Annotated in this window: 52 protein-coding genes and 1 riboswitch (2 of these 53 only partly in view); of the genes, 28 read left to right on the forward strand and 24 right to left on the reverse strand. The window is 59.7% G+C overall.

The features are described from left to right. From Q4577_RS08035 to Q4577_RS08060, 6 genes are all read left to right on the forward strand, one after another. On the forward strand, positions 1 to 33 hold the 3' end of the coding sequence (locus Q4577_RS08035) for an ABC transporter substrate-binding protein (RefSeq protein WP_303469216.1). Its footprint begins 1104 nt before the window's first position; only the last 33 of its 1137 coding nucleotides appear in the window; its start codon lies off the left edge, out of view; it ends in the stop codon at positions 31 to 33. Between the two features lie 67 nt (positions 34 to 100). Further along, positions 101 to 982: a branched-chain amino acid ABC transporter permease gene (locus Q4577_RS08040; RefSeq protein WP_303469218.1), complete on the forward strand. Its 882-nt coding sequence runs from the start codon at positions 101 to 103 to the stop codon at positions 980 to 982. Beyond that, positions 982 to 1953, forward strand: a complete 972-nt coding sequence (locus Q4577_RS08045) for a branched-chain amino acid ABC transporter permease (protein ID WP_244688161.1) — start codon at positions 982 to 984, stop codon at positions 1951 to 1953. The genes Q4577_RS08040 and Q4577_RS08045 overlap by 1 nt, the downstream gene beginning before the upstream one ends. Beyond that, on the forward strand, positions 1940 to 2719 hold the full coding sequence (locus Q4577_RS08050; protein ID WP_303469219.1) for an ABC transporter ATP-binding protein: 780 nt from the start codon (positions 1940 to 1942) through the stop codon (positions 2717 to 2719). Before Q4577_RS08045 ends, Q4577_RS08050 begins: the two co-directional genes overlap by 14 nt. After that, the gene (locus Q4577_RS08055) at positions 2713 to 3417 is read left to right on the forward strand and encodes an ABC transporter ATP-binding protein (protein ID WP_244688165.1); all 705 of its coding nucleotides are present in this window, start codon (positions 2713 to 2715) and stop codon (positions 3415 to 3417) included. Before Q4577_RS08050 ends, Q4577_RS08055 begins: the two co-directional genes overlap by 7 nt. A gap of 105 nt (positions 3418 to 3522) precedes the next feature. Beyond that, entirely contained in the window at positions 3523 to 4155 is a 633-nt protein-coding gene (locus tag Q4577_RS08060; RefSeq protein WP_303469220.1) for a 2-hydroxychromene-2-carboxylate isomerase, read from the forward strand. Between the two features lie 73 nt (positions 4156 to 4228). On the opposite strand, the gene Q4577_RS08065 is transcribed toward Q4577_RS08060, so the two are convergent. From Q4577_RS08065 to Q4577_RS08105, 9 genes are all read right to left on the reverse strand, one after another. After that, on the reverse strand, positions 4229 to 5200 hold the full coding sequence (locus tag Q4577_RS08065; protein WP_303469221.1) for a TAXI family TRAP transporter solute-binding subunit: 972 nt from the start codon (positions 5198 to 5200) through the stop codon (positions 4229 to 4231). Between the two features lie 32 nt (positions 5201 to 5232). Beyond that, positions 5233 to 7341 (reverse strand): TRAP transporter fused permease subunit, encoded by a 2109-nt coding sequence (locus Q4577_RS08070; protein WP_303469222.1) that lies wholly within the window; start codon positions 7339 to 7341, stop codon positions 5233 to 5235. Then, positions 7338 to 9005, reverse strand: coding sequence for a sulfatase-like hydrolase/transferase (locus Q4577_RS08075; RefSeq protein ID WP_303469223.1), 1668 nt, complete (start codon positions 9003 to 9005; stop codon positions 7338 to 7340). Before Q4577_RS08075 ends, Q4577_RS08070 begins: the two co-directional genes overlap by 4 nt. Before the next feature lie 117 nt (positions 9006 to 9122). Next, positions 9123 to 10022, reverse strand: coding sequence for a LysR family transcriptional regulator (locus Q4577_RS08080; protein WP_303469224.1), 900 nt, complete (start codon positions 10020 to 10022; stop codon positions 9123 to 9125). Positions 10023 to 10272: 250 nt separating this feature from the next. Further along, the gene (locus Q4577_RS08085) at positions 10273 to 10704 is read right to left on the reverse strand and encodes a thioredoxin family protein (RefSeq protein WP_244688180.1); all 432 of its coding nucleotides are present in this window, start codon (positions 10702 to 10704) and stop codon (positions 10273 to 10275) included. 16 nt (positions 10705 to 10720) lie between these two features. Next, positions 10721 to 11413: a cytochrome c biogenesis CcdA family protein gene (locus tag Q4577_RS08090; protein ID WP_336623648.1), complete on the reverse strand. Its 693-nt coding sequence runs from the start codon at positions 11411 to 11413 to the stop codon at positions 10721 to 10723. Between the two features lie 82 nt (positions 11414 to 11495). Next, positions 11496 to 12389, reverse strand: a complete 894-nt coding sequence (locus tag Q4577_RS08095) for a DMT family transporter (protein ID WP_244688184.1) — start codon at positions 12387 to 12389, stop codon at positions 11496 to 11498. Between the two features lie 41 nt (positions 12390 to 12430). After that, on the reverse strand, positions 12431 to 13876 hold the full coding sequence (gene xylB / locus Q4577_RS08100; protein WP_303469227.1) for a xylulokinase: 1446 nt from the start codon (positions 13874 to 13876) through the stop codon (positions 12431 to 12433). Between the two features lie 64 nt (positions 13877 to 13940). Then, positions 13941 to 14810: a glycosyltransferase family 2 protein gene (locus Q4577_RS08105; RefSeq protein ID WP_244688922.1), complete on the reverse strand. Its 870-nt coding sequence runs from the start codon at positions 14808 to 14810 to the stop codon at positions 13941 to 13943. A gap of 167 nt (positions 14811 to 14977) precedes the next feature. On the opposite strand from Q4577_RS08105, the gene miaB reads away from it, so the two are divergent. Continuing rightward, positions 14978 to 16297, forward strand: a complete 1320-nt coding sequence (miaB, locus tag Q4577_RS08110) for a tRNA (N6-isopentenyl adenosine(37)-C2)-methylthiotransferase MiaB (protein ID WP_244688188.1) — start codon at positions 14978 to 14980, stop codon at positions 16295 to 16297. 100 nt (positions 16298 to 16397) lie between these two features. On the opposite strand, the gene Q4577_RS08115 is transcribed toward miaB, so the two are convergent. After that, positions 16398 to 16739: a hypothetical protein gene (locus Q4577_RS08115; protein WP_244688191.1), complete on the reverse strand. Its 342-nt coding sequence runs from the start codon at positions 16737 to 16739 to the stop codon at positions 16398 to 16400. A 496-nt stretch (positions 16740 to 17235) separates the two neighbouring features. Between Q4577_RS08115 and Q4577_RS08120 the strand changes: the two genes are divergently transcribed. The 13 genes from Q4577_RS08120 to Q4577_RS08180 all read left to right on the forward strand — a co-directional run bounded on the left by Q4577_RS08120 (position 17236) and on the right by Q4577_RS08180 (position 34506). After that, positions 17236 to 17832, forward strand: a complete 597-nt coding sequence (locus Q4577_RS08120; RefSeq protein ID WP_244688193.1) for an OmpA family protein — start codon at positions 17236 to 17238, stop codon at positions 17830 to 17832. Positions 17833 to 17843: 11 nt separating this feature from the next. Next, entirely contained in the window at positions 17844 to 18155 is a 312-nt protein-coding gene (locus Q4577_RS08125; protein ID WP_244688195.1) for a hypothetical protein, read from the forward strand. A 200-nt stretch (positions 18156 to 18355) separates the two neighbouring features. Then, positions 18356 to 19366, forward strand: a complete 1011-nt coding sequence (locus Q4577_RS08130; protein ID WP_303469366.1) for a PhoH family protein — start codon at positions 18356 to 18358, stop codon at positions 19364 to 19366. A gap of 72 nt (positions 19367 to 19438) precedes the next feature. Next, positions 19439 to 19951, forward strand: coding sequence for an rRNA maturation RNase YbeY (gene ybeY, locus Q4577_RS08135; RefSeq protein ID WP_303469231.1), 513 nt, complete (start codon positions 19439 to 19441; stop codon positions 19949 to 19951). A 20-nt stretch (positions 19952 to 19971) separates the two neighbouring features. Then, the gene (locus Q4577_RS08140; protein ID WP_303469233.1) at positions 19972 to 20889 is read left to right on the forward strand and encodes a hemolysin family protein; all 918 of its coding nucleotides are present in this window, start codon (positions 19972 to 19974) and stop codon (positions 20887 to 20889) included. Between the two features lies 1 nt (position 20890). Then, positions 20891 to 22435 (forward strand): apolipoprotein N-acyltransferase, encoded by a 1545-nt coding sequence (lnt, locus tag Q4577_RS08145; RefSeq protein WP_303469235.1) that lies wholly within the window; start codon positions 20891 to 20893, stop codon positions 22433 to 22435. A 33-nt stretch (positions 22436 to 22468) separates the two neighbouring features. Next, positions 22469 to 22516: riboswitch (SAM-SAH riboswitch) on the forward strand. 6 nt (positions 22517 to 22522) lie between these two features. Next, a complete protein-coding gene (metK, locus tag Q4577_RS08150; protein ID WP_303469237.1) occupies positions 22523 to 23689 on the forward strand; it encodes a methionine adenosyltransferase in 1167 nt (388 codons plus the stop codon). 282 nt (positions 23690 to 23971) lie between these two features. Further along, positions 23972 to 24541, forward strand: a complete 570-nt coding sequence (locus tag Q4577_RS08155; RefSeq protein WP_303469238.1) for a helix-turn-helix domain-containing protein — start codon at positions 23972 to 23974, stop codon at positions 24539 to 24541. A 19-nt stretch (positions 24542 to 24560) separates the two neighbouring features. Further along, positions 24561 to 27026, forward strand: coding sequence for an FAD-dependent oxidoreductase (locus tag Q4577_RS08160; RefSeq protein WP_303469240.1), 2466 nt, complete (start codon positions 24561 to 24563; stop codon positions 27024 to 27026). Continuing rightward, a complete protein-coding gene (locus Q4577_RS08165) occupies positions 27023 to 29470 on the forward strand; it encodes an FAD-dependent oxidoreductase (RefSeq protein WP_303469241.1) in 2448 nt (815 codons plus the stop codon). Before Q4577_RS08160 ends, Q4577_RS08165 begins: the two co-directional genes overlap by 4 nt. A 146-nt stretch (positions 29471 to 29616) precedes the next feature. Then, positions 29617 to 30342 carry a DUF6065 family protein gene (locus tag Q4577_RS08170; protein ID WP_303469242.1) on the forward strand — a complete coding sequence of 242 codons (726 nt, stop codon included), beginning with the start codon at positions 29617 to 29619 and terminating at the stop codon, positions 30340 to 30342. An 853-nt stretch (positions 30343 to 31195) separates the two neighbouring features. Next, positions 31196 to 32809: a hypothetical protein gene (locus Q4577_RS08175; protein ID WP_303469243.1), complete on the forward strand. Its 1614-nt coding sequence runs from the start codon at positions 31196 to 31198 to the stop codon at positions 32807 to 32809. Between the two features lie 164 nt (positions 32810 to 32973). Beyond that, positions 32974 to 34506 carry a calcium-binding protein gene (locus tag Q4577_RS08180; protein ID WP_303469244.1) on the forward strand — a complete coding sequence of 511 codons (1533 nt, stop codon included), beginning with the start codon at positions 32974 to 32976 and terminating at the stop codon, positions 34504 to 34506. Between the two features lie 18 nt (positions 34507 to 34524). On the opposite strand, the gene Q4577_RS08185 is transcribed toward Q4577_RS08180, so the two are convergent. The 3 genes from Q4577_RS08185 to idi all read right to left on the reverse strand — a co-directional run bounded on the left by Q4577_RS08185 (position 34525) and on the right by idi (position 35734). Then, complete coding sequence (locus Q4577_RS08185; RefSeq protein WP_303469246.1) at positions 34525 to 34959, reverse strand: CBS domain-containing protein; 435 nt, start codon at positions 34957 to 34959, stop codon at positions 34525 to 34527. Next, complete coding sequence (locus Q4577_RS08190; RefSeq protein WP_303469248.1) at positions 34940 to 35074, reverse strand: hypothetical protein; 135 nt, start codon at positions 35072 to 35074, stop codon at positions 34940 to 34942. Before Q4577_RS08190 ends, Q4577_RS08185 begins: the two co-directional genes overlap by 20 nt. A gap of 117 nt (positions 35075 to 35191) precedes the next feature. After that, the gene (gene idi, locus Q4577_RS08195) at positions 35192 to 35734 is read right to left on the reverse strand and encodes an isopentenyl-diphosphate delta-isomerase (RefSeq protein WP_303469250.1); all 543 of its coding nucleotides are present in this window, start codon (positions 35732 to 35734) and stop codon (positions 35192 to 35194) included. A gap of 211 nt (positions 35735 to 35945) precedes the next feature. Between idi and Q4577_RS08200 the strand changes: the two genes are divergently transcribed. The 3 genes from Q4577_RS08200 to Q4577_RS08210 all read left to right on the forward strand — a co-directional run bounded on the left by Q4577_RS08200 (position 35946) and on the right by Q4577_RS08210 (position 38220). Further along, entirely contained in the window at positions 35946 to 36437 is a 492-nt protein-coding gene (locus Q4577_RS08200) for a cytochrome c family protein (RefSeq protein ID WP_303469252.1), read from the forward strand. 162 nt (positions 36438 to 36599) lie between these two features. Continuing rightward, positions 36600 to 37529, forward strand: coding sequence for an EamA family transporter RarD (rarD, locus tag Q4577_RS08205; protein ID WP_244688229.1), 930 nt, complete (start codon positions 36600 to 36602; stop codon positions 37527 to 37529). Positions 37530 to 37566: 37 nt separating this feature from the next. Beyond that, complete coding sequence (locus Q4577_RS08210; RefSeq protein ID WP_303469254.1) at positions 37567 to 38220, forward strand: pseudouridine synthase; 654 nt, start codon at positions 37567 to 37569, stop codon at positions 38218 to 38220. A 75-nt stretch (positions 38221 to 38295) separates the two neighbouring features. Here Q4577_RS08210 and pheT read toward each other — a convergent pair whose 3' ends face one another. The 4 genes from pheT to Q4577_RS08230 all read right to left on the reverse strand — a co-directional run bounded on the left by pheT (position 38296) and on the right by Q4577_RS08230 (position 42416). Then, positions 38296 to 40695 carry a phenylalanine--tRNA ligase subunit beta gene (gene pheT, locus Q4577_RS08215; RefSeq protein WP_303469256.1) on the reverse strand — a complete coding sequence of 800 codons (2400 nt, stop codon included), beginning with the start codon at positions 40693 to 40695 and terminating at the stop codon, positions 38296 to 38298. 355 nt (positions 40696 to 41050) lie between these two features. Beyond that, on the reverse strand, positions 41051 to 41296 hold the full coding sequence (locus Q4577_RS08220) for a hypothetical protein (protein WP_303469257.1): 246 nt from the start codon (positions 41294 to 41296) through the stop codon (positions 41051 to 41053). A gap of 1 nt (position 41297) precedes the next feature. After that, the gene (locus tag Q4577_RS08225) at positions 41298 to 41522 is read right to left on the reverse strand and encodes an enoyl-CoA hydratase-related protein (RefSeq protein WP_303469258.1); all 225 of its coding nucleotides are present in this window, start codon (positions 41520 to 41522) and stop codon (positions 41298 to 41300) included. 45 nt (positions 41523 to 41567) lie between these two features. Next, positions 41568 to 42416, reverse strand: a complete 849-nt coding sequence (locus Q4577_RS08230) for a CaiB/BaiF CoA-transferase family protein (protein WP_303469259.1) — start codon at positions 42414 to 42416, stop codon at positions 41568 to 41570. Positions 42417 to 42514: 98 nt separating this feature from the next. Between Q4577_RS08230 and Q4577_RS08235 the strand changes: the two genes are divergently transcribed. Next, complete coding sequence (locus tag Q4577_RS08235) at positions 42515 to 43141, forward strand: substrate-binding domain-containing protein (protein ID WP_303469260.1); 627 nt, start codon at positions 42515 to 42517, stop codon at positions 43139 to 43141. 74 nt (positions 43142 to 43215) lie between these two features. Here the strand turns inward: Q4577_RS08235 and Q4577_RS08240 are convergent, their stop codons facing one another. Next, the gene (locus Q4577_RS08240; RefSeq protein ID WP_303469261.1) at positions 43216 to 45126 is read right to left on the reverse strand and encodes an ABC transporter substrate-binding protein; all 1911 of its coding nucleotides are present in this window, start codon (positions 45124 to 45126) and stop codon (positions 43216 to 43218) included. Positions 45127 to 45325: 199 nt separating this feature from the next. Between Q4577_RS08240 and Q4577_RS08245 the strand changes: the two genes are divergently transcribed. The 4 genes from Q4577_RS08245 (at position 45326) to Q4577_RS08260 (ending at position 50343) form a co-directional block, all read left to right on the forward strand. Beyond that, the gene (locus tag Q4577_RS08245) at positions 45326 to 46312 is read left to right on the forward strand and encodes an ABC transporter permease (RefSeq protein ID WP_244688247.1); all 987 of its coding nucleotides are present in this window, start codon (positions 45326 to 45328) and stop codon (positions 46310 to 46312) included. Between the two features lie 12 nt (positions 46313 to 46324). Continuing rightward, the gene (locus Q4577_RS08250; protein ID WP_303469263.1) at positions 46325 to 47473 is read left to right on the forward strand and encodes an ABC transporter permease; all 1149 of its coding nucleotides are present in this window, start codon (positions 46325 to 46327) and stop codon (positions 47471 to 47473) included. A gap of 11 nt (positions 47474 to 47484) precedes the next feature. Then, positions 47485 to 49233: an ABC transporter ATP-binding protein gene (locus Q4577_RS08255; RefSeq protein WP_303469264.1), complete on the forward strand. Its 1749-nt coding sequence runs from the start codon at positions 47485 to 47487 to the stop codon at positions 49231 to 49233. A 78-nt stretch (positions 49234 to 49311) separates the two neighbouring features. Further along, a complete protein-coding gene (locus tag Q4577_RS08260) occupies positions 49312 to 50343 on the forward strand; it encodes a DUF475 domain-containing protein (protein ID WP_244688254.1) in 1032 nt (343 codons plus the stop codon). Between the two features lie 89 nt (positions 50344 to 50432). On the opposite strand, the gene Q4577_RS08265 is transcribed toward Q4577_RS08260, so the two are convergent. The 6 genes from Q4577_RS08265 to acnA all read right to left on the reverse strand — a co-directional run. Then, entirely contained in the window at positions 50433 to 51431 is a 999-nt protein-coding gene (locus Q4577_RS08265) for a TRAP transporter substrate-binding protein (RefSeq protein WP_303469265.1), read from the reverse strand. A 60-nt stretch (positions 51432 to 51491) separates the two neighbouring features. After that, the gene (locus Q4577_RS08270) at positions 51492 to 52811 is read right to left on the reverse strand and encodes a TRAP transporter large permease (protein ID WP_244688259.1); all 1320 of its coding nucleotides are present in this window, start codon (positions 52809 to 52811) and stop codon (positions 51492 to 51494) included. Next, a complete protein-coding gene (locus tag Q4577_RS08275) occupies positions 52808 to 53353 on the reverse strand; it encodes a TRAP transporter small permease (RefSeq protein WP_303469266.1) in 546 nt (181 codons plus the stop codon). The genes Q4577_RS08270 and Q4577_RS08275 overlap by 4 nt, the downstream gene beginning before the upstream one ends. Positions 53354 to 53388: 35 nt before the next feature. After that, positions 53389 to 54312, reverse strand: a complete 924-nt coding sequence (locus Q4577_RS08280; RefSeq protein WP_303469267.1) for an SMP-30/gluconolactonase/LRE family protein — start codon at positions 54310 to 54312, stop codon at positions 53389 to 53391. 206 nt (positions 54313 to 54518) lie between these two features. Further along, positions 54519 to 55244, reverse strand: coding sequence for a GntR family transcriptional regulator (locus Q4577_RS08285; protein ID WP_303469268.1), 726 nt, complete (start codon positions 55242 to 55244; stop codon positions 54519 to 54521). A 76-nt stretch (positions 55245 to 55320) separates the two neighbouring features. Beyond that, positions 55321 to 57671, reverse strand: partial view of an aconitate hydratase AcnA gene (gene acnA, locus Q4577_RS08290; RefSeq protein WP_303469269.1) — the 3' portion only. Its footprint extends 262 nt past the window's final position; 2351 of the gene's 2613 nt are visible here — the last part of the coding sequence; its start codon lies off the right edge, out of view; its stop codon occupies positions 55321 to 55323.

Below are 57671 nucleotides of genomic sequence, written 5' to 3' on the forward strand. Positions count from 1 at the left end.
ATCGAAGACGGCAACTTCTCCGAAGTGCAATAACCCCTAATCGCAACTCTGGGCCTGTGGCATCCCCTGCCGCAGGCCTCTCTTATGCAGGCGGCATACAATGCAATTTTTCATCCAACTTGCCCTCGGCGGGCTGATGGTCGGCGCCATCTATGCGCTGCTCGGAATGGGGTATAGCCTTATTTACCGCGCGTCGGGTTTGCTGACCTTCGCCCAGGGCGACTACTTCATGCTTGGCGCATTTCTGACCTTTACCTTTTCGGTATTGGTGGGACTTCCGTTCTTTGTGGTCCTGCCCCTTGTTGGCGCGCTGATGCTTGGGCTCGGGTTCTTGACCGAACGGGTGTTGATCGGCCCGCTCATTGCGCGCGGAAGCGGCCCGATTCACATCGTTCTTGCGACCATTGGCCTTTCTATCTTCTTGCAGAACATGGCGATGATCATTTGGGGCAGCCAAGGGTTTCACGTGCCTTCCGTGATGGGTGATATGCCCATGAAGTTCGGCGATATCTATGTCGTTCCGCAAAATCTGGCGATTGTGTTCATCACGCTTGGCATCATGGTCGCGCTGCATATTTTCATGAACAAAAGCAAGGTCGGCACCGCGTTGCGCGCGGCGGCCCAGGATAAGATGGCAGCGGCGACATTGGGCATCAATGTTGTCTTTGCGATTGGTTTGACCTGGGGGATTTCCGTTGGGTTGGCCGGGATTGCCGGTCTGTTGATCGCGCCCATTTTTGGCGTCACGGCGCATATGGGCCTTCTGGTTGGCCTCAAGGGTTTCGCCGCCGCCGTGGTCGGGGGCTATGGCTCTATCTATGGCGCTGTGATCGGGGGCTTTCTGGTTGGTTTGATCGAAGCGTTATCCTCTGGCTACATCGATTCAAGCTTCAAGGACGTCGTGGTTTTCGGCGTGCTCTTGTTGGTGCTGTTTGTGCGCCCCGAAGGTCTTTTGCCAAGCCCTGCGTTGGAGGATCTCTGATGGGTCAGATCAATCAAAAGTATGTCCTGGCGGTGCTGTTGGTCGCGCTGGTCTGTGTGCCGCTGATATTGACCAACAACTATCTGTTGCTGGTTGCCACGTTGATCGGGATTTACATCATCGTGAACTGCGGCCTTGATATCGTGTTCGGTTATTCCGGGCAGATCACATTGGGGCAGGCCGGCTTTTACGCCATTGGGGCCTATTCTTCGGCGATCTTGTCCATTCATACAGAAATCCCGGTGATTTTCTGCATGATTTTCGGCGGTTTGCTGTCGTCGTTTCTTGGCATGTTGGTGGCCATTCCATCCGTCAAACTGGTGCACCATTTTCTGGCGATGGTGACGATCGGTTTTGGCGAAATCATTCGACTGCTTGCGATGAATGGTGGCGAGCTCACAGGGGCGGCGGACGGGATTTCGTTCATCCCGAAACTGAACCTTTTTGGCTATGTCTTTGAAACGGTCGGGTCTTATTACTACTTCGTTCTGGCCTGTGTCGTGGTCTTCCTTGTGATCAAGCACAACCTTGTCACCTCCCGGGTGGGGCGCGCGTTCCGGTCCATTCGTGATGACAATGCGGCGGCTGCGGCTTTCGGGATCAATGTGCGCCGGATGAAGGTCACAGCCTTCACCGTCGAGGGGTTTTTCGGCGGCTTTGGTGGCGCGCTTTATGCCCATTTGGTCGGCTTCATCAGCCCGGAAACCTTTGCGCTGCAACAGTCGGTCATCTTCCTGACCATGGTTCTGTTGGGGGGCAGCGGGACGCTCTGGGGCCCGGTGATCGGCACCGTGCTGATTTCGATCCTGTTCGAAGCTCTTCAGCCCTTTGGCCAGGTTCAGATGGTTGTCTATGGGTTGATCATCATGGTGGTCATCATGTTCCTGCCGCGCGGAATTGCAGGCACGTTGAACGACCGTTTTAACCGCCAGAATTCCAAAAAACTGGAGCTATCAAGTGACGCTTCTTAAAGTAGATAACGTAACCAAGCGCTTTGCGGGATTGACGGCTGTCGACTCGTGCTCCTTTAGCGTCGAACGGGGCGCGGTTCATGCGCTGATCGGCCCGAACGGCGCGGGCAAAACCACCATGTTCAACATGATTGGCGGGGCGCTTGCGGTCTCGGATGGGGCGATCAATTTCGATGGCCAGGATTTGGCGGGGACACTGCCGCATGATCGCATGAAGATGGGCATTGCGCGCACATTTCAGCTGATCAGCCTGTTCAAAGAGATGAACGTCATCGAAAACGTCATGGCGGGGGCCTATTGTCGAACGCATTCGGGGATCTTGGCGTCGATGTTGAATTTGCCCAGTGCCCGCCGTGAAGCCGAAGCGACAAAGGCGCGGGCGCTTGAGCTGCTGGATTTTGTCGGTTTGGGCGATAGCGTGGGCGCGGGTTTGATGCTTGCCGGCAGCCTGTCCTATGGCGAGCAGCGCATTCTCGAAATCGCCCGTGCGCTTGCGGGGGACCCCAAGCTGATCTTGCTGGATGAGCCTGCGGCGGGGATGAACCCGACAGAGAAAATCCGCCTTAGCGATACCATTCGACAGATCGCAAACAAGGGTGTGACCGTGTTGATCGTCGAGCATGACATGCAGCTGGTCATGGGCGTCGCGGACAAGATTACAGTGCTCGATCACGGTGTTCGGATTGCAGAAGGTCTGCCCAAGGACATCCAGAACGACCCCGAGGTCATCAGGGCCTATATTGGTGAAGGAGCCGAGCAATGCTGAGCGTCAAGGGTTTGAAGTTTCGCTATGGCAATGTCGAGACGCTGCATGGCATTGATCTGGAGGTCAATGCAGGTGAGGTTGTTGCGCTGATTGGGGCCAATGGCGCAGGCAAGACCACGACATTGCGCTGTGTTTCCGGCATCCTGAAACCCTATGCCGGGTCCATCACGTTGAATGGGGCCGATCTGACCACCATGCCACCGCATCAAATCGCGCGAAACGGTATCGGGCACGTGCTTGAGGGGCGGCATCTTTTCAAGGGGCTGACGGTGCGCGAAAATCTGTTGATGGGGTCATATGGGCGACAGGACAGCGACGGCATTTCGGAAGATCTTGAAACGGTCTATGCGCTGTTCCCAAGGGTGAAGGAGCGTCTCGGACAGGTGAGCGGAACGCTGAGCGGTGGCGAGCAACAAATGGTCGCCATGGCGCGCTCTTTGATGGCGAAACCCAAGATCCTGCTGTTGGACGAACCTTCCATGGGGCTTGCCCCCAAGGTCATCGATACGATTTTCGAAATCATTCACAATGTCGCTGACACGGGGTTGCCTATCCTGTTGGTCGAACAGAATGCAAAGCGCGCGTTGAACATGTCCAAGCGGGCCTATGTTCTGGAGATCGGCAATGTTGTCCTGAGCGGCTCTGGTGAGGATCTGTCAAAGGACGAGGCGGTGCAGCGCAGCTACCTCGGTGGCTAGGGGCAGGATGAATGGGGCCTGACCCCAAGGTATAGGCGCGGTATCATCGCGTGCGATCCCAGCGCGCGGCATGCGATGATACCGCAACAAGAAGGGGTGCGCCCGATGGATCAGTTGCAATTCTACGTCACGGTGCGGTCGCCGTATTCCTATCTGGCGCTTGATCGCGTCGTGGCATTGGCCGAAAAACACCAGCTTGAGCTGGTTTTGAAGCCGGTTTACCCCTTGGCGATACGGTTGCCTGCGTTTTTTGACGCCGGGCATCCAGCTTTGCTGACCTATCTGCGACGAGATGCCGAGCGTGTGGCGCAGATGCAGGGCATATTGTTTTCATGGCCCATGCCGGACCCGATTGTGCAGGATTTGGCGACAAGCGAAATTGCAACCGAACAGCCGCATATTCGGCGCTTGTCCCGACTGCTTGTTGCTGCATGCGACATGGGGCAGGGTGTTCAGGCCTATCGGGCAATGAGCCGTCTGTTGTTTCGTGAGCGCGGCGATTGGTCCGCCGCAGGTGCGCTAGAGGGAGCGATGCGGCGTGCGGGCTGTGATTGGGCGTATCTCTGCACACATATCAAAGAAAACCCCGAGACCTGTGATCGTATCCTGTCCGCCAACAGTACGGATCTGGAGCGGGCCGGACACTGGGGCACGCCGTCGCTGGTGTTCGGGGATCAGCTTTTCTTTGGGCAGGACCGGATAGAGATGTGTGATTGGTTCCTCGGCCAAACTTCCTAGCCGTGTTTGCGCGCGGCTGGGCTGAGCGCAAGAAAAAGGGCCGAAGCGGCAGAAAACCGCCCCGGCCAATCGGTTACTTCAATGCACCGACTTCGCGGTAATACCGCGCGGCACCCGGATGCAGCGGCATGCCGGCCCGGTCTTCGACGGCGAATTCAATGTTCAGCGCCGTGGCCCAGGGCGCATCCGAAGAGATCGAATCGAGATTGTCCCAGAACGCCTTGGTCATCTGGTAAACCGCTTCTTCATCCAGATCGGCGCGCACACCGATGCCGACCGGCGTGTCATTGGACACGACCGGGCCATCGTTCATCTGGTTCTTGTACATGTTGGGGGCAAGTTCGGTGATATAGCGGAAATTGCCGAGATATTTGTCGACCGCCTCGCCGGTGTGATCTTCGGGCGCGATAAAGCGCACGCTTTCGGTTTCGGTGAACTGCAGGAACTGCTGGCAGGGGTCGATACAGCCGTTCACATACATGTCGATCTTGCCGTCTTGAAAGGCCTGGAACCCGGTTGCCCAGTTGGCGGTGATCGCTTCATAATCCTCACCCGCGACAAGGCCGGTCGTCGCCTCGATCCAGCCTTTGGCCGCGTTGAACGCGCCGCCGCCTGCGGGGCCGAGAAAGACGGTGGTCCCTTCGATGTCATCGAGATATTCGATGTCGCTGTCGCCACGCACGGCATAATGGTAGTCGCCATAGGGGAACCACATCAACAGCGCGAGGTTTTCGGCAAGGGCGGCGGCGTCGGCCTCTCTGGCATACATGGCCGTGCCGTTTTTCTGGAACGTATAGATTGTCGGCGAGGTCATCCACATGTCGAGATTGCCGCGCGCGGCCTCGAGCTGGTGCACCGTGGCGGCGCCACCGCCGGCCACTTCGATCTCGACCGTGTCCTGGTTCGAGTTCACCACATTGGCGAAGGTCGCCATTGTGATCGCCTGGCCAAGGCTTGGTTCGATGGTGGCCATCTTGAGCGTTTCTGCGCCCGTCGTGGTGGCGAATGTCGTGGCGGTCAGGGCCGCCAGGGTCAGGTGTCGCATCTTGTTTCCTCCCGGTTGAATGCGTTCTTGTGTCAGGTCGGTGTCGCGGCCGTGGGTCTGGCAAGGCGCGGACTTGCGAAAATCAGCGCGAGGCCCAGTGCGGCGGCGGGTGCGGCGATGGCAAGCTGCGGCAGCAGGGTCAGCCCGCCCAGGGCCAGCCGCAAGACCCGCTCGATCGGGGGCAGACGGTTGCGGTCAAAGCCCGCAAGCGCCGAGGCGATCAGCCACATCGCAAGGGTGAAAGCGCCGATGATCCAGAAGAAATCAAACCAGGTGACGGTCGAAATGTCGATCATGGCGCGGGACACGACCCGGTCTTCGCCGAACCATTCGAACATCACCTGAAGCTTGTACAGAACCGCCGGATGATAGACGAAAACAAAGGGGATCAGGAACCCCGCGAGGGCGATCTTGGCGGCCTCGAATCCGGTTCTGATCGGATCGGCCCCGGCGATGGGCGCGGCGGCAAAGGCCGCAAGCGCAACCGGCGGCGTGACCGTCGACATCATCGCAAAGACGACGACGAACAGGTGCAGGGTCAGCGGCGCAATGCCCACCGCGTCGATGCCCGAGCTAAGCGCAATCACGATGATGAAATAGGTTGCCCCCGGCGGCAGGCCCATGCCCAGCACGATTGCCCCCAGCGCCACCACCACCAGCACCAGCGGCAGCGGACCATCGGCCAGTTCCGCCAAAAGCTGTGACAAACGGCCGGCAAAGCCCGAGGTCTGGATCAACCCGACGATCAACCCGATGGCGGTCACGATGATGACGATGGTGGCGGCCATCCGGCCGGCATCGACAACCGCACGCCACAACCGGCTGGCCGAACGGAATTCGCGGAACAGGATACTCGCCGAGATCAGCGCCACAACCAGCCCGTAAAAACCGGCCTTTGGCACCGAAGGTTGGGAAAACAGGAAATAGCTGAGCGTGCCAAGCGGGATCACGAAGACCAGGCATTGCAGCCATTCCTTGCCGGTCAATTTAGGGCGTTCCGACGCGGGCAAAGCGCCGATGCCGCATTTGCGGGCCTCGAAATAGACCGCCAGAAACGTGCCGAGATAAAAGAAAATCGCAGGCAGGATCGCCGCCACCACGATGTAGCGGTATTCCAGTCCGATCTGCCCCGCGACGAAAAAGGCCACAACCCCCATCACCGGCGGCATGATCTGCCCCCCGGTCGAGGCGGCGGCCTCGACCGCGCCTGCAAAGGCGGGTTTGAACCCGGCCTTGCGGATGACCGGAATGGTCATCACCCCGGTGGACACCACGTTGGAAATCGCCGCCCCCGACAATGTGCCAAACAGCGCCGACGACGCAACCGAGGCATGCGCCGCCCCGCCGGTCATGCCACCGGTCAACCGGTTGGCGATCTTCATCAACAGATCACCCGCCCCGCTGGCCATCAGCACAGCGCCAAAGACGATAAAGATCAGAACGTTGCCGGTGACCACCTGAATCGGTTGGCCGAACATGCCGCCCGTCTGGGCCCAGAATTGCAGGATCATCTGGCGCAGGTTCTGGCTGAACGTCGACTCGGACCCGGCCAGGATACCGGTCCAGTCCGGCAGATAGCCCTTGATGAAAAAGTAGATCACCCAAAGCAGGCAGAACCCGACGATAAAGCCGCCAAACAGCCGCCATGTCAGGTACAGCGTGATGGCCGTGGCCAGCGGGAACATGACATAGTCGATGCCGCGCGCCGTTGGCAAAACACCTGCGTCCGATGCAAAGATCGCGATGATCCAGCTGGTAAAGGCCGCCGCCGCCAGGATCGTCAACGCCCAGTTGACCGCCCTCAGCCCCGGTTCGCGGTGCAGCGTCAAAAGCGTGACGGCAAAGCTGAGCACGATGGGCAGCCCGACAATCAACCCGGTGGGCAGCAGGAACCCCTGCTCAAACGCGCGATAGGTGGCGCCCAGCCAATGTTCGCGCAGGAAAACCCGTTGATCGCGGCGGCTCATCTCGTCGAAGGCGGGTGTCGTGGTTTCGATGAACCAGCGGACAAAATCGTTGATCGGGCCAGAGGCGGAATACAGCACGATCACGCCGACAAAGATCGCCGCAATCACATCCGAGATGTGTTTATCAAACAGGATGCCGCGCCTCTGCGGCATTGTCTTTGCATCGGTTGTCATTGGGTTTCCTCCCCGGCCTCAGGGCCGTCCAGATGAACCTGACGCGCAGGCCCCCGGTATTTTTCTGTAAGCTCGTCCGGCACTTCGCTGCCATCGACGAGAAAGGGCAGGATGCCGCGACGCATCGTGACACCGCGCATTGCCAAGATGTCGGCGTCGGATTTTGTCACCCGTTGCGCCATGCGCCGGCCCCATTGCCCAAGGAATTCATACAGCCGGTCGATCTGTGGCGCGTGCTCCTCCTTCGCGCCGAGATCGGTGAATTCCTGTGGGTCGGTGGCCAGGTCAAACAGCATTGGGCGAAAGCCACCTTCGAAGTGGATCAGTTTCCAGCGCCCGTCAAAAACCATGAACATCCGCGCATCGCGGGGCGTGACGCCCAGTTGCGCGGCGCGCGGCGTGACAGAGTAGTCGTATTCACTGATGACGTAGTCGCGCCAATCCTCGGGCGTTTCGCCCTGAATCCACGGCATGAGCGATCGACCTTCGATGATGTGATCGGCCACGGTGCCGCCTGCGGCATCGACAAATGTCGCGGCAAGGTCGATGGCCTCGACCAGCGCATCACAGGTCGTGCCGCGCGTGGCGTCGGCGCTGTTGCGTGGGTCGCAGATGATCATCGGGATCTTGACCGATGCCTCGTGAAAGAAATCCTTTTCGCCCAGCCAGTGATCGCCCAGATAATCACCATGGTCCGAGGTCAGCACGATCATCGTGTCGTCCATCTTGCCCGTGGCTTCGAGGTGATCAAGCAGGCGGCCCAATTGATCATCACATTGCTTGATCAGGCCCATATAGGCCGGGATGACCTTTTCGCGCACTGCGTCCTGCTGAAACGCCTGTGCCACGCGAATGTTGTGATAGGCGTCCAGAACAGGGTGCGGATCGTTCAGTTCCGAAGCGTCCCGCACAGGTGCCTGTATCTGGTTGTGGCCGTACATGTCGTGATAGGGCGCGGGCACGATATAGGGCCAATGCGGCTTGATAAAGGACACATGCGCGCACCAGGGCCCCTTGGCCTCATCCACAAACCGGATGGTTTCGGAGGTCAACCACGGGGTTTCGCTGTGTTCTTCGCGGATATTGGCGGGCTTGTCGGCGTTGCGAAACATCCAGCCCGATGCGATCTCTCCGTCGCTGACCCCGGCGTTGGCATAATCGGCCCAGGGGTTTTCGCCGTCATACCCCTGGGCCTTCAGGAATTCGTTATAGGGGGAGCGTTTTTCGTCATAGAACCCATCCGGCCCCATCCCCCAAAGCCCGTCATCCCGCGCCCATGCGTCGAAACCACAATCTGCCTGACGCGCGCCGATTACGCTGTCGGGTGCCAGTCCCAGCCGCGCCATGCCCTTGGCATCGGCCTTCATGTGGGTCTTGCCCATCAGCCAGCAATCCATGCCGGCCTCACGCAGGTGATCGCCCAGTGTCACCTCGCCTACGCGCAGGGGAAATCCGTTCCACTGCGCCCCATGCGAAGACACATAGCGCCCGGTATAAAAGCTCATCCGCGAAGCGCCGCAGATCGGCGATTGTACGTAAGCATTGGTAAAGCGCACGCCGCGCGCCGCCACCCGGTCAAAATTCGGCGTGTCCAATGTGGCATGACCCGCACAGCTCAAATAATCAAAGCGCAACTGGTCATACATGATGAACAAGATATTCATCGCGGCCTCCCAACCTGTGCACCGCGGCGCGGCGCCCTCCCGATGGGTCAGGTGTAGCGCTGAAAATCTATTCGCACGAGAACCGAAATGTTGATGGGTATATCCTTTGGGAATACCCTAGCCAAATTCGTTTTGGGCGACCTGCAGCACGCAATCCGAAAAATACCGCACGGCCGGGGTCGGGGGACGTTCCGAGGCGGTGACAAGCGCAATTGGCGAAGACGAGAGCGGATCTTCCAGCGCCAGCGCCCGGATTTTGTACCGGCCCTCGATGATATCCAGCAGCAACGCGGGAAAGGTGCACAGCACATCGCCGCCTTCGACCATTGCCAGAATACTGGTGATGGAATCCGAGGTCACCATCGGGTCGGGCGGCGGCAACCCGCGCGAGATGAAATGCCGTTGCAGATAAGGCAGACGCGCCCGCGTGCCGATCATCAGCCAATCGGCCCCTTCCAGATCCGCCAGCCGGGTTTTGTTCACCCAGCGAGAATTGTTGCTTGCGATGATCGCGACAGGCGTGTCGACGAGATGCGCCACCGTCAGCCCGGCGATATCCGCGGCGCGTGGTTCCGGCCCGATCACCAGATCGACCAAACCGTCGCGCACCGGGCCAAAGGCCATCGGCTCATGCCCGCCGGTGATCTGCACGCGTACCTTGGGAAAGCGCCGCTTGAACCGGCGGATGGCGCCGCCGACGATCCGGCTGGCGGCCATGGGGGACACTGTGATGTTCAGCTGCCCGGTGCCTGCGCTGCTGCGTTGTTCGACGTCTTCCTGCATCTTGCGCAATTCCGCCCGAATGATCCCGGCGCGGCGCAGAACCTGCGTGCCTTCTTCTGTCACCGCGACACCGCTTGGTGCACGTTTGAAGATCGCGGTGTTCAATTCGGCCTCGGCCTGGCGCAGGGCCTTGGTGACCGCTGGTTGGGTCTTGCCCAACAGTTTCGCGGCCGCGCGGATGCTGCCGGCCTGTTCAATCGCCAAAAGCATTTCGATATGCTGTAGTTTGATCATGTGGAGGCCTCCCGCGCTCTATGCGCCAAGGTTATACCCCCAAACAATCCGTTCCTAGCCTCGCGTCCCAATCTCCCGTTGAATGCCGGTCGGAGACCTGTTGGATGCCGTGCCCGGACACAATTTCCCGGTCGCCCCGGCGCGGGATAATACCCCAACGATCAGATCCATCGGCATCAGCCCGACCAGAGAAAGCCCCGCCGGATCTGACGTGTCGCAAAGGTTTTGGGGCAACTCGGCCCGTCCCACCTTAGGCAGAGGTCGCCGCGTTCAGCGCAATGTCCATCAATTCACGGATCTTTTCTTCTCGGGTTTGCGCGACGACACGGCCCAGCTCATCGTCGCCTTTCAGGACAACCAGCGTCGAGCGGCGCGGGATCCGCATCCGCGCAGCCATCTGGGAGCGGCCATAAAGATCCCAGTCAATCTCGATAAAGGTGATGTTGGCTTCATAAGCCGGGTTCTCGGCCTTCAGCTTGTCCATGACCCGCTTTTGCGCATGACAGGTGCTGCACCAGCTGGCGGTGAAATCGAGAAACAGGGTCTCACCCGCGTCCAGCCGCGCATCCAGCATCCCGGGTTTGTAAGCCAAAGGCGCCGCACCAGCGGCATGCGGCAACAGTCCGCTGCCTGTGGTTGCAAGGAAAGCTGCGCTCAGTTGGAAAAAATCGCGTCGATGCATATCGGGGTCCTCGGGTTCACAAGATCACAGAAAAGTCGATCAGCCAATCGGGCATATTCTGTAGTGCCCAGGCTTCGATGACATGGTTCAATCGGAACAGCAGCGCCAGCCCAACCGCAATGAAAACGCCGCCCAACACCGGGCGTGATACTTTTGCCAGGCGGCGCAGGGCCATTGTATTTTGCGCAACATAGGCCAGCGCGATGATGATGGTCGACACGCCCGCCGCAAAAAATACCATGATCCCCGTGGCGCGCAGCAGATCGTCGCCTTGGCTTGCCAGGGCGATGGCCCCGCCCAACGTCGGCCCGACACAGGGCGACCAAACCGCCCCCAGCAGCAACCCGCCCAGAAACTGGCCCTGCGGTCTTGATCGGTCGATCTGATCAAGCCGGCCATCGGCGCTGGCGGCAAAACCCGCGGTTGCCGTTGAAAAAGCGGCGGAAAACCGGGGGATCACCAGCATGGTGCCAAACACAATCATCAACACCGCGCCAGCCTGGGCAATATGGTCGGAATGCAGCCCGATCAAATGGCCGAATGCGGTCACGGATACACCCAGCACGACAAAAGACAGGCTCATACCCGCCGCGAGCCACAGCGGCCCGGATCGCCCGGATTGCAGGGCGGTGGCCAGCACAATTGGCAGCACCGGCAGAACGCAGGGGTTGATCAGGGTCAGCAGCCCCGCGCCATATGCAAACAACATTTCCATTGCCCTTTTGTTGCCTCGGGCGGTTGAAATGTCATCTGACAAGTGGGTGATCGCCCCGGATCACAGGATTACAAGGTCACAGGGTCGAGCGTGGCGTCTTGGGCGCCCGTTGTTTCGACAATTGCACCGCCAGGATACCCGCGGCGATAATCGCCACGCCAATCACATCCAGCAGTCCCAGGTTTTCTTTCAGCAGCACGGCCGCCACCGCAGCGCCAAAGAAGGGGTTCAGGAAATGAAAGGTTGCGGCCTTGACCGCGCCAATGCGGTTGACCAGCGTGAACCAGACAAAGGTGGCCAAAAGACCGGGCACAAATGTGGTGTAGATAAAGGCCAGCACCAATGACGTTGTCATCTGGACCTCAAACGGCCATTCCAAAGCAAAGGACGCCACCCCAAGAATTGCCGCCCCCACAAGCATCTGCAATCCCACGATCATCATCACATTGCCGCCCGATGATGCGCCACGGACCGAAAGGGTGGCAATTGTCAGCGCCGCCGCGCCGGCCATGCACAGCGTCAGGCCAAACATATCGACACCGGCGCCAATCCGCGCGCCCATGATCACCATGACCCCGCCAAACCCGGCGACCAGCCCGGCCACCGCAAGCCTTGGCAGTTTTTCGCGAAAGAACACCCAGCCCGCCAGCGCCACCATAAGCGGCATTGTGGATGCGATGATCGAGGCCAGCGAAGCTTCGATGGTTCGCATGGCGACAAAATTCAGGCCAAGGTACATCGCGTTCTGGCATATGCCGAACACCAGCGTCGCTCGCCATTGCAAGCGGCTGAGCCGGAAGTTCTGGCCCATGGCCAATGCGATGGCGATCCCGATCACCCCGGACACCAGAAACCGCAACGCCAAAGACCCCATCGGCGGGGCATAGGCAACGATGATCCGGGCCGAGGTAAAGGCCGAAGACCACATGGCGGCAAAAGCCAGGCCCATCAATATCGCACGTAAATCCATGGGCTCTTCCTATGGCGGAGGGTGGGGAATGAAAAGCGGCGTTATTGCACGACCTTGGTCGGACCATAGGCGGCGCGGAACCGGGCATGTGCCGCATCATAAGCGCCCTGCAATTCTGTATTGGGGGCAATCACGCCTGCGATGTCGGGCGGGGTCATGATGTCCTGCCAATTTGCGCCTGCGGCGGCCATGCCCAATCGCGCGGCCCCCAGGGCCGCACCGAATTCACCATCGGCCGGCAGCGCCAGTGGCACGCCCAACACGGTGGCGATCAATTGCAACCAATAATCCGACCGGCTGCCGCCCCCCAGCGCAATCAATTGCTCGATCCGTGCGCCGGTCTGGACCAGCGCATCGAAACTGTCGCGCAGACCAAAGGCCACACCTTCCAGCACCGCGCGGGTCATATCCTCGCGGCTGGTGGCGGTGGACAGCCCGGTGAAGCTGCCGCGAATGGCGGCATCGTTATGTGGTGTGCGTTCCCCCGACAAATAGGGCAGGAACCGGACCTGTCCCGGCGGCTGCAAATCCCGCAGCGGCGCAGTCAGTTCCGCGGGCGTGGCCCCGGTGATCTGTGCCAGCCAATTGAGACTGTCGGTCGCCGACAACATCACACCCATCTGATACCATTGCCCGGGCACGGCATGGCAAAAGGTATGCACCGCAGTTTCCGGTGCCGGGGCATAGCCATCGCGTGCCGCCAGCAGCACACCCGAGGTGCCGAGCGAGACAAATCCCTGACCTTCGTTCAGCGCGCCAATGCCACAGGCCGCCGCCGCATTGTCCCCAGCGCCGCCGGCAACCGACACCGGGCCGCGCAATCCCCATTTTTGGCACAGTTCTTCGCGCAATTGTCCGGCTTCTTCGCTGCCTTCGACCAGTCTTGGCATCTGGTCGCGGCGCATGTGACCGGCGGCCAGCAGGTCATCGGACCAATCCCGTCGCCCCGTGTTCAGCCAGGAGGTGCCGGCGCTGTCGGACATATCGGCGACATAGGCGCCGGTCAGATGGAAATTGACATAGGCCGCCGGCAAAAGCACCTTGGCCACCTGATCAAACAGCTCGGGCTCATGGGTGCGGACCCAATCCAGCTTGGGCGCGGTAAAGCCCGGAAAAACGATATTGCCGGATTCGGCGCGCAGGATCGGCAATGCGTCAAGGCGCGCGGCCTCCTGACTGGCGCGGCTGTCGTTCCACAGAATACAGGGGCGCAGCACCTTGCCGTCGCCATCCAGCAGGGTCGCGCCATGCATATGACCGGCCACGCCGATGCCGCGCAGGTCGGCAAATCCGGGGCAGGTGGTGCGCAGTTCCTCGATCGCGCTGTCCAGAGCGGCAATCCAGTCGGCGGGGTCCTGTTCCGACCAGCCCGGATGGGGGTGATGGGCGCGGTAATGGCGTTCCGTCGCACCCAGCGGCGCGCCGTCTTCTGTCACCAAAAGCGCCCGCAATCCCGATGTCCCCAGATCAATGCCAAGATAGCTCATGATCGCAATTCCCCTTCGCAGTGATGTCTCTGTCGCTCGGGTGTCGTGGCGCCCGTGCCATGTTTCAAAACCACTGGCCGGTTTCCATCAACCCTAAATCCAGCAATTGCCGCGAATGCCATTCGAAGGGCACAGAGTTTTTCCAGGTGAACTGGTGAATATCAAAGGTCGATCCGGCGTTCAGTTTCAGCGCCTTGGCCGTGCGGAACGAGGCGACCACCGCCGTCAGGTTGTTGTGCCAGGGGCAGGCGTAGGTGTTGAATTCCTCGTCATCAAAGGTGTTGTCCGGGCGCATCGTGAGCTTGGGTTTGGCACGGAAAATCGACACCCGGTCGATCTTGCGCCGCGTGGGGGGCACATGTTCTTCGTACCGCCAGCGCAATCCGCCGTGGAAATCCAACTGTCGCTCTTTGGGGTGACCATGGTTTTTCGGGTCCGGGCGGGCCAGTGCATAATACCCGCTGCGGTCGATCTGGGCGTCGTCCAGTGACACCGCATTGGGAAATTTGTTCAGATCCTGGGCATAAAGATCAACCACAAAGGTCAACATCGCATCGCGCCGTTCCTCGGCGTGGAAGGTCAGCATTTCGCTGATGGTGCGGGTTTCGCAAAACGGATAGAACAGATATTCCGCATTGTAACAATAATAGAGCCAGCTGGTCCCCGCGACCGGGATCACCGCATTGACCAATGCCTCGATCCCGCCATCCCGTGCGGTGGTGTGATCGACACGGCAGATGCCATCGCTCAGATCATCGGGAAGGTTCACCCGGTCAGGCATGAAGCCGACAATTGTCTTGAACCCAAGATGCTGATGGTGGCGCAGCGTCGAGGCAATTTCAACATCGTCTTCGCACAGGATCAGGGCAACTGGGCCCTTGGCCAGAACGGCCTTGCCGCGCGCCAGAAAGTCCAGGAGAGAGGAAAACCGCATGTCTGTCATTTTGCCATGATCTTGAAATTTCGCTGCATCGACACCCCGAAGCTTGCCGCAGACTCGGTGAATTTTGTGTGCATTGCAAGACAGGTGGTTTTTGCTGTACCTAGACGCCTTCTAACCTGCCCTCAGACCGGCCTTATGACGCGCCCAAGGATTTGACAATGTCCGACCCCAAAAAGCTTTTTATCAAGACCTACGGCTGCCAGATGAATGTCTATGACAGCGAAAGGATGGCGGAATCGCTGGGCGGGCAGGGCTATGTCGAAACCAAAAGCCCCGAAGACGCGGACATGATCCTGCTGAACACCTGTCACATTCGGGAAAAGGCGGCGGAAAAGGTCTATTCCGAATTAGGTCGCTACAGGGGATTGAAAGAGGCCAAGCCGGATCTGAAAATCGGCGTTGCGGGCTGTGTCGCCCAGGCCGAGGGACAGGAAATCATGCGCCGTCAGCCGATGGTTGATTTGGTGGTGGGCCCGCAAAGCTATCACCGCCTGCCCGAGTTGGAGGCCAAGACGCGGGACGGGTCCAAGGCATTGGACACCGATTTCCCCGAAGAAGACAAATTCGAGCACCTGAAATCCCGGCCCAAGGCGGCCCGTGGCCCCACCGCCTTTCTTACTGTGCAGGAAGGCTGCGACAAGTTCTGTGCCTTCTGCGTTGTGCCCTATACCCGGGGCGCCGAAGTGTCACGCCCGGTGACACAGGTTCTGGACGAGGCCCGCGAGCTGGTCGACCGCGGTGTGCGCGAAGTGACGTTGCTTGGGCAGAACGTGAATGCCTATCATGGTGCGGGGCAGGGCGGGGATTGGTCGCTGGCGCGGCTGATCGACGGTCTGGCCGAGATCGACGGTCTGGAACGCATTCGCTATACCACCAGCCATCCCAACGACATGTCGGACGATCTGATTGCCGCCCATGCGGACTGCGCGAAGCTGATGCCCTATTTGCATCTGCCGGTACAGGCCGGGTCGGACAAGATCCTGAAGCGGATGAACCGGGCCCATACGGCCGAGAGCTATCTGCGTCTGATTGAACGGCTGCGGGTGGCGCGGCCTGATATGCATTTTTCCGGCGATTTCATTGTCGGCTTCCCGGAAGAAACCGAAGAGGATTTTCAGGCGACGCTCGATCTGATCCGCGAAGTGCGCTACGGCACGGCCTATTCGTTCAAATATTCCACCCGCCCCGGAACCCCCGCCGCCGAACGCCCCCAGGTCGAAGAAGCGGTGAAAAGCGAACGGTTGCAACGGCTTCAGACGCTGATTAGCGAACAACAACGCGCCCTTCAGGACGCGATGGTCGGGCGCGAAGTGTCGGTCTTGTTTGAAAAGTCGGGGCGTATGCCGGGCCAGATGGTCGGAAAATCCGAATATCTTCATGCGGTGCATGTCACCGATGCCAAGGTCGCGCGCGGCGACACCGCCCGCGTGCGCGTCGTCGAAAGCCTGACCAATTCACTGGCGGGCGTCCTGGCCTGAGCGCGGCGCCCGGCGTCATTGCCGGGGGAAGACCCGGGCGGGGTGACCCCGCCCTTTGCTCATGTTCGTCTAGGTCGTGCTTGTCCGGATCGACCAGGCGTTAGTAGTTGTGCTTGCGATGCGACGCGCGGTCGTAATAAATCCGCAGCATCGTTGATTTCAGCCCCTCGGGGTTGCCGACCAGCGCCGGGTCGCGGCAGACCCGTTCTGCAATCGCATGGGCGTTGGGGAAGTCATAGCCAATCGCCACCAGGCTGTCGATGAACACCGGATTCGGGCGATCCCAGATCACGTCGTTCCACGGGCCCCGAAAACAGCTGACAACGATTTGCGTCCCGGTCGGACCATAGGCGCCGTGGTGGCTGTGTTTGTGCTTGCCACCCGCCATCGCAGGGGCCGCGAAGGCCGCACAGACGGCGGCCAGGACAATTGCTTTTTTCATGGTGTATTCCTAATCGAATGGTGCGGCCAAATGCTTTGGCCTGGGAAGCGCGTTGCGCACGATCGTGGCCCGGCAGATGGGCTGCGCCGTGACAGGGTGCAACGTGACTGCTTGCGAGATTAATCTTCTGTTAACACTTTCCAAAGAGGTTTTTCTCTTTGGTTACAAATTGACATCAATCCGACGTATCAATCGGAATTGTTCGCAAATCCGGGCCATTTGTCATCCGCGAAATCACTGCTGCTTTTTGCCGCCAGGATGAGCAGAGCGACCTAACTGCCTGAGAAACATTGCACTCTGACCGCTGTGGATAAGTCAAAAAATCGCCGATATAGCGGAACATCCGCCAAACCCCCGCAATATCTGGATTTTTTCCTTCACACCTCTGGATTGTTTGTTAAAGTGTTGAATATAGAATGAGTTAGGGTTCCGCTGGGATTGATTCTCTTTGCGGCGGGCCCCTCGGGGGAAACACTTTAACAAGGGACAAAAAGCTGTGGGGACTTTTATCACCAAAGCCTTTCGGGCCGCTGCCATGGGTTGCGCCACCGCTGCTGTTGTTGCCCTGTTCTCGGCCAGCATGGCCGATGCGCAGGCGTTTACGCGTGACACACCGTCACAAAACGGACGGGACAGGGGCCAATATATTCCGGAAATCGTGCTGACACCGGATGGCTGCGAAGTCTGGGCCGCAGATGATGGCGCCGAAGGCTATGCATCGAACCGGCTGACCCGCAAAGGCACGCCCATCTGTCATGATGTGACCTCCTGTGGTGTGCTGAATGCCGATCAGTTCTTTGCCACGGACAGCTATCGTATCCATTCCCAGGGCCGCGCCCGGCTGCAGCAATTCTTTCAGAGTTCGTCTGCCTTTGCCTATACAATTGTTGGTCACACCGACAGCCGCGCCAGCTACGAATATAACCAACGTTTGAGCTACAATCGCGCGGTTTCGGTCGCCAAGGTCGCCAAATCGGTTGGTGCGAAAATTGTCGACGTGCGTGGCATGGGCGAAACTGCCCCCGTCGCCACCAATAGTACGCGCGACGGCATGGCCCGCAATCGCCGCGTTGAAATCCTGTGCTTCCAGTAAGGGGACGCGACATGAAAATCGTCAAACTCTGTGCCGCCCTGTCGCTGGGCTTTGTTGTCGCTGCCTGCGACGAAGGCGTGCGCGGCTATCCTGCCGACAAAACGGTGGATCGCGGCATCAATGACCATTCGCTGAAAACCCTGAAATGGGGTATTTTTGTGGATCCTGATGGTTGCGACCATTGGATCTCGGATGATGGTGTCGAAGGATATCAGGTCAATCGGCTTGACCGCTACGGCAAGCCGGTGTGTTCCGGTGTTGCCCCGCCGACCTATACCGCCGGTGATTTCAAGGGCGGGTCGTTTATTCCCGATCCTAACTGATCACCACTGGCGATCCAGAATATTGAACAGCCGCGGGGGTCGTCCTGCGGCTGTTTCTGTTTGCGAAGGTGAACGGGAAAGCCCGGTTTTTCTCAAAACGCCGCAAATTCATGAAGCCCAGGTGACATTTTCCAACCGGCCCCTTGCCAAGGCTTGAAGTCTCGGCTTTGCTGATCACCATATATTCGACGGAGGCCGAATTGGACCCACAGCATCTTGATGACACGACCGCAGCGGACACCCTGCAAGAAACAGTGCTGGAATTTCCTGACAACCGCTTGCTGATCGACCTGTGTGGTGAATTCGACCGCAATCTTGCGGCCATTGAATCACGTGTGTCGGTTCAAATTCTGCGCCGTGGCAACCATCTTGCCGTGATCGGCGGGGACGAGGCCCGCCAACAGGCCGCCGATGTCCTTACCGCGCTTTATCAACGGCTAGAGGCCGGGCGCACAGTTGAAACAGGTGACATTGACCGCGAATTGCGCATGGCGCCAGAGGACGAAGGCAGCCGCGACGGCGACCAGCTGGATATGTTCCCCGGCGGCCATGTGGAAATCAAAACCCGCAAGAAACTGATCGAACCGCGCACCGATGCGCAAAAACGCTATGTGCGGTCGCTGTTCGAAAAAGAGCTGGCCTTTGGCATCGGCCCGGCCGGCACGGGCAAAACCTATCTCGCCGTGGCGGTGGGCGTGAATATGTTCATGAACGGCAATGTCGACCGGATCATCCTGTCGCGCCCTGCGGTCGAAGCCGGTGAAAAGCTCGGCTATCTGCCCGGCGACATGAAGGACAAGGTCGATCCCTACATGCAGCCGCTTTATGACGCGCTGAATGATTTTCTACCGGCCAAACAGCTGGCGAAATTGATCGAAGAAAAGAAAATCGAAATTGCGCCACTGGCCTTCATGCGCGGTCGTACCCTGGCAAATGCCTTTGTGGTGCTGGACGAGGCACAGAACGCCACCTCGATGCAGATGAAAATGTTCCTGACCCGCCTTGGCGAAGGCTCGCGCATGGTCATCACCGGCGACCGCACCCAGATCGACCTGCCACGCGGGGTCGCATCGGGGCTTGCAGATGCCGAGCGGCTGCTCAATATGATCCCCAATATCGCCTTCAACTATTTCACATCCAAGGATGTGGTGCGCCATCCGCTGGTTGCGGCGATTATTGAAGCCTATGAACGGGATGCGGCTGCGCCTTGATGCGGGTCCAGCCCTTCTTCTGTTGATAAATATCCCGGGGGTCCGGGGGCAGCGCCCCCGAAATTGTGCCATATGTTGACGGAAACACTTATCGAAGATCCAAATTGGCAGCAGATCGATTTTCCCGATCTGGCCGAAACCGCGTCGCGGGCGGTGCTGGGGCATCTGGACCTTGATCCCGAACATTTCGAAATCGCAATTCTGGCCTGTGACGATGCCCGCATCGCCACATTGAACGCTGACTTTCGCGGCAAGCCACAGCCGACCAATGTTCTGTCCTGGCCAGAGGAGGATCTTTCCGCCCAGATCGCGGGCCAGCCCCCCGAAGAGCCGCCAACCGGCGGCGATGAGGCACAGCCGCTGGGCGATATTGCCATCGCTTTTGGCACCTGCCAACGCGAGGCCGAGGATCAGAACAAGCGGTTTGACGCCCATGTGACCCATTTGGTTGTTCATGGGGTGTTACATTTGCTCGGCTATGACCATATCCGCGACAAGGATGCCACTGTCATGGAGGCACATGAACGTGCCATACTTGGCAAATTGGGTATTTCAGACCCATATAGAGACGAATCGGGCGATTGACGCCCACAGCGGACAGGACGATGGACGATACAGATCCCCCTTCTAATGCAGCGCAACGCGCGCAATCCGAACCCCAGACCATTCAGAAAACCGGATTTTTTCGTCGGATTTTTTCGGCGCTTCGCCCAACCCCTGTGACACCGGAGGTGGCGAACGGCACCTCGATGCCGGCGCCTATGCCGATGACACATGGGATGATAAATCTGCGGCGTCTGACGGTCGAAGACGTGGCAATCCCCAAGGCCGACATTGTCGCCGTGCCGGTGACCATCACCCGCGAGGATCTTTTGGATGTGTTCCGCGACAGCGGGCTCAGCCGCCTGCCGGTCTATGATGGCACCCTGGACACGCCGCTTGGCATGGTTCACCTCAAGGATTTTGCCCTGAAACACGGCTTTAACAGCGGCCCGGGCGGGCGCTTTGCGCTCAAGGCGATGATGCGGCCGCTGTTGTTTGTGCCGCCCTCGATGCCGATTGGCGTGTTGCTGACCAAGATGCAGGCCGAACGGCGCCATATGGCGCTGGTGATTGACGAATACGGCGGGGTCGACGGGCTTGCCACGATCGAGGATCTGATCGAACAGGTGATCGGCGAGATCGAGGATGAGCACGACGTCGACGAAGACAAGCTCTGGGCGCAGGAAAAAGGCGGCACATATCTGGCGCTGGCCAAGACACCGCTGGACGAATTCCAGGCCGAAATCGGCATTGATCTGACCGCGACCGATGCGGTCGACGCCGAGGAAATCGACACACTGGGCGGGTTGGTGTTTGTGCTGGCGGGCCATGTGCCGGCGCGTGGCGAAATGGTGCCGCATCCCGATGGACCGGAGTTCGAGGTCGTCGACGCCGATCCACGGCGGATCAAACGTCTGCGTGTCCGTCTGCACAGCAGCCCGCATCCGCCGGCCGAAGCGGTCGAGCTCAAGGCGGGATAGCATGTTGGCGCGTTTCGCCGATTGGGTCGCAGCGCGTGCCCTGCGCCTAGGGACGGCGGCGACGCTGTTGGGCGCATTGGTGGCCCTGGGGCAGGTGCCTTTTGGCTGGGTCGCCCCATCCTTTCTTGCCTTGGCGGTTCTGCTGGCCCTGTTCCAGACCGTGACGACATCCCGGACCGCGGCAACCCCACGTCAGGCGATGATCCTGGGCTGGTTGGCGGGCACCGGGTATTTCGCCGTTGCGCTGAACTGGATTGTGGAACCATTCCTGATCGAGCCAGAGCTTTATGGCTGGCTGGCGCCTTTTGGCCTGTTTGGCTTGTCCGGCGGGTTGGCGCTGTTCTGGGCGCTGGCCTTCTGGGGGGCGGCGCGCCTTGGCGGTGGGGCCATGCGGTTGGCTCTGGCGCTCGCGGTTGTGGAACTGGCGCGTGGCTATGTGTTGACCGGCTTTCCCTGGGCGCTGATCGGCTACATCTGGATCGACAGCGCCTTTGCCCAATGGGCGGCCTGGATCGGCCCCTATGGTCTGACCGCGCTGACCCTGGCCATGGCGGCTTTGCCGGTTTGGTTGTGGCATCGATTGCAGGTGACATTGCCCCTGTTGGGGGCAGCACGGGTGTTTGGCCTGACACTCGGTCTTGGCACCGTGTTGTGGTACGCGGGGCTCACCCAGGCCACCAGCCACGATGCGACGGGATCGGCGCCGGACGCGCCGGTTTTGCGCCTGATCCAACCCAACGCGCCGCAAGATCAGAAATGGGATCCCGAAATGATCCCGGTGTTTTTCAACCGCATGGTGGATTATTCCGCCGCCGCGCCGAAACCCGATCTGGTGATCTGGCCGGAAAGCGCCGTTCCGGTCCTGTTGAACGAGGGCGCAGAGACCCTGGGCTATATTTCCGAGGCGGCAGAGGCGACCCCGTTGTTGCTGGGGATACAACGTAGCGAAGGTTCGGATTTCTATAATTCCGCGGCTTACGTCGATGAAAACGGGGCTGTAACAGCAGTATATGACAAGTTTCATTTGGTGCCATTTGGGGAGTTCATGCCGTTTCCCGGCTTTTGGCAGCGGCTGGGGATAACTGGTCTCGCCGCGCGGGTCGAGGCCGGGTATTCCGCCGGGCCGGGGCCGCGCACGCTGAACCTTGGGGCTGTCAAAGCTTTGGTGTTGATCTGTTACGAGGCGGTTTTCCCGCAATACGCGCGCCATCCCCCCCGCCCGGATGTGTTGATTCAGTTGACCAACGACGCCTGGTTCGGCGCCAATTCGGGCCCCTACCAACATCTGGCACAGGCGCGCATGCGGGCCATCGAAACCGGCCTGCCCATGGTGCGGGTCGCGAACACCGGGGTGTCGGCGGTGATTGATGCCAAGGGCAAGATCATTGATTTCCTGCCGCTGAACACTGCGGGCTATCTGGACGCGCCGCTGCCGCCTGCGTTGGGCGCAACACCCTACGCACGCAGTGGCGATCTTCCTTTAACGTTGTTGCTGTTAGTTCTCGTTTTGAGCCAAATCATGCTGCAAAGACGCAATAGCGATTGACCCTGCTGCCCCTGCGGCATACCGCGGAGCAATCCGGTGTCACAACGGCTTCCTGGCGTGGCACTCTTCATCAATGGAGCGACCTCAATGTCTCGTAATGCCTATGTTTTCACCTCAGAGTCTGTTTCTGAGGGTCACCCAGACAAAGTTTGTGACCGGATTTCCGATGCGGTGCTGGATGCACTTCTGACCGAAGAACCAACCGCGCGCGTCGCCTGTGAAACCTTTGCCACCAGCGGTATGGTGGTGATCGGCGGCGAAGTTGGCCTGTCCAGTCAGGAGCGCCTGCGCGATTATATGGGCCGGATCGGCCAAATCGCGCGCGATTGCATTCAGGACATTGGATATGAGCAGGAAAAATTCCATTGGAACACCTGCCATGTGCTGAACTTTCTGCACGAACAATCGGCCCATATCGCCCAAGGCGTGGATCGCGACGGCGCGGGCGATCAGGGCATCATGTTTGGCTATGCGGTCAAGGAAACGCCCGAGCTGATGCCCGCGCCGATCCAGTATTCCCACGCGATCCTGCGGCGTCTGGCTGAGGCACGCAAAACCGGCGCGGCCCCGTCGCTGCGCCCGGATGCGAAATCCCAGCTTTCGGTGCGCTATGAAGACGGCAAACCGGTTGAGGTCACCTCGATCGTGTTGTCGACGCAGCATGAAAGCGAAGATCAATCCGCCGATGACATCCGCGCGATTGTCGAACCTTATATTCGCGAAGTGCTGCCGACGGAGTGGGTGACCGACAAGACCGAATGGTGGGTGAACCCGACCGGCACCTTTGTCATCGGTGGCCCCGATGGCGATGCGGGTCTGACCGGGCGCAAGATCATCGTTGACACCTATGGGGGGGCGGCCCCGCATGGCGGCGGCGCGTTTTCCGGCAAAGATCCGACCAAGGTCGACCGCTCTGCCGCTTATGCTGCGCGCTATCTGGCCAAAAACGTGGTTGCTGCCGGCATGGCCGAGCGTTGTACCTTGCAGCTGAGCTATGCCATCGGCGTGGCCAAGCCGCTGTCGATCTATGTGGATACCCACGGCACGGGTGAGGTTTCGGAGGCCGAGATCGAAAAAGCAGTGTCGCAATGCATGGATCTGACCCCGCGCGGCATTCGCGATCACCTGGACCTGAACAAACCAATTTATCAACGTACGGCGGCCTATGGCCATTTCGGCCGTGCGCCGGATGCGGATGGTGGTTTCAGCTGGGAAAAGACCGATTTGGTCGAAGCGTTGAAAAAAGCGGTTTGATGCCGGCCTGATCTGGGCCTGATCGGGGCCCGACGCAGATCAGACTTGAAAATTGTAACGCCCCTTCGCGTCGTCGAGGGGGCGTTTTTTTACATGCCGCCACTGTCCTGGACGTGATCCGGGACCTCCGCTGAAACTTGCGATGAGGTCCCGGATCAAGCCCGGGACAGCGATGTCGGGATGGTGATGCCGGAACAATGACGCGAGCTGTGAAAAAATCTTGCAAAATTTCACGACTCGCGCCACCATGAAATTTGTCGGGACAATTTCATGGGGACGCATATGCAGGATCACTCTCCGCACAGTCAGAGCCTCGGGGCCGATTTGCGGGCCTTGCGTCGGGCGCGCGGCATGACACTGGCGGATCTGGCGACGGGGTTGGGACGGTCAGTGGGCTGGCTTAGCCAGGTGGAACGGGATCTTTCAGAACCTTCAATTTCTGATCTGCGCCAGATCAGCGCGGCATTGGATGTGCCGGTTTCGATGTTGTTCGGCCAGGCGCCGGCGCCCGCAGACGAGGTTGGCCATGTGGTGCGCCGCAATGCGCGCCGCCCGATCGGAGCGCGTGCCGCGGGGCTGGTCGAGGAGCTTTTGTCACCGGATCTGACCGATGACTTCGAGATGGTGCACTCCAGCTTTCAACCCCACAGCGAAATTGGCGAAACCGTTCGCAGGCCGACACAGGAGGTCGGTTATCTGATGTCCGGCATGCTCGATCTGGAGATCGCCGGACGTCGGTTCACCCTGCACCCCGGCGACAGTTTCCGCATCCGGGGCGAGCCGTTTCGCTGGAGCAATCCCTATGACGAACCGGCCGTGGCGATCTGGGTCATCGCCCCGCCGGTCTATTGATAGAATTGGAGAGACAGCCATGAGCGATATTCACCAAAAGGATGCAAATCCCCGGTCCTTTCCGACACAGACGCGCGTGGTCATTATCGGCGGCGGCGCGGTCGGGGTGTCCTGTGCCTATCACATTGCTCGGGCGGGCTGGGATGTGGTGGTTCTGGAAAAGAACGAATTGACCGCCGGCAGCACATGGCATGCCGCAGGCAATTGTCCCAATTTCTCGACCAATTGGGCGGTGATGAACATGCAGCGGTATTCGCTGGATCTGTATCGTCGGCTGTCGGACGAGGTTGATTATCCCATCAACTATCATGTCACCGGTTCAATCCGGCTGGGGCACAGCCGCGAAAGGATGATGGAATTTGGACGTGCCTTGAGCATGGGGAATTATCAGGGGCTCAGCCTTGAGATGTTGCAGGTTTCGGACCTGAAGGACCGATATCCCTTCATGGAGGTGCACGACCTTGCCGGGGCGCTTTACGATCCTGACGACGGAGATATTGACCCGGCGCAATTGACCCAGGCGCTGGCGCGCGGCGCGCGGATAGCGGGGGCGCAGATCGAACGTTTCTGCCCGGCCACAGGTGTCAGCCGCAAGGGCGATCAGTGGATTGTGCACACCGAAAAGGGCGATATCGCTTGTGAGAAAGTGGTGAACGCGGCGGGTTATTATGCCCAACGCGTCGGCGAATGGTTCAAACCCTATGGCGGGCGCACCGTGCCGATGACGGTGATGAGTCACCAGTATTTCCTGACAGAACCGGTGCAGGAGATCGAGGATTGGACCAAAGAACACGGCAAACTGCCGCTCTTGCGCGATGTCGACAGCTCTTACTATCTGCGGCAGGAAAAGACCGGGCTGAACCTTGGCCCCTATGAGCGCAATTGCCGGGCGCATTGGGTTGCGCCGGATGATCCGATGCCCGATGATTTCTCGTTCCAGCTTTATCCTGACGATCTGGAGCGGCTGGAATGGTATATCGAGGATGCGATGGCCCGGGTGCCGATCCTTGGCACCTCTGGCGTGGGCCGTGTCATCAATGGCCCGATCCCCTATGCCCCCGACGGCTTGCCACTGATCGGCCCGATGCCGGGGGTGACAAATGCATATGAGGCATGTGTCTTTACCTTTGGCATCACCCAGGCCGGTGGCGCGGGCAAGGTTCTGGCGGAATGGGTGACCGAGGGCCAGACCGAATGGGACATGTGGGCCGTCGATCCCCGCCGATATACCGGCTACGTGGATCAGGACTATTGCAACGCCAAGGCGATCGAGACCTATGGCCATGAATACGCCATGCATTTTCCGCACCACTCTTGGCCGGCCGGTCGCGACAAACGGTTGTCGCCGCTGCATTCCCGTCTGCTTGGGGCGGGGGCGCAATTAGGGGTCTATAACGGTTGGGAGCGGGCGAATTGGTTTGCCGCCCCCGGCGATGATACCAGCGAAGAGGCGACCCAGACCTGGCACCGAAACGGCCCCTGGCAGGCGCGTATTCGCGAAGAATGCGAAGCGGTGCGCGATCACTGTGGCATCCTCGCGATTTCCGGCTTCACCCGGCTAAAGGTCGAAGGCCCCGGCGCACGCGCCTATGTTGATGGGCTCACGGCCTCGCGCCTGCCGAAACCGGGGCGCGTCGGCTTGGCATATTTCGCCGACACACGCGGGCGGATATTGACCGAAACCTCGGTGATGGTGCACGGCGAAGATGAGGTTGGCCTGATCACCGCGGCCATGGCGCAATGGCATGATGGTGAACTGCTGTCGCGGCAAGCCCCCGACGGTATTGTGGTTTCCGACCACAGCGATGCGGTGGAATGTCTGTTGGTGACGGGGCCAAAAGCGCGCGAGATCCTTGAACCTTTGACGGATCACGACCTGACAAAACCCTGGCTGTCGGTCAGTTTCAATGGGCAGGTCGCGGGCAGGGACGCCGCCCTTGTCCGGGTGTCTTACGCGGGCGAGCTGGGTTGGGAAATTCACTGTGCTGCCGGGGATGCCCCGGCGATCTGGGATGCTGTGACGGCTGCCGGGGCCAGACCCATTGGCATGTATGCGCTGAATTCTCTGCGGCTTGAGAAGGGGTATCGCGCCTGGAAGGGTGATCTTTCGAGTGATTATACCCTGCTCGAAGGCGGGCTTGACCGGTTCATCGACTGGTCCAAGGAATTCCCGGGAAAATCTGTGTTGGAGGCGGAAAAACAGCATGGGTCAGCGAAGCGGTTTGTCACCCTGATTGTCGATGCCGGTGATTGCGATGCGCCCTATATGGCGACGCTTTGGCACGATGGCGCGGTGGTGGGCGAGGTCACGTCGGGCGGTTGGGGATACCGTGTGGATGCGTCGATTGCGCTGGGCATGATCCGCGCTGATCTTGCCGCGCCGGGAACCGAGGTCGAGGTCGACATCTTTGGCGAACGCCGCCGCGCAACGGTTCAGCCCGATGCGCCGCTGTGGGACGCGATAAACGAAAGGATAAGAGCATGACCATTATCCCCGCCCATGCGCGTGCCGTTATTATCGGCGGCGGTGTGATTGGCTGTTCTGTCGCCTATCACCTGACGCAATTGGGGTGGCGGGATGTGGTGTTGCTGGAACGCAAACAGCTGACATCCGGCACCACATGGCACGCCGCCGGGCTGATCGCGCAACTGCGGGCCAGTGCCAATATGACGAAACTGGCGAAATATTCGCAGGAGCTTTACGGCGCGCTGGAGGCAGAGACCGGCGTTGCGACCGGGTTCAAACGGGTGGGGTCCATCACCGTGGCCCTGACCAAAGCGCGGTTGGAGGAATTGAAACGATCGGCCGCCATGGCGCGGGCCTTTGGTGTCGAGATCGAAGAAATTTCGCCGGGTGAAATCGGCGCGCGCTATCCGCATCTGAACCTTGATGGCGTTGTTGGGGGCGTTTACCTGCCCAAGGACGGACAGGGTGATCCGGCCAATATCGCGCTGGCGCTGGCCAAGGGCGCACGGCAACGGGGCGCGCAGATTGCCGAACGGACCAAGGCCACCGGCGTCACGCGTCAGGGCAGCCGGATCACCGGCGTTGATTGGCAGGCCGAGGATGGCAGCAGCGGCCATATCACCTGTGATCATGTCATCAACTGCGCGGGCATGTGGGGGCGTGAGGTCGGCAAGATGCTGGGCACCAATGTCCCGCTTCAGGCCTGCGAACACTTCTATATCGTGACCGAGGCGGTGCCCGGGCTGACACAATTGCCGGTGCTGCGGGTGCCGGACGAATGCGCCTACTACAAGGAAGACGCGGGCAAGATCCTGTTGGGGGCATTTGAGCCGGTGGCCAAACCATGGGGCATGGACGGCATCCCCGACAGATTTGAATTCGATCAATTGCCCGAAGATTTCGACCATTTCGAGCCGATCCTCGAACAGGCGGTCCACCGCATGCCGATGCTGGCCGAAGCGGGCATTCACACCTTCTTCAATGGACCAGAAAGCTTTACCCCCGACGATGCCTATCACCTTGGGCAATGTCCGGGGATGGACAACGTCTGGGTCGCGGCGGGGTTCAATTCCATCGGCATCCAATCGGCCGGCGGTGCGGGGATGGCGCTGGCGCAATGGATGGAGACTGGCGAAAAACCCTTTGACCTTGGCGATGTTGATATTGCCCGCATGACACCGTTTCAGGGCAATCGCAGCTATCTGCGCAGGCGGGCCACGGAAACGCTGGGGCTGCTTTACGCCGATCATTTTCCGTTCCGGCAAAAGACGACCGCGCGCGGCATTCGCCGGTCGCCATTTCACGCGCAACTGGCGGAACAGGGTGCCGTATTTGGTGAATTCGCGGGATGGGAACGCGCCAATTGGTTCGCGCGTGACGGCCAGCCAGCGGAATATCAATACTCCTGGCAACGTCAGAACTTCTTTGAAAACGTCGCGTCCGAGGTCGCCGCGGTGCGGGGGGGCGTCGGCCTGTACGACATGTCGTCCTTTGGCAAATTACGCGTCGAAGGACCGGACGCCGCAGCATTTTTGAACCATGTCTGCGGCGGTGACATGGCGGTTCCGGTGGGGAAAATCGTCTATACGCAGTTCCTTAATGCGCTGGGCGGGATCGAGGCGGATGTGACCGTGACCCGTCTGTCGGAGACCGCCTATCTGGTGGTCACCCCCGCCGCGACGCGGCTGGCGGATGAAACATGGCTGCGGCGTCATTTAGGGGATCACCGGGTTGTTGTGACCGATGTCACGGGGGGCGAAGGCGTGCTTGCGATCATGGGGCCAAGGTCGCGTGATCTGTTGAATCTGGTGTCGCCCAATGATTTCTCCAATGCGGTCAACCCCTTTGGCAGCGCCCAGGAGATCGAGATTGGCATGGGCCTCGCCCGGGCGCATCGGGTGTCTTATGTCGGCGAGCTGGGCTGGGAGCTTTATGTCAGCGCCGATATGGCCGCGCATGTGTTCGAGGTTTTGCAAAAGGCGGGGCAGGGGCTGGGCCTGAAACTCTGTGGGTTGCACATGATGGATTGCGCCCGGATGGAAAAGGGATTTCGCCACTTCGGCCATGATATCACCTGCGAAGATCATGTGCTGGAGGCGGGTTTGGGATTTGCGGTCAAAACCGACAAACCGGCATTCATTGGCCGTGATGCGGTGCTGCGCAAACGCGAGGCCGGGCTGGACCGGCGGATGTTGCAATTCCGACTGACCGATCCAGAGCCGCTGCTCTATCACAACGAACCGATCCTGCGGGATGGCGAGATTGTCGGCTTTTTGACCTCTGGGGCCTATGGTCATCATCTGGGCGGGGCGATGGGGCTGGGCTATGTGCCCTGCACCGGTGAAAGCCCGGCCGATGTGCTGGCCTCAACTTACGAGATTGATGTGGCCGGGGTGCGGGTGGCGGCCGAAGCCTCGCTCAAACCGATGTATGACGCCAAAAGCGAACGTATGCGCGGATGACATCCCGCTGGCCAAGAGTGAAACCACCGTCAAAACACCGGGCGCGCCCGCCGGTCGGATTGACCCGCCAATGGGCACGGATGCAGGATGAACGCCAAATGAAGTAACCGGCAGCCAATGGAGTTCAGGTCTGCAGAAAGCGGCGCATGCTTACGTTCTACTCTGTGCACGACGACCTGAAACCACCAATGAAGGCGGATACCGGCGCGCTGGGCCGTCTTCCCTTGTCGGCCTTTCAGTACTGCGAAGCGTTGCGCACGGCGTCGGCGCTGGGGTGGTATGTTTTTCCACCGCGTGATTTCAGCCTGTTGTTCGATGGCAAAGAGGTCTTTCTCGCGGATGAGGGCGAATGGCGCGCCCTGCGGTCGGAACCGTTGGGACCGGAAATGGAGACGGCCTGGGAAAAAGATTTTGCCGCCGATTATGGACCGCTGCCAAATTTCCTGGAGGATCTATCAGACACTGGCATTGTCCAGATTTGGACCGGCTATTTCGTAAAGACCGACCCGGGCGAGGCGCTGCAAATTCGCCCGCTGGCCAATGTGCATACCAAAAGTGCCTATTGGTGTTACGAAGGCATTGTCGAAACCGATCATTTTGCGCCTTGTCCGCTTTTTATCAATATCCAGCTGACCCGCACCATGTCCGAAATCTTCTTTCCCTGCGATTTCCCATTGTTTCAGGTGGCAACGCTGCAGAAATCGGATTTGAAGAAAAATGCAAAACACGCGGTGCATAGTATTTCCGACGCGGATTTCCCTGCTGCCGGTTTGGCAAACACATTGCGCAGCGCCAGCAATCCCCGCAAAGCCCCGGGGCAATATGGCGCAAACATCCGCCGCAACTCCAAATCCCGGTGTCCACGGGGCTAAATCGGTGTTCCTGTGCAATGCGTTAGCATTTGGCGTAACGTGGAAATAACCTACGTTCCGTGGCTGTGTTGGCCTGATAATACCGGGTATTTGATTTCGCCGATTGGGCGTATGGGGACAGCGCTGGATCTGGCTGCTTTATTGTCGCCAACCTTTGATGCTGTGTTTGTCGCGGTGCAAAGCGCGCTGGGCCGACCCGCTGACCGTACGCCCAAAGGCGCTGCAAATATGGACAACCGGCGGTATCCGGGGTTTCGGGGCGCAGATCTGCGCGGTGAAACGTTCTGAACGCCGCCGGTTGCCGTTTTTGCCAATCGAACTGGCAGGTGCAAATTGCACGGATCGAACAAGTGCATGGGCAGGTATCGCCCCGGTAAATCCCTCCCAAAATCTACCGCACAGGGTCAGCCCGGCAATTAGCCTTTGGTCAGTTTGACCGCAAGCCGACCCGCGCCAATCGAAGGACGGGGTGTTTGCGTGATGAGTTTTGGTTTTGGCATTGCCATTGGAAATCTCCTGATCTCTGCGCGTTGAAAGATGACAGGAATTGCGCCCACGCCCGGTGCTGGTCCGCCCAGGCGTCAAATTGCAAAGCAGATCGAGGGGCGAAAAACCTGTGTAAAGCGCGAATTCGTCAATCCGCAAAAACCAGAATGAAGTGGACTGGAGATTGCTCAACAAAGGTCGGGATCAGTGCGAATTTCAGGCGATAAATTCGCGTCGGATTTGCGGTTGATTTACGGCAGTGACGGGCAAATAATCACGCTTGCGATCAATTCATGATAAGTTTGCGGAAAATTGACACGGGCACTGCGCACCATATTTCCCGTGGTACATAGGCTTGGGGGCCTGCATGGCGGATCAATATGAAGTGCGATTCTATGGCGGATTGACCATCACCAACCCGGAGGGTCGTGATGTCACGCCGCGCGGGTCCAAGGCACGCGGTCTTTTGGCGCTGCTGTGCGAGGCCGACGAAATGCGTCGCGGGCGTCGCTGGCTTGAAGGGAAACTTTGGTCGGGCCGCTCCCAGGTTCAGGCCGCCGGCAGCCTGCGACAGACCCTGACCGAAGTGCGCCAGGCGTTGCACCCGGATACCGACATCTTTGGGGCGGATCGGCTGGATGTCTGGCTGGATGCCAACCGGATTGTGACCGATCTGGCCCCCGGATCGCCCCTGCGCGCCGCCCATCGTGACCTGTTAGAGGGGCTGGATGTGCGCGATCCCGAATTCGAGGCCTGGCAACAAGCGCTTCTCAAACGTCAGATCGGCAGTGAACAACCGGCGGCGGCGATGTTGAACGCCCATCAGGCCCTGCATACGCTCAGCATTCGCGCCGCGATGTCCGACGCGGGGTCGGCGACAGAGCGGATCACCGGTCAAATTGTCGCCGATCAGGTGGCCAAAAGCCTGGAGGAACGGTTGTCGGCGTTGCGCTTTGCCAGCTTTGAACGGTCGCGGGCGGCCCAGTCCCCGGATCTGGAAATTCGCTGCGACGTGGCCGAGGATGGCGCGCGCGGCGTTGTGTTTCTTCGGGTTGAAAGCGGCCGGGACGGGCGAACCTTGTTTTCCGGCCACCGCAGCGTGGATGGGTCCGCGTCCGATATTATTTCGTCGGATGTGATTTCCGGGCTGGTGCATTCTGCGGCCTCAAAGATTGTGCACCGCCTGCCGGCGATGATTGACCTCAGCCGTCCCGAAGCGGCGGCGTTGGGGTATTCCAGCTTGGGCATGCGGAAACTGGCGCGGTTCGATCCTGCGGCGTTCGAAGACGCGCAAAACTATTTCCAAAGCGCCTATGACACCAATGCCAACGGCGTTTATCTGGCCTGGCGTGCCTTTGTGCGGATGGCGCAATTGGTGGAAGGCGGGGGTGGCGATCATCAACCCCGGCTGGAGGAGGTGGCGATGCTGACCCGACGGTCGCTTGAAGGGGCGCGCGACAATGGTTTGGCGGTGGCCTTGGTGGCGTTGACCCGGATCATGCTGGAGGATGATCTGCGCCCGCCCGCCGAGCTTGCCGAATTGGCCATGCAGTGGAATGCCAACAATATGTTTGCCCGCCAGACACTGGCTGTGGCCCATAGCGCGGTGGGGGACACCGCCAAAGCCTATGAAATGTCGGCGGCCTGTCGCAACGCCGGGTTGGAAGACGAACTTAGCCACCTTTGGGATCTTTATCATGCGCTGGTCTGTATATCGGCCGGCAAATTGACCGAGGCGCGACTGGCCGCCACCCGCGCGAGCGAGGCCGCGCCGGGGTTCATCGCCCCGCGCCGTCAATTGCTGGCGCTGTGTGCCAATGCGGGTGATATGGCCGGAGCGCGGAAATATCTGCTTCAAATCAAAGGTCTGGAGCCGGGATTTTCCTTGGATCGGTATCTGAACGACCCCGAATATCCAAATCTGACGTTGCGCAAGGCCGGGCTGATCGAACCATTGCGCAAATTTGATCTCGGGGCCTGATAATGGGCGTTTTGGGCGCAGAGCCTGAGATCATCGCCGGGGAACAAATACGGATTGGAAACCGGCGCGACGATTCAAGGTATTGAAATACTTGACTTACTTGTCTGGCTGGTTAGCTTGAGGCGCATAGAAATAATTGATTTTGCTGCGGTGGGAATTTGGGGATGGAATTACTTCTTCTTGCGGGTCTGCTTTTGGGTTTGCCGTTTGTATTTGGCGGTCTGGGGGCCGATGGGTCCGGTGATGACGATCAGCCGCTGCAAACCCCCGACGAATCCGATGACGACGACATCGTGACACCGGACGGCGGGGAAGATCCATTGTTCGCCCGGATCACTGGCACCGATGATTTTGATATTCTGGACGGCGGCGCGCGCGATGACAGCATTCGCGCATTGGATGGCGATGATGTTGTCTTTGGCGGGCCAGGCAGCGATTCAATCTACGGCGGGCCGGGTCACGACCTTTTGGGGGGTGACCTGGGCGACGATCTTGTTGTTGGCGGGCTGGGCGAAGATACCGTCGAAGGCTGGACCGGCGACGATACTGTTCTGGGGGGCTATGGCAACGATCTGGTCTATGGCGATGACGGTGACGACATTGTCGATGGCGGTGCGGGCAACGACTATGTTGGCGGCGGAGAGGGGCTTGATACCCTTCTGGGTGGCAGCGGCAATGACACGCTGGACGATCACGATCATTTTCTCGATCCAGGGCCGGCCACCAGTGTGATGGATGGCGGCGATGGCGATGACACTTTGATGTTTCTGGCGGGCAGTACCGTGTCCGGCGGCGATGGCGCGGATGATTTCCGGATGTATCGCACGCCAGAGCGTGACGAAGTCACCGAGATCACCGATTTCGATCCGGCGGAAGACCAATTGTGGATTGATATTCAGGTCCGCGAGGGGGAAGGCGGCGATCTCACTCTGCGCGACTGGGAGGACGGCACCGGCGCCGATCTCTATTATGGGGACGCTCTGGTGGCGCATATCGGTGGCGGTCAGGATCTTGCGGCTGAGGATATCGAGCTGCAGGTGCAGCTGTGGAGAAACGGCGGAGAACAAACGCTGGAAGACGGCGATGGCGATACCACGCTTTATGGCAACTACGAGGATGATACGATTCTTGGTGGTGGCGGTGACGATTACATCGTTGTCGGGGGCGCATCGTTGGGCGGCAGCAATTATCAGGCTGGCGAAAATCTGGCGGATGGCGGCGAAGGTGACGACACGATCTTTGGCTCAGGTGGCGAGGTTCATGGGCCGTATTGGTACGACGATGACTCTGAACCAGGGGTCTTTGAGCAAACAATTGGCCGCGACACGTTGATTGGTGGCGCAGGGGATGACCTGTTGGTGTCGGAAAACGGCAATGAGATGACCGGCGGTGCCGGGGCGGATATTTTTGCAGTCGACCATGAAATCCCGGAGGTGGCCCAAGGTTTTGATTTCGCGCCCTCGACCATCACCGATTTCGACGCTGCCGAGGATGAGTTGGTGGTCATCATCAATCCCAATATCTATTCCAACATCTATACCGGCGCGCGCGCCGTCACGGTGGATGTTTGGGAGGATGGGACCGGGGCTGATGTCGCGCTGGATGGCACGGTGATTGCCGAGGTCGCGGGTGGTCAGAACCTGACCACCGAAAACATCAGGATTGAGCAGTTCGGCGTTGAATTGGCGGCTGAATAGCCGCCAAAAGGCAGAGTATCACGCCACCCCCGCCCGCAGGACATCGTGAATATGCAGAATGCCAACCGGGTGGTTGGCCGCGTCGATCACCATCAGGGCACCGATCTTGCGCGCGTTCAACAGCGCCAGCGCCTTGGCCGCCAGAATATCCGGCGTCACAGTGACCGGATTGCGGCTGGCCAATTCGCCAGCTGTCATTTGCATCAACCGGCCAATGTTGCGCCGCAGATCGCCATCAGAAATCACCCCGACCAATTTTCCGTCTTCCACAACCGCCGCGATGCCAAAGCTTTTGGAGGTCATGGTGATCAACACCTCTTCCATCTTTGTGTCAGCAGGCACCAGCGGCAACATGTCCGGCCCATGCATAAGGTCCGATACCCGGCTCAGCTGCGCACCCAGTTTGCCGCCGGGGTGGAAAACCTGAAAATCCTCAGAGCCAAAACCGCGCAACGGCTTCGAAGTCTTCGGGCAGCGCATCGGCCATGGCGGCCAGTGCGTCAGCTTCGGTCTGCAAAACCCGGCGGCCGATGTCTGTCACTGCCGCAGGATCGGCGTTTGTGATCATGTCACTGCCCCGTACACTGCTCTTGCGTCAGATAGGTACAGGCTTGTCGCCCCGCGCGCCAGCCTGTCGCAGCAGAAGCGGCGTCAGGGCGCGACCGGGACCGGTCCGATCTGGGGATCAGGGGGCAGCGTCCGGGCCGAAAATCGCGGCGGAATGTTGCGCGACATAGATCCGCAACCACGGGGTGAATATATCTGGCTGCGCGGCGATTTCACGTTCCAGATCCTGCCGGGTGATCCAGCGCAGGGCCTGTACCTCGTCGGGATTGGCGGTGACGCTCAGGGTCAGGTCGGCGTGAACCGTGAAAATCTCGACCACCTCATGTTCGATCATGCCGCCGCCAACATCGGCACGGTATTCAATCTGTTGCCGCCAGACCGGGGTCACCCCGGTGATGCCCAGTTCCTGATCCAGCCGCCGCCGCGCGCAATCATCGGCCATTTCGTCCCAATGCGGATGGGTGCAACAGGTGTTCGCCCAAAGACCCGGCGTGTGATATTTTCCGGCGGCGCGTTGCTGGATCAGGATAAGGTCGTCCGATCCGCTTTTCGCGATGACAAACACCGATACCGCCATATGACGCAGACCGCGTTCATGGGCCTCCAGCTTGCCAACCGGGGTCAAGTGCCCATCGACCCATGCGGGAACCAAATCTGTCATTCTGCCCTCGTGTTGGCGTTGTTGCGACCCCGGGGGACGGCTGCGTCGAAACGCCCAGGCCCGTTTGGCTGCATCGCCTACCCTTTTTGGGCTTGGAAAATCAAGCGGATGCATGCGGCATGTAAAGGTCAGGGCAATCTGTCGCGTCCAGATGGCTTGACCAATGGCCCATAAGCAGCAGATTGAGCCTCATAACACAGGAGAGACAACGATGAATCGTTTAGTTCTGACATCCATCCTGACTTTGGCCCTTGCTGTTCCGGCATTGGCAGAAAGCCACGACCCCGACATGGCCGCTGTTGACCTGACCGCCACCGGCGATGTCGCCAAGGGCGAAAAGGCGTTCAAGAAATGCCAATCTTGCCATGTGGTGAAAAACGACGCCGGTGAGGTGCTGGCGGGACGGGCGGCGAAGACCGGGCCGAACCTCTTTGCGGTGGCGGGACGGACCGCCGGCACGCTGGAAGGATACCGGTACGGCAATGATCTTGTTGCAGCCGGAGAGGCGGGTCTGGTCTATGATGAAGCCAGATTTGTGACCTATGTGATGGATCCCAAGGCGGCGATCCAGGAGGTCACGGGCGATGGCTCTGCGCGTTCAAAGATGAGCTACAAGGTGCGCAAAGAGGATGAGGCAAAAGACCTTTATGCCTTCTTGCTGTCCTTGGCTCCGCCAGCAGAGACTGCCGAAAGCGGCAGCTAACACCGCCACGGCGGCAATGCGCGTGTCCCGACCGGACCCTTTTGGGGTCCGGTGATCGAATGGCCGCGTGACAGAGTGAGGTTGCACCCCCAAGGAGTGTGACCGCTTGCCTTTGGGTCTCAACTTCGCCAAGTCTTGCGCGGATGTGAAAGGGGACCTCTTATGGCCAGCGCTGAAAGTCAAAAACCCGCCGTGAACGAAGACACGCCGCAGGGCTTGGGCTATTCAACCGCCGCCTATGTGCTTTGGGGGTTTCTTCCGCTCTACCTGAAGGCGCTGTCGCATGTGCCCGCGGTCGAAATCGTGGTGCACCGGGTGATCTGGTCTGTTCCCTTGGCGGGGGCGGTTTTGATCCTTATGGGGCGCACCGGCCAGCTGCGCGAAGCCCTGAGCAATCCCCGAACGCTGGCCATGGGTTGTGTCACAGCGGCATTGGTGTCGATCAATTGGGGCATCTATATCTGGGCGATTGCCAATGATCGCACGATCGAGGCGGCGCTGGGGTATTATATCAATCCGCTGTTTTCGGTGTTTCTTGGCGCGGTGCTGCTGGGGGAAAAACTGCAACGTGCACAGCTGGCGGCGCTGGCCTTGGCCGCATTGGCGGTGATGATCCTGACAGTGGATGCGGGGCAGCTGCCCTGGCCTGCGCTGGGCGTGATGTTGAGCTGGGGGTTCTATGCCCTGGCAAAAAAACAGCTGTCCGTTGGCCCGAACCAGGGGTTCCTGCTCGAGGTTCTGATCCTGCTGGGGCCTGCGTTGATTTGGCTGGCGCATTTGCAGATGACCGGGCAGTCGCATTTTGCCAATGGCGTGGCGTCGGATACCTGGTTGTTGGTGGGCTGCGGCGTGGTTACGGCGGTGCCGCTGATGTTGTTCGCCAATGGGGTGCGGCTGCTGCGGATGTCGACCACCGGAATCTTGCAGTTCATTGCCCCGACGTTGATCTTCCTCTGTGCGGTTGTGGTGTTCGGCGAACCATTTGGCACTGCGGAAATGATTGCCTTTCCGATGATCTGGGTGGCGCTGGTGATCTATTGCGTGGCGATGGTGCGTGGCATGCGCCGGGCCACGGCGCAGGGCCGGGCCTGAGCTATCCGCCCTTGCAGAGGGGCAAAGCATTTGCCACATGCAGGGGATGAGTGATTATGACCCGCCCAACACCCCGCTTGATATTGTTCATGCCGATCATGAAATCCTGATCGTCAACAAACCTTCTGGGCTGCTTTCGGTTCCGGGCAAGGGACCGCATCTGGCGGATTGTCTGATTGCGCGGGTGCAGGACGCATTTCCGACTGCGTTGCTGGTGCATCGCCTGGACCGCGACACATCGGGGGTGATGGTGTTTGGCCTGACGCCACATGCTCAACGCCATCTTGGCCTGCAATTCGAGAAACGGCAGGTCAAGAAAACCTATGTCGCGCGGCTTTGGGGGCGGCTGGAGCCGAAAACCGGCACGGTGGATTTGCCGTTGATCGTGGATTGGCCCAATCGCCCGTTGCAGAAAGTGTGCCATGACACCGGCAAGGCGGCGCAGACCGATTGGCGGGTGCAATCCTATCCCGAAGGCGAGACGCGGGTACGCTTCATGCCCAAGACCGGTCGCAGCCACCAATTGCGGGTGCATGCGCTGGAGTTGGGCCATGTGATTTTGGGAGATCCGCTCTATGCCAAGGGCGCGGCGCGGGACTATCCCCGCCTGATGCTGCATTCCGAGGAGTTGCGCCTGCGCCACCCGGATGGCGGCGAAGGCATGAAGTTTCGTGCGAAAGCCCCGTTCTGAGCCAAGGTATCCGGCCGGGCAGAAGAGGGGGCCAGCCCCCTCACCCCCGGGATATTTCGGGTCAGATGAAAGGGCTTAACCGCGCAGCACGCCGCCTGTGGCCTTGGCAACCTTTTCCACCACTTTGGCGGAAACCGCTTCGATGTCTTTCTCGGTCAGCGTTTTGTCACTGGGTTGCAGACGCACGGTGATGGCGAGGGATTTCTTGCCTTCGCCAAGCGAGCCACCGATGAATTCGTCAAACACCCGCACCCCGGCGATCAGCGCCTTGTCCGCGCCGCTGGCGGCATTCACCACGTCGAGCGCCGCGACATCCGCGTCGAGCACAAAGGCGAAATCGCGTTCCACCGCCTGCAGGTCGTTCAATGCCAGCGCCGCCCGGGTAGCGCCGGATTTACGCGGCATCGGGATTGCATCGGGCCAGAGGGTAAAGGCCATTGCCGGACCTTTGATGTCCATCGCCTGAAGCACCTTGGGGTGCAATTCGCCAAACACGCCCAGCACCTTTTTCGGGCCGAGACAGATCACGCCGTGGCGTCCCGGATGCCACCATGCGGCGCCATCGCGGCGGATTTGTGCCTTGGCCGGGGCGCCCATCGCCGCAAGGACGGCTTCGGCATCGGCCTTGGCGTCGAAGACATCCACCGCGCGGGCCGTGCCGTGCACATCCTTTGGGGCCGTGCGTCCGACAAGAAGACCGGCAACCTGGTTGCTTTGTTCCCCCGGTTCGCCGCCCTGAAAGATATGGCCCAGTTCGAACAGCGCCAGATCCATGAAACCACGCGCCTGGTTGCGGGCCGCGGCCTGAAGCAGGCCGGGCAAAAGATCGGGGCGCATGTGGCTCATCTCGGAGGAGATCGGGTTGGCCAGTTTGGTGACATCCGCGCCGCCGCCGAACAATTTGGCCGCCGCTTCGTCGATGAAGCTGTAGGTGACGCATTCGTTATAGCCGAGCGCCGCAGTGGTGCGCCGCGCTGCCGCTTCGCGTTTCTGCATCGGCGACAGGATAGGCCGGGGAATGCCGGCGGTTGGGCGTGGCAGCGGCTGGGCCGGCAGTTTGGTGAGCGAGGCCACCCGTGCCACTTCTTCGACCAGATCGGCCGTGCCCATCACATCGGGGCGCCAGCTTGGCACCTGGGCCATATTGCCTTCGAGCCGGAAACCCAGCGATGTGAGGATCTGGCGCTGGTCACTTTCGGGGATTTCCATGCCGACCAGAGACTGCAACCGCTTGGGGTCCAGCTCATAGGCGCGGGCGACATTCGGCACCTCGCCTGCGACCACAAGCGAAGAGGCCTCGCCACCGCAGAGATCCAGGATCATCTGTGTCGCGTCTTCCATGGCTTGCATGTTGTAGGCCGGGTCGATGCCACGTTCATTACGATAGCGGGCGTCGGAATTGATTTTCAACGCGCGTCCGGTCATGGCGATCTGGATGTGGTCCCAGACCGCGGCCTCAAGAAAGACATTGACCGTTTCATGGGTACAGCCGGTGGCAAGACCGCCCATGATGCCGCCGATGCTTTCGACACCATTGTCATCGGAAATCACCACCTGGCCGGAGGAGAAGGTGTATTCTTTTTCATCCAATCCGGTCAGCGTCGCGCCGTCCTGGGCGCGATGGACCCGCAGGGGGCCGGCAACCTTGTCCGCGTCAAAGACATGCAAGGGGCGGTTGCGATCATAGGTGAAGAAATTGGTGATATCGACCAGCTTCGAGATCGGGCGCAGGCCAATTGCGCGCAGGCGGTCCTGCAACCATTGCGGCGAGGGGCCGTTAGTCACATTGCGGATCAGGCGGCCGGCAAAGACGAAACAGCCATCGCTGCGGGCATCGTCGTCGATTGTGATCTGGATCGGGCAGGGGAATTGGCTGTCGACCTGTTCACGTGGCAGGGGTTTCAACGTGCCAAGCCCGCGCGCCGCCAGATCGCGGGCAATGCCATGCACGCCAAGCGCGTCGGGGCGGTTTGGCGTGATGGCGATTTCGATCACCGGATCGACCTTGGCTGGATCATTTTCCGCCAGCCAGTCGATGAAACGGTCGCCCACTTCGCCCGACGGCAGTTCGATAATGCCGTCATGTTCTTCGCTGAGCTCCATCTCGCGTTCGGAGCACATCATGCCATAGCTTTCGATGCCGCGGATCTTGCCGACCCCGATGGTGATGTCGATGCCGGGGACATAGACGCCGGGTTTGGCGATCACCACGGTGATGCCTTCGCGTGCGTTGGGTGCGCCGCAGATGATCTGGGTCTCGCCATCTGCCGTGGCCACCTGACAGATCTTCAGCTTGTCGGCATCGGGGTGTTTTTCGGCGCTGACGACCTTGCCGATGGTGAAATCCGCCAGACGCTCTGCCGGGTTGGCCACTTCCTCGACCTCAAGCCCGAGATCGGTCAGCGCGTAAACAATGTCATCGACCGACGCAGTGGTGTCGAGATGATCTTTGAGCCAGGACAAGGTGAATTTCATGTGCGTCGCTTCCGGTCTGTCATACGGTTTGCACGCGAGATACCGCAAAGGCGGGGCAGGGGAAAGACCTGGTTGTCCGGGGGTGGTCGGTGAAAAACCGTGGGGCGAACGCGCGGCGTATATCGTGCAGATTGGCGGCGCACTTGCGGGGCAAGGGGTATGCGTAGGGGGCCTGACCCTCAGACGGGGCTGCAATGTCAGGATGCGCAGAGATCAGCAGGCCGAGTTCCGAGTGTTGCCAGCAAACCGGGCGCATTACGGGTTTGATTTACCCAACCGACAGACTCCATCTGCGGTCCCGGCCGTCGATCAGTAACCCGTGACCAAATGCCCTTGTTTCAATATGTTCCCAGCATCAGATCAAACTGAGATGTGCAAGATTTCGCATCAGGTGGCTGATACCAAAGGTCCATTCCGGGCACTCGGTAGACAGTCGCACGCGATTGCGCAATGCGCCAAATCCGGCGGCTGAAATCACCACGGTATCATTGATCTTATGGGTGAACCCTTCGTCAGCAACGTCGGCATTCCACACACGGCCCAGAGGAACACCGCGCCCGTGGAAATCAGCGACATCGGGGATATGGGTTTGATTGGACATGTTATTTCCGCTTGAACTGAGGTGTGCGTTTTTCGGCAAAGGCGGCGCGCCCCTCCAGGGCGTCATCGGTCGCAAAGCAAATGGATTGGAGATCACGCTCGTAGGCGATGGCCTTTTCCAATGGCATGTTGAATGCCGCCTTGAGGTTTTCGCGGGCGCTTTCGAACCCTTCGAGCGGCTGCACATCCCAATGTACCGGCCCGCCGTTTTTCTCGGCGGCGGCCAATGCATTGAACCCCCCTCGGGGGATCCCAGGTCAGGCCAAGGTAGGTCATTTCTCCCTCCGCCCGATGACACCGGTTTCGGCGAGGGTTTTGATGTCGTCTTCGGGGATGCCGAGGTGCGCAAGAATATCATCGGTATGTTCCCCCGTGAGCGGCGCGCCATAGCGGATCGACGACGGGGTGCGGCCAAACCGAATGGGGAAACCCGGCGTTTTGACCCGCCCCTCGGTCGGGTGATCATATTCCACAAAGGTCTGATTGTGGCGGATTTGAGGGTCTGCAACCAGATCCGCATAACCATAGACGGGACCGGACCAGACGCCCTCGACCTCCAGCCGGTTCAGCACGTCCTCGGTCTGGAATTTCGCCACCGCGTCGCGCACCATGGCAAATGTCTGATCCCGGTCGGTCCAGCCCGCTTGATCGACATCCAGACCGCTGAGCGCAGGCTCTTCCAGCGCGCGCGACAGCCCGTCAAAGTCCGGCATCGCGATGGCGATATAGCCGTCCAGCGTTTTGAACGTCCCATAAGGCGCGCGGATATAGGAATGGGCATGTGGTTCTGCGCTGCGCGTTTGCGGCACGCCACCGGCAGTGAAAACAGAAAGCTCCTGCATTTGCAGCGTGGTGATGGCGTCGAGCATGTTGACCTCGACCTTTTGGCCCTCGCCAGTGCGTTCGCGGTGCAACAGGGCGGCCAATGCGCCCTCGAATGCCGAATATGCGGTGACCGCATCAACCAGATATTGTCCCGCTGCCTGTGGCGCCTCGCCCTTGCGTCCTGCCGAAAGCATCGCCCCCGACATCGCCTGCAACAGCAGATCCTGGCCGGGGCGTTTCACATATGGCCCGGTCTCGCCATAGCCAGACATAGAAACTGTGAGATCAAGATCCATCAGATCGAGGTTTTTGAACCCCGACTCTTGCTGAACAGCTTCTTGCGCTGCGTGGAGCCACCGATGCGGTCGGTCTTATTGCGCTGGATCACCCCGAGGTGCGCGAAGCCGCGAATGCGTTGGCGCAAACCGGCGTTCAAATATGCACCATGGTCTCTGACATCCCGACGGTGCACAAAGTCGGATATGTCGGGATCGACAACCGGGCTGCCGGGCGATTGGCGGGATTGCTGGTTGGGCGATTGCTGCCTGCGGATTGTCAGCACAAGGTGGCGCTGTTCCTTGGCTCGCATGCCTATCGCGGGCACGAAGAGCGTGAGATGGGGTTCCGTTCAATCCTGTCGGAAGAGTTTCCCGACCTTTCGATTGCCGCCTTGGCAGAAGTCAGCGACGACCGCGATCTTGCCTATGAGGAAACCCTGAGCATCCTGAACAAAGGCGAAATCAGCGCAATTTACAGTATCGGTGCGGGCAACCAGGGCATCGCACGTGCATTGCAGGAAAAAGGGATCGCACGCAAAACGGTATTTGTCGCGCATGACATCACCGAAGCGACCCGGATCATGCTGATTGATCGCACGCTTGATGCGGTTATTGATCAAAACCCAAAGGTGCAGGCCCGCGAGGTCGTCAAGCTGCTCGCCTCTGCCGTGAACGGCAAATCAGAGCCGGAATACCCGCCGCGTCTTCAGGTGGTTCTTCGAGAGAATATTCCGTCGTATTGATCGGATTGCCGCTGTCCTGCGGCAAGGCTTCGTTGGGCCACCGGAGCAGCCCAACGAGAGATCAGATATTGTGATTACTGCTTCCAATACCACGCTTGCGGCATGAAGACGTTCGCGGGGCTGGGCCATTGGCTGGTCGAGACCATGCCCGGCAGCACGTTCATCAGCCCGTTCTTGACCACCCCATAGGTCGAGGGGTTCTTGGTGACGCCGAAGGCCTCGAATTCCTCGGCTGCGATGTCGGCCATTTGCTGATAGAGCGTGACGCGGTTGTCAGGGTCGACATTGCTGTTGATGGCTTCCCAGATGCGATAGCGCTCTTTCACGTGCTCCGGGGGTTCCACACCGCTGGTGCCGCCGGTTGTATACCACTCGGTCCAGAGCGGTGCGTGACGCGAGCTGTCGTCGATTGGCAGCAGCGACGATGGCAACTGACCCGGGCTGAGGGTGGTGTTGCCGCTGTCCGCAGTAAAATCGTGGTCCGCATTGGCGGAACGCAGCTTGTGCAAAGAGCGGTCCACAACGTTGAGGTCAATGGCGATGCCGATGTCTTTCCACTGGGCCTGAACCACCTGAATCATGTCGATGATCTGGGGATAGGTGTTGCGAATGTCGATCAGGAACCGCGCTGGGCGGCCATCTGACATCAGGCGGATTCCATCCTCATTGCGCTCTGTCAGGCCAAGCTCATCCAGAAGTGCGTTGGCTTTGGCAGGATCATACTCAAGGTGCTGCGTGGCCAGCCTTTCATTATAGAGCTTTTTGCCCTCCCAGGGGCCGGTTTGCCACGGCGTGCCGTCCCCAAGCAGGGCGGTATCAATCACCTCTTGGCGATCCATGCCGATCGACAGCGCGATGCGGAAATCCTTTTCGTTGAACAGCGCGGAAATTACCGGATCCTTGTGGTTCAGGTTGGGTTGAATCCAGTTGTAGTTGCCGCCAACACCGACGACCTCGTAGAGTTGGTACTCGCCTGCCTCGCGGTTGTCGGCAAGGACGGGACGGTTTGCCGCCGCATCAATTCCGCGCGCCTGGAAATCGAACTGGCCCGCAATGGCGGCAAGAGTCATCGCCTCGGGATCCTGGAAAATTCGCCCTTCAAGCTCGCCGATATAGGGCAATTGATTGCCTTCGGCGTCGACCTGCCAGAAATACGGGTTCGCTGTCAGCGTCACGACCGTCGCGCCGCCATCAAGCGGGTTTTCCATGACCCATGGGTCCAGAACGGGACGCTCGACATTCAGCCAGCGCTGGCCTTCGGTCGGATCGCCACATTTTTGCACGAACAGCGTTTGCCAGTCGGACACACCCGCTTCGTCGAGCAGGGGTTGCAGGTTGTCGTTGTAATCCGGGTGGAAGGTCGCGCAATAATGTTTGGCATAGAAGACGAGGGCAGCCCCTTCTTCCCGCGCCATCTGGCCCAGGAATTCGCCGTTGGCGCGTGGGAAGATGATCTTGAACGTCGTGTCATCAACCACTTCGAGTGCCATCGGATCGTCGCCGGCCTTGAAACGTGTCGACAGAGAACCGTAATCAGCGTTGAGCAGGACATCGTCGATGGCAAAGGCCACATCCTCTGTCGTCATCGGGGTACCGTCCGACCACCGCAACCCTTTGCGCAGGTAGAAGGTGAATTCCGTCCCGTCCTCGGACACGTCCCAGCCTTTGGCCACGTTGGGAATCAGGTCTTCACGGTTATGGTGCCAGCGCACCAGACCGTTGGTGCCGACGTGCTGGCGCATGGTGCCATCATCGCCGGAACTGGCCAGCCCGAAGCGCCATTTGCCGCCATAGGTGCCGATCGAGCCAAAGTCTACGATCTCTGGTTCGGCGGACACACGTTCCGCCACGGGCGGCAGGTCGTCGGCCGAAACGCTGGCGTCAAACTCTGGGTTTTGTCCTGTCGCCTGAGCGTGCAAAGCCGTGCCCAAAAGCACAAGCCCGAGCGCCGTCGCAAGGCGCGGTACTCTTTGAAAATTACGCATTCTGATTGTCTCCTCCTAGTGTCGCGGGCGACTGCCCATCTCCCGATCGGGCAGGTTCCACGATGTTCAAGATGATATGTCGCATTGGTTTTTTCAACATTAAAATGCTATTACCTATTGAATATGTGAAAACAATTTGCATTTTAGTTCCTCTATGGCCACGAGAAAGCGGGGAAGCTTTCGGCTAAGGGAGGGAAAATTGCTCTATTACATCTTTCGAAGGATCGTCTGGTCGATCCCGTTCTTTTTCGCGATATCGCTGTTCGCGTTCTTGATCATTCAGGCGCCGCCGGGCGACTATCTGACAACCTATGCCGCGCGGCTTGAGGCGCAGGGGCAGGTGGTTGATCAAGCGCGTTTGGAAACCCTGCGCGAACGTTTTGCCCTGGGCGAGCCGATCCTGGTCCAGTATTTCAACTGGATCAGCGGCATCATCACCCGCGGTGACTTCGGAATCTCATTTGAATTCCAACAGCCTGTCTCGGAAATGATCGGTCAGCGCATGGCGTTGTCGGTGGTTTTGGCGACATCGACGTTGTTCTTCACATGGGCGATCGCCCTTCCCATCGGGATTTATTCCGCAGTTCGTCAATATACCGCAGGGGACTATTTCTTTAGTATTCTCGGCTTTATCGGGTTGGCGACGCCGAACTTCCTGATCGCGCTGGCGCTGATGTATTACGGCACCGTGCATCTGGGCGCGGATGTGACGGGGCTTTTCTCGCCGGAATATGCAAATGCACCGTGGAGCGGCGCGAAGGTCGTCGATCTGCTCAAGCACCTGATCATTCCGGTTGTGATCGTCGGCACCGCCTCGACCGCCAGCCTGATCCGGGTGATGCGGGCGAACCTGTTGGATGAATTGTTCAAACCCTATGTGGTCACGGCGCGTGCCAAGGGACTGTCCGAGTTTCGGTTGCTGATGAAATACCCGGTTCGGATCGCGTTGAACCCCTTTGTGTCGACGATTGGCTGGGCCTTCCCGCAGATCGTATCAGGTTCGACAATTGTGGCGGTGGTTCTGTCGCTGCCGACCGCCGATCCGCTCATGCTCGACGCGCTGTTGTCGCAGGACATGTACCTCGCGGGGGCCTTCATCTTGTTGCTCAGCGTCCTGTCGATTGTCGGCATGTTGGTGTCCGACATTCTGTTGGCGCTGATTGATCCACGCATTCGGTACACATAGGGGGCCTCACTGATGGAATTGCAACACACCGCAACACTAAGCGATCCACGCGCAGCTGACGATGTCGCCGAAGCGTCCCAAGCCCGACTGATCTGGGAAAAATTCCGCAAGCATCGGGTGGCTCTGGTCAGTCTCTACATTGTCGGCGCCTTTTATGTCGTGGCGCTTTTTGCCGAGTTTTTTCAGCCGTTTGATCCAAATCTGACATCGCGCACCGATGTCTATCATCCGCCGCAAATGATCCGTTTGACCTATGTCGATGACATGGGCAAACGCGTGTTCGCGCCGCATGTTCAAAAGCAGAAACTGAAGCGCGACAAGCTGACGTTGAAGGCGTCTTATGCACCGGTCGAAAACGAACGTGTCTTCCTGCGCCTGTTTCCGAAGGTCGAAACCTACAAGCTCGTCAATCTTATCCCTGTCAATCGCACGCTGTTCGGCCCCGTCAATCAGGGAGAGAGATTCTATCTGTTCGGCTCTGACCGATTGGGGCGCGACATGTTCAGCCGCATCGTGGCTGGCACGCGGATTTCGATGTCCATCGGTCTTGTCGGTGTGGGGATGAGCCTTGTGCTTGGTCTGATCATCGGCGGCGCTGCGGGCTATTTCGGCGGCTGGTTCGACACTGCATCGTCGCGGGTCATCGAGCTGATGCTGTCAATCCCGACCATCCCGATCTGGCTCGGGCTGAGCGCGGCGCTTCCGCCGTCGCTTGATCCGTTGACGCGGTATTTCATGATCACACTGATCCTGTCACTGATTGGCTGGACAGAGCTGGCGCGGGTGGTCCGGGGGCGGTTCATGGCCATGCGGTCAGAGGATTTCGTCACCGCCGCCCGGTTGGATGGCGCGTCGCCCCGTCGGGTGATCTTTCGCCATATGATGCCATCACTGGTGAGCCATATCATCGCCTCGGTCTCGCTTGCGATTCCGGTGATGATCCTCGCGGAAACCTCTTTGTCGTTCCTCGGTCTGGGGCTGATGCCGCCGTCGATTTCCTGGGGCGTTCTTTTGAAAGAGGCCCAGAATATTCGTTCCATCGCACAGGCCGAATGGCTGTTTATCCCCGGCGGCTTTGTGGTCGTTGTGGTGCTGGCGCTGAACTTCCTTGGTGACGGATTGCGCGACGCAGCCGACCCCTATTCGCAGCACGGCGCATGAAAGGGCAGAACATGACACAGACCAATACCACCACACAGACGCCGATCATTTCCATTCGTAACCTGACCACGGCCTTTGCCACCCGCGACGGGGATTTCAACGCCGTCGACGATGTGTCGCTGGATATCCACGCGGGCAAGACGCTCTGTCTTGTGGGGGAAAGCGGCAGCGGCAAAAGTGTACTGTCGAGATCGCTTTTGCGGATTGAACAGCCGGGTTTGATCCGCAAGGGCGAGATCATCCTGCATCCATCACAAAGCGCGGCACGACGCGTGCGTCCGGGGGCGATTGACCTTGCCACGCTTGATGTCAAAGGCAAAACCATCCGCGACATTCGTGGCCGCGATATTGCGATGATTTTCCAGGAACCGATGAGTTCGCTTTCGCCGGTGCATCGGATCGGAAGCCAGATCACGGAATCCATCCGCCTGCATGAGAAAATCAGCAAGGCCGACGCGCGTGACAAGGCGGTTGATCTGCTCAAACAGGTAGAGATCGCCTCGCCCGAGGTGGCGATTGACAAATATCCGTTCGAGTTTTCGGGCGGGATGCGACAGCGTGCGATGATTGCGCTGGCTCTGGCGTGCAACCCGGAAATCCTTGTCGCGGACGAGCCGACCACAGCCTTGGATGTGACCATTCAGGCGGAAATCCTCGACCTGCTCAAAGACCTGCAAAATCGTCACCAAATGGCGATGCTGTTCATCACCCATGATATGGGGGTTGTGGCGCAGATCGCCGATCAGGTTGCGGTGATGCGCCACGGCAAGGTGATCGAGGAAAACGACGTCTTCACCCTCTTTCGGGAACCGCAGCACAGCTATACCAAAACGCTTCTCAAGGCGGCGCAATCCTCGGATACGCCATCGCAGCGGCGGACGGAAATGCGTGCACGGCGCCCCATCGGGCAACCGATCCTGCGGGCGGTTGATCTGGGCAAGAAGTTCCCGCTCAGCAGCAAGGGGATTTTCAAGAAAGAGGTCAGATGGCTTCATGCCGTCAAGGATGTTTCCTTTGACCTTCATGCGGGCGAAAACATTGGGATCGTTGGCGAAAGCGGCTCTGGCAAGACCACATTGGCGCGGTGCATTCAGCGGATTGTGACCGCGCAATCGGGGCAGATCCTGCTGACCGATGCCAATGGAACAGAAACCGATCTTGTGGGGCTTGATGACAAGGCACTGTTGCCGCATTGGCGCGATATGCGGATGATTTTCCAGGATCCGTTTGCCTCTTTGAATCCGCGGATGACCATTTCACAGATCATCGCAGAGCCGCTGTTGTTGTCTGGCATGACCTCGGCGACGGAGCGCAAGGAACGGGTCGAGGAACTGCTCGATCTTGTGGGGTTGCCGAAATCAGCCGGGAGCCGCTATCCACATGCCTTTTCGGGCGGCCAGCGTCAGCGGGTGTCCATCGCACGTGCCATCGCGCCAAAGCCGCGCATCATCATCGCGGACGAGGCGACCTCGGCGCTGGATGTCAGTATCCGCTCGCGCGTGATGGATCTTTTGCTCGATCTCCAGGAACAGCTTGACCTGAGTTACCTGTTCATCAGCCATGATGTCGGGCTTGTCCGCTATTTCTGTGACCGGGTGCTTGTGATGTACAAAGGCGAGGTGGTCGAGAGCGGCGAAACAGAGCAGATCTGCACCGATCCGCATCATCGCTATACGCAGTCGTTGCTGTCGGCGGTGCCTGTCGCCGATCCGACGCGGCGCGATGCGACCACACGCTTTCGCTATCACGCGCCGACCTGAGCACAGGTCGGGCCCCGCCACATGGCCCCGCGCACGGCGCAGGGGCTGGCGTCTCTTCTTTAATTTTCGAGGCTTCGAATGACTTCGCTTCACTATATGAAATGGCCGTTAGTCGTGACTTTTTTCGGCCTGTTGCTTGGTGCCTGGCTGGGCTGGGCGACGACCGGCACTCTGGAAGGCATGTTGACCGTGCTCGTGATCTGCATCGTGCTGTCGGTGCTTGAAATCTCGTTGTCGTTCGACAACGCCATCGTGAACGCCAACAAGCTCAAACAGATGACGCCGGTCTGGCAAAAGCGTTTCCTGACATGGGGGATTTTGATCGCCGTGTTCGGGATGCGCATTCTGTTCCCGCTCATCATTGTGGCGGTCGCGGCAAAGATCGGGCCGATTGAGGCGATCAAGCTCGCCGCTGCGGAGCCGCAGCAATATGCGGCGATCATGAAGGACGCGCATCTGGGGATTGCGGCCTTTGGCGGGACGTTCCTGATGATGGTGGCGCTCGCGTTCTTCTTTGACGAGGACAAGGACATCCACTGGCTGCCGATGGTGGAAAACCACGTCAGCCGCCTGGCGTCGATCCGTGGTGTCGAGATCGCATTCGTCCTGTTGCTGGCGCTGACATTTGCCTCTTTTCTTGAGGGCGCAGAGCGTATGACATTCATCACGGCGGCGTTGTACGGGCTTTTGACCTTCCTTGTCGTTGATGTGATGGGCAACATTCTGGATCGTGCCAGCGAAACCATGAGCGACGCGGCGCGCGGCGGGTTGGGGGCGTTTTTGTACCTCGAAGTGCTTGATGCCAGCTTCTCTTTCGACGGCGTGATCGGGGCCTTTGCGTTGACGCAGAACCTTTTTGTCATTGCAATCGGGCTGGGGATTGGCGCGATGTATGTGCGTTCGATGACCATCATGCTGGTCGAGAAGCGGACGCTGACCGAGTATAAATTCCTCGAACATGGCGCGTTCTACGCGATCCTGATACTGTCGGTCATCATGTATGCCCAGGCGTTGGTGCATGTGCCGGAACTTCTGACCGGGCTTGGGGGCGCGACGATCATCGGCGTGTCGTTCTGGTCTTCGGTGCGTCATGCCCGGGTGGCGTCGTAACGCGACGCAGCACCGCCATTCATGAAATGCAAAACGGCGCGGTCCCCAAGGGCCGCGCCGTTTCTTCGTCTACAGGGGAGGGGGGTGATTTATTCGCCGGCTGCGATCGCCTTGAGGCGCGCCATCACTTCTTCGCCGACCAGATCAGTGCCAAGCTCTTGCCATACGGGCTGCATGGCGTCGATCCATGCTTGGCGCTGCTCGGCAGTCAGGTCGTGGATTTGCACGCCTTCGCTTGCCATGAACTCCAGGTCGCTATCGTTGAGGCTGCTTGCCTGGCTCATGTTCCAATCGGTCGCCACCTTAAGGGCGGCTTCGATTTCCGGTTTCACGTCATCATCAAGGCCATCCCACCATGCCTTGTTGGCGCCAACCAAGTAGAATGAATACTGGTGGTCGGTCTTGGTGATGTGGTCGACGAATTGATAGGTCGACGAGCCGCGCCAGGAGTTGGGGGTCACCTCGGCACCATCAATGACACCTTGTTGCAGCGCGGTCGGGGATTCCGACCAGTTGATGCCAACCGGGCTGGCTTCGACGGCCTCCCATGTCTTGACGAAGATCGGTGCCGATTGCACCCGCACCTTCAGCCCCTTGGCATCCGTCGGCCACAGGATCGGTGCATCGGCCTTGTAGCCCAGATCGCGTGGCCCGTTCATCCAAACCGCGACGATTTCGATGTTTTGGCCGTTGAACGTGGGCATGATCGCCTCGCGCACAAGGGGATCGGCCACGGCGGCCTGAATTTTGGCAGGCGTGTTGAGCAGGAACGGCAATTGCAACGCGCCGACGTTTTCGTTGACCGAGCTGTAGACCCCCGCGGTTGGCGAGATGATGTTCACACCACCCAGTTGCAGACCCTGGATCTGGCTTTGCTGATCAAAGAGCGTGCCGCTGTGGTGCATCTCGACGCGGGCGCGGTCGCCCAGACGGGTTTCCAATTCGGTGACCAAAAGGTCGAAGGTCTGGCCCTTCAACCCTTTTTCGTTGTTGTCGTTCGACATGATAATGTCGGTTTGCGCGGCGGCGCCTGTAGCCGTGACGACGGCGAATGCCAGACAGCTGGCTTTGATTGTGGTGGTAAACATGAGGTCTCCTCTCCTCGTTGATGGGGTGAAATGGACGGGGTAAAATGGACGGCCGCGATGTCAGTGCATGAGATCAGGCAAGAACATCGAGAGCGGCGGGAAATAGGTGACGAACAAGAGCGTGATGATCGTTGCGGCCATCCAGGGCAGCGTCGCCTGAAACACTTTGAGAACCGGCATGCCCGTGATCGAGCTGGCCACAAAGAGGTTGATGCCAACCGGCGGGGTAATCAGGCCAAGTTCGATGTTCACCACCATGATGATCGCGAAATGCACGGGATCAATTCCCAATGCCTCGGCGGCGGGCACCAGCAGCGGCGCAAAGATCAGGATGGTTGGCACGCCTTCCAGAAAGAAGCCGATGATCACCAGCAGGATGTTCACGCACAGTAGGAACACGATTGGCGACAGGTTCAGGTCAACTACCAGCTGGGCCATGGCCGCAGGAATGCCGATCTTGGTCAGGAAAAAGCCGAACAACAGGGCATTTGCAGTGATCCAGAACACCATGCCAACTTTTGGGCCGGTCTCTGCCGTCACGGCCACAAGGTCGCGGAACGTCAGCTCGCGGTAGATGAAGAAACCAATCACCATGGCAAGCACGGCCGAGATGGCTGCGGCCTCGGTCGGGGTAAAGATCGCCCCGCCATCCATGTGCCAGCCGAACAGGTCGAATTCGGGAAAGCCGTAGATGCCGACCACGATGAACACCGGCAGCGACAGCGCAGGCAGGCTGACCTTCAACGCTTGGCCAAGCTCGCGGGCGGTGGCCTTGGGCTTGACCTCGATGCCTTCGCGCACCGCAAGAATGCGTGCGGTGATCAGCAGCATCGCGCCGTAAAACAGCCCCGGAAGGATGCCCGCAACAAAGAGGGCAGGGATCGAGGTTTCCGTCACAAAGCCATAGAGGATAAGCGGGATCGACGGCGGGATCAGAATGCCAATCGAGCCAGAGGTCGCCAGGGCGCCAACGGCATATTTGGCCGAATAGCCCTCTTTCATCAGGGACGGATAGAGAATGTTGCCAACTGCCGCGACCGTCGCGGGGCTGGACCCGGAAATGGCAGCAAAGAAGATGCAGGTCAGAACCGTGGTCATGCCCAGCCCGGCACGCAGGTGGCCAACGACCGCTTGCGCCAGCCCGACCAATCGCTGCACCAGCCCGCCGCGCTCCATCAGGCCAGCAGCAAGGAAGAAGAACGGGATCGCCATCAGCGTGAAGTGATTGAGGTTCGAAAACAGCTTTTGCCCGACAATACCGTCCGCAATCGGCGAGAAGATCATCGACGCCAGAACCGCAGAACCGCCAAGCGCCACGGCAATCGGTGCGCCAACAAGAATGAGACCGAAGAACAGCCCAACAAGCACAACTGCGGTCATTTCAAATCTCCTTGGTCGTCAGGCTGACCGGCCATCAGGCCGCGAAAATCTTCTTCGGGGGTGATGCTGTCGGGCCGGTGCCAAAGCGCGGCTGCCAGCAGGATGTAGCGCAGCGCCATAAGCGCGGTGATCAGGGGGATGATCAAAAACGGATAGACCATCTTGATACCAAGCTCAGGATGCAGCGCGTTGATGCGATTGATGAATTCGGCATAAAACACGCTGTCAAAGAGATAGTAGCAAACCAGCACAAGGGTCGCCAAAAGCGCAATGGCGTTCATCGTGGCACGCGTGCGCCGGGGCATCAGTTGCGGCAACAGGTCAACCCGTGGATGAGATCCCTGGCGCACACCGTGGACCGCGCCAATCAGCATGGCCCAGACCAACGCCGTCACCAAACCAGCCTCAAGCCAGTGAATGCCGGTGTTGAACGCATAGCGCAGAACGACCTGCACGGATGCCATGACCAGTCCCGCAAGCGTCAGGACAACGATCAATGTTTTTTCAAAGGTGGACAGTAATCTGTCCAATATCTGTATCATGCGGAGCCTCCCTGTCGCATGAGTGCCGATGCGGGTCAGGTTTGATGGCTAAACATCGTCTTGCCCGCAAACGGCAGTGTCACTTTTAGGATCGTCGAGGTTTCAGCCTCGGTGATATAGAGGTCCCGATTGTCGACACCTCCGAATGCCATGTTCGCGGTCAGGATGCCGCGCGGCGAACGGATGCGGTACATCGGCTCGCCCAATCGTGTCATCACCCAGGCCGTGCCAAGACCCATGTGCCCGATCACCAATTCCCCCCCCTCTCCGAGCGCCAGACCGTCGGGCCCCGCCATTCCGCCTGACAGCTGAATGAAGGTGCCTGTTTTCGCAACGGTCCGGCCACCCGGGAGGAAGCGCACGCGCCAAACGGCATTCATCCGCGTGACGGCAAGGTAAAGTTGGTTTTCAGTCTCGTTTAAAACCAAACCATTCGGGCTTGGGATTTTGTCGATCAGGCAATCAAGATCGCCATTGGCGCCCAGCCGGAACAAGCGCCCATAGGGGGCGTGGAGCCCGCTTTGGCCCTGATCGGTGAAATAGAGGTCGCCGTTGCTTGCAAAATGCAGGTCATTCAACCCGTGGAACCGTTCAAGCCCGGGACGGGTCAGATATGGTTCGACTTTGCCAGACAGGGGATCCATGACCATGATGCCATGCGCGTGGTCAGCGATGAAGATGCGCCCGTCCTTGTGTATTTTCAGGCCGTTCGGCTCGCCGTCATAGGATGCGGCCACCGAAAAATTGCCGCCCGGATCACATTTCAGAATGCGGCCATGGCAGATGTCGACGCAGTAAAGATTGCCCTCGGTGTCAAAGGATGGCCCCTCCAGAAAAGCGCGAAAGGTCTTTCCCGGGTGCTGGACGGTGCCCCACTCTGAGGTGTCCTGCGGCATCAGTTCTGCGGGAACTTCCGCAAAAACCTCTGCTGTGATGTCTTGGGGTGGGGCAAAGAGCATTGCTGTCTCCGATGGTTGCTATGGATTTATAAGTTAAAAAATCCAATCAGGCAATCTTATTGTCGGGACGTTTGCCAAATGACTAGTCAATATGGTTAGAGCGGCCACGCCCCATGGCGGCACGCCGGGGCGTCTGGTCAAAATTCCATGAAAATCAATGGTCTAGGGGGGCGGCGCAGATCGCGCTGATGCGTCTGCGCTTGGGCTCAATTTCGCACGCTGGCGGTGTAGCGGAACGAGAAAGGTTGCACGTAGTAGGAATCGCCATGCAGAATCACCTGCTCGGATGTGTCGAACAAGGTGTGAGAGCGGACAAGCAGCGGCGCATGTGGGGCAAGGCCCAGATGGGCGGCATCCGCAGCGGTTGCCGCTTCGGCGCGCAGGGCGGCTTCGATCCGGCTGATGCGGATGTCCAGAACATCTTCGATCAGACTATGCACGCCCTCGGTTTCCAATGCGGTGGCAGGGAAATCCAGGGTCAATGCGGGCGAAAAATACCGTATTTCCATGCCAATGCAGAGTTTGTCGATGAACCGAAGACGATGAAGGCTGAAGACGTCGGTCCCCAGATCAAGGCCAAGTTTCGCTGCGGCACGCGCCGGGGCCGCGATACGTGAAAAGGAAATCAGCCGATAGGTGACACGCTCGCCCGACACAGCGGCCTCGTTTTCAAAGGATTGGATATTGTGGATGTCGAGATTAACCCGAACCCGCATGTCATCCTCGCGCTGACAGGCAAAGGTGCCTTTGCCCGCCTGTCGCCGCACGTAGCCTTCGGACACGAGTTGCGACATCACCGCCTGAATTGTCGAGCGGCTGACGCTGAATTGCGCGGCCAGCTCTTTTTCCGTGGCCGTGCGCCCGCCTGTCTTGACGCGGCCGCTGGCGATCTCGCCTGTCAGATACTCGTAAATTTTGCGTTTCGCGTTCACTTTGGTCTCATTTCACAGGCTGGCACGGCGATTGGGTGGCCGCATCTGTAAATGAGTACACATTTGTGCGGGATTGTCACGCCACGCCGGGGCGCGGGTGGTGCCCAAGAACCCGTTCAAGGATCGAGGCCAGCACCCCGCCCGCTTGCAGCAATGCGACCTCTTGCCCGGTTTGCACATCGGCGCGGCAGGCGATGGTTTTTGGCTGGCCGTTTGCGGGCGACCAATGCAGCGCGACATCCTGATTGGGCGTCAAACTGTCCGGCGGCAGGGAAATGTCAAAGCGATCCGCTGCCGTAATGCCTGCGCTGGCGGGCAGGAACCCATCCGTGATCACAAGTGGGACAACCCCCATTCCGATCAGGTTCTGGCGGTGAATCCGCTCGAAGCTGCGGGCGATGACGGCCCGCGCCCCAAGAAGCGCGGCCCCTTTGGCCGCCCAATCGCGACTGGACCCCATGCCATACCGCGCACCGGCAAGGATCACGGCAGAGGTGCCCGCCTTGGCCAGTTGCGCTGCGGCGCGATGCACGGGCAGGGGGGATCCGTCTTTGAGGGTGGTCCAGCCTGCGGGCAGGTCATCGGCGAGGTAATTGCGCGCGAGCCGATTGGTAAACAGCCCCCGCAACATGACCTCCCAGTTGCCGCGATAGGAGGCATAGACATTCAGATCGGCCGGCGTGCCGCCACGCGCGATCAGCCACTTACCGGCCTCGCTGTCGGGTGAAATCCACCCCGCCGGCGAGATGTGATCGGTTGTCATGTCATCGCCAAGCACCAGAAGCGGCGCGGCGGAATACTGTCCAAGGCGCGTGGTCTCTGACAGGGATGCAAATTTCGGGCGGCGCAGGCTGCGCGATGCGCTGTTCCATGGGAACAATGGCGTGGCGGGACAGGCGATGTCCTGCCACGCTTTGTTTCCCGAAGCGGTCGCAAAGGCCTGGGGCACGTCATCTGCGCGAAAGGCGCGCGTCACTGCGGCGTCGATGTCATCGCGATCCGGCCAAATGTCGCGCAAATAGACCGCTGCGCCGCTTGCGTCCTCGCCCAGGGGATCGCTCAGAATATCCCCGGCGATCCGCCCTTTGATCGCGTAGGCAATGACCAGCGGCGGCGATGCCAGATATCCGAGGTCGAGTTTGGGGTGCACGCGTCCGGGGAAATTGCGGTTCCCCGACAGGACCGCGCAGACGGCTTTGTCCTGTTCCAATGCCGTTTCGATCACCGCAGGCAGCGGGCCGGAGTTGCCGATACATGTGGTGCAGCCAAACCCGACAATGTCAAAGCCGAGCGCCGCAAGATCGCGGGTCAGGCCCGCGCGATCCAGATAGGCGCGTGCCGAGGGCGATCCGGGCGCCAAAGAGGTCTTGACCCAATGGGGCACGGTGAGGCCGCGTTGCGCCGCCTTGCGCGCCAGCAACCCCGCCGTGATCAACAGGCGTGGATCGGATGTGTTGGTGCAACTCGTGATCGCCGCCACGCCGACAGCGCCGTCCGGCACCGTGTTCCTGTCCGGGGGGCAGGGGGCCAAAGGGCGGTTGATTGCGGTTTCAATCCCGGTCTGTGCCTGCGCGGGCGCGCATCGGTCCTGCGGGCGGCGCGGCCCCGCGACGACGGGGGTCAGTGACGCCAAATCAATCTCGATCTCCTGATCGAAGCTGGGGTGCGCTTCGGGATCGAACCAAAGCCCCATCGCGCGAAAGACGGGTTCAATGGCCCGGGTCAACGGCGCTGCGCGTGCGGTTTGTTCCAGATAGGTCACGCTATTGGCATCCACCGGGAAGAAGCCGGTCGAAGCGCCGTATTCCGGTGCCATATTGGCGATCACCGCGCGGTCACCCGCCGTAAGGGTCGCGACGCCGGGGCCGAAGAATTCGACAAAGGCGCCCGTGACGTCAAGCGCGCGCAGGCGGTGGGTGATCTCGAGCGCCAGATCGGTCGATAGCACCCCCGCGCGCAAGGCCCCGACCAGCCGCACGCCGACCACCTTTGGCACGGCCAGCGTCGTGGCTTGGCCGAACATCACGCTTTCCGCCTCCAGCCCGCCGATGCCCCAACCCAGTACGCCAATGCCGTTGATCATCGGCGTATGGCTGTCGGTCCCCAACAGCATATCCGGATGCGCGGTGCCGTCTTGGTTGATCTCAAGAAGCGTGGCGAGCTGTTCGAGGTTGATTGTGTGCATGATCCCCGTACCGGGCGGGTTCACATGGACCCCGCTAAGGTTGGCCGAGGCCCATTTCATGAATGCATAACGTTCGTGGTTGCGCTCTATTTCGCGCGCACCGTTGCGGGTGGCGGCCTCGGGGTTGGCATAGATATCCACGGCGAGAGAGTGATCTACAGACACCTCGACGGGCAGCTGCGGCGTCAGCTGGGCAGGGTCGCCGCCGGCCTCGGCAATTGCGTCCCGCAGCCCTGCAATAT

The organism is Marinovum sp. 2_MG-2023, assembly GCF_030548265.1.
In the GTDB taxonomy this organism is placed as follows: Bacteria; Pseudomonadota; Alphaproteobacteria; order Rhodobacterales; family Rhodobacteraceae; genus Marinovum.

Bases quoted from the DNA above. Each gene is read 5' to 3' on its own strand.
- Q4577_RS08140 (WP_303469233.1), top strand. From the start codon at position 19,972: ATGGACGATACAGATCCCCCTTCTAATGCAGCGCAACGCGCGCAATCC.
- Q4577_RS08270 (WP_244688259.1), bottom strand. From the start codon at position 52,811: ATGACCGCAGTTGTGCTTGTTGGGCTGTTCTTCGGTCTCATTCTTGTT.
- rarD (WP_244688229.1), top strand. From the start codon at position 36,600: ATGGCCAGCGCTGAAAGTCAAAAACCCGCCGTGAACGAAGACACGCCG.
- Q4577_RS08265 (WP_303469265.1), bottom strand. From the start codon at position 51,431: ATGTTTACCACCACAATCAAAGCCAGCTGTCTGGCATTCGCCGTCGTC.
- Q4577_RS08180 (WP_303469244.1), top strand. From the start codon at position 32,974: ATGGAATTACTTCTTCTTGCGGGTCTGCTTTTGGGTTTGCCGTTTGTA.
- Q4577_RS08080 (WP_303469224.1), bottom strand. From the start codon at position 10,022: ATGATCAAACTACAGCATATCGAAATGCTTTTGGCGATTGAACAGGCC.
- Q4577_RS08160 (WP_303469240.1), top strand. From the start codon at position 24,561: ATGAGCGATATTCACCAAAAGGATGCAAATCCCCGGTCCTTTCCGACA.
- Q4577_RS08085 (WP_244688180.1), bottom strand. From the start codon at position 10,704: ATGCATCGACGCGATTTTTTCCAACTGAGCGCAGCTTTCCTTGCAACC.
- idi (WP_303469250.1), bottom strand. From the start codon at position 35,734: ATGACAGATTTGGTTCCCGCATGGGTCGATGGGCACTTGACCCCGGTT.
- Q4577_RS08255 (WP_303469264.1), top strand. From the start codon at position 47,485: ATGACACAGACCAATACCACCACACAGACGCCGATCATTTCCATTCGT.
- Q4577_RS08090 (WP_336623648.1), bottom strand. From the start codon at position 11,413: ATGTTGTTTGCATATGGCGCGGGGCTGCTGACCCTGATCAACCCCTGC.
- lnt (WP_303469235.1), top strand. From the start codon at position 20,891: ATGTTGGCGCGTTTCGCCGATTGGGTCGCAGCGCGTGCCCTGCGCCTA.
- Q4577_RS08260 (WP_244688254.1), top strand. From the start codon at position 49,312: ATGACTTCGCTTCACTATATGAAATGGCCGTTAGTCGTGACTTTTTTC.
- ybeY (WP_303469231.1), top strand. From the start codon at position 19,439: ATGTTGACGGAAACACTTATCGAAGATCCAAATTGGCAGCAGATCGAT.
- metK (WP_303469237.1), top strand. From the start codon at position 22,523: ATGTCTCGTAATGCCTATGTTTTCACCTCAGAGTCTGTTTCTGAGGGT.
- Q4577_RS08115 (WP_244688191.1), bottom strand. From the start codon at position 16,739: ATGAAAAAAGCAATTGTCCTGGCCGCCGTCTGTGCGGCCTTCGCGGCC.
- Q4577_RS08210 (WP_303469254.1), top strand. From the start codon at position 37,567: ATGCAGGGGATGAGTGATTATGACCCGCCCAACACCCCGCTTGATATT.
- Q4577_RS08200 (WP_303469252.1), top strand. From the start codon at position 35,946: ATGAATCGTTTAGTTCTGACATCCATCCTGACTTTGGCCCTTGCTGTT.
- xylB (WP_303469227.1), bottom strand. From the start codon at position 13,876: ATGAGCTATCTTGGCATTGATCTGGGGACATCGGGATTGCGGGCGCTT.
- Q4577_RS08165 (WP_303469241.1), top strand. From the start codon at position 27,023: ATGACCATTATCCCCGCCCATGCGCGTGCCGTTATTATCGGCGGCGGT.
- Q4577_RS08065 (WP_303469221.1), bottom strand. From the start codon at position 5,200: ATGCGACACCTGACCCTGGCGGCCCTGACCGCCACGACATTCGCCACC.
- Q4577_RS08060 (WP_303469220.1), top strand. From the start codon at position 3,523: ATGGATCAGTTGCAATTCTACGTCACGGTGCGGTCGCCGTATTCCTAT.
- miaB (WP_244688188.1), top strand. From the start codon at position 14,978: ATGTCCGACCCCAAAAAGCTTTTTATCAAGACCTACGGCTGCCAGATG.
- Q4577_RS08045 (WP_244688161.1), top strand. From the start codon at position 982: ATGGGTCAGATCAATCAAAAGTATGTCCTGGCGGTGCTGTTGGTCGCG.
- Q4577_RS08230 (WP_303469259.1), bottom strand. From the start codon at position 42,416: ATGGATCTTGATCTCACAGTTTCTATGTCTGGCTATGGCGAGACCGGG.
- Q4577_RS08190 (WP_303469248.1), bottom strand. From the start codon at position 35,074: ATGATCACAAACGCCGATCCTGCGGCAGTGACAGACATCGGCCGCCGG.
- Q4577_RS08170 (WP_303469242.1), top strand. From the start codon at position 29,617: ATGCTTACGTTCTACTCTGTGCACGACGACCTGAAACCACCAATGAAG.
- Q4577_RS08240 (WP_303469261.1), bottom strand. From the start codon at position 45,126: ATGCGTAATTTTCAAAGAGTACCGCGCCTTGCGACGGCGCTCGGGCTT.
- pheT (WP_303469256.1), bottom strand. From the start codon at position 40,695: ATGAAATTCACCTTGTCCTGGCTCAAAGATCATCTCGACACCACTGCG.
- Q4577_RS08055 (WP_244688165.1), top strand. From the start codon at position 2,713: ATGCTGAGCGTCAAGGGTTTGAAGTTTCGCTATGGCAATGTCGAGACG.
- Q4577_RS08155 (WP_303469238.1), top strand. From the start codon at position 23,972: ATGCAGGATCACTCTCCGCACAGTCAGAGCCTCGGGGCCGATTTGCGG.
- Q4577_RS08070 (WP_303469222.1), bottom strand. From the start codon at position 7,341: ATGACAACCGATGCAAAGACAATGCCGCAGAGGCGCGGCATCCTGTTT.
- Q4577_RS08175 (WP_303469243.1), top strand. From the start codon at position 31,196: ATGGCGGATCAATATGAAGTGCGATTCTATGGCGGATTGACCATCACC.
- Q4577_RS08040 (WP_303469218.1), top strand. From the start codon at position 101: ATGCAATTTTTCATCCAACTTGCCCTCGGCGGGCTGATGGTCGGCGCC.
- Q4577_RS08250 (WP_303469263.1), top strand. From the start codon at position 46,325: ATGGAATTGCAACACACCGCAACACTAAGCGATCCACGCGCAGCTGAC.
- Q4577_RS08105 (WP_244688922.1), bottom strand. From the start codon at position 14,810: ATGCGGTTTTCCTCTCTCCTGGACTTTCTGGCGCGCGGCAAGGCCGTT.
- Q4577_RS08275 (WP_303469266.1), bottom strand. From the start codon at position 53,353: ATGATACAGATATTGGACAGATTACTGTCCACCTTTGAAAAAACATTG.
- Q4577_RS08125 (WP_244688195.1), top strand. From the start codon at position 17,844: ATGAAAATCGTCAAACTCTGTGCCGCCCTGTCGCTGGGCTTTGTTGTC.
- Q4577_RS08280 (WP_303469267.1), bottom strand. From the start codon at position 54,312: ATGCTCTTTGCCCCACCCCAAGACATCACAGCAGAGGTTTTTGCGGAA.
- Q4577_RS08075 (WP_303469223.1), bottom strand. From the start codon at position 9,005: ATGAATATCTTGTTCATCATGTATGACCAGTTGCGCTTTGATTATTTG.
- Q4577_RS08220 (WP_303469257.1), bottom strand. From the start codon at position 41,296: ATGTCCAATCAAACCCATATCCCCGATGTCGCTGATTTCCACGGGCGC.
- Q4577_RS08095 (WP_244688184.1), bottom strand. From the start codon at position 12,389: ATGGATTTACGTGCGATATTGATGGGCCTGGCTTTTGCCGCCATGTGG.